The organism is Terrabacter carboxydivorans (genome assembly GCF_039532035.1).
GTDB classification, from domain to species: domain Bacteria; phylum Actinomycetota; class Actinomycetes; order Actinomycetales; family Dermatophilaceae; genus Terrabacter; species Terrabacter carboxydivorans.
The window spans coordinates 224,880-282,550 of the sequence record NZ_BAAARE010000001.1 but is presented as its reverse complement, the minus strand read 5'-3'; the positions used below and the strand labels follow the sequence as shown (position 1 = coordinate 282,550).

The 57,671-nt window shown below is 67.6% G+C and carries 49 protein-coding genes and 7 pseudogenes (2 of these 56 cut by a window edge); 45 read left to right on the top strand and 11 right to left on the bottom strand.

Annotation, left to right across the window (positions count from 1 at the left end; translation table 11 throughout):
- From ABD297_RS01360 to ABD297_RS01350, 3 genes and pseudogenes are all read right to left on the bottom strand, one after another.
- Window positions 1-787, bottom strand: the 5' portion of a protein-coding gene (locus ABD297_RS01360; RefSeq protein WP_425581119.1) for an IS30 family transposase. Its footprint begins 563 nt before the window's first position; 787 of the gene's 1,350 nt are visible here — the first part of the coding sequence; it begins with the start codon at window positions 785-787; the stop codon falls past the left edge of the window.
- 134 nt (window positions 788-921) lie between these two features.
- Window positions 922-1,855, bottom strand: a pseudogene (locus ABD297_RS01355) (IS3 family transposase); the annotation flags it as partial.
- Between the two features lie 732 nt (window positions 1,856-2,587).
- Window positions 2,588-2,758: a hypothetical protein gene (locus ABD297_RS01350; RefSeq protein WP_344252322.1), complete on the bottom strand. Its 171-nt coding sequence runs from the start codon at window positions 2,756-2,758 to the stop codon at window positions 2,588-2,590.
- A 27-nt stretch (window positions 2,759-2,785) separates the two neighbouring features.
- Between ABD297_RS01350 and ABD297_RS01345 the strand changes: the two are divergent.
- From ABD297_RS01345 to ABD297_RS01230, 25 genes and pseudogenes are all read left to right on the top strand, one after another.
- Window positions 2,786-3,285, top strand: a pseudogene (locus tag ABD297_RS01345) (IS3-like element IS987 family transposase); the annotation flags it as partial.
- Between the two features lie 334 nt (window positions 3,286-3,619).
- Entirely contained in the window at window positions 3,620-4,777 is a 1,158-nt protein-coding gene (locus tag ABD297_RS01340; protein ID WP_344252321.1) for an acyl-CoA dehydrogenase family protein, read from the top strand.
- Window positions 4,778-4,800: 23 nt separating this feature from the next.
- Window positions 4,801-6,471: an AMP-binding protein gene (locus ABD297_RS01335; protein WP_344252320.1), complete on the top strand. Its 1,671-nt coding sequence runs from the start codon at window positions 4,801-4,803 to the stop codon at window positions 6,469-6,471.
- 3 nt (window positions 6,472-6,474) lie between these two features.
- A complete protein-coding gene (locus ABD297_RS01330; RefSeq protein ID WP_344252319.1) occupies window positions 6,475-8,073 on the top strand; it encodes an acyl-CoA carboxylase subunit beta in 1,599 nt (532 codons plus the stop codon).
- Window positions 8,074-8,080: 7 nt separating this feature from the next.
- Entirely contained in the window at window positions 8,081-10,099 is a 2,019-nt protein-coding gene (locus ABD297_RS01325) for an ATP-binding protein (protein WP_344252318.1), read from the top strand.
- Window positions 10,100-10,149: 50 nt separating this feature from the next.
- Window positions 10,150-10,989 carry an SDR family oxidoreductase gene (locus ABD297_RS01320; protein WP_344252317.1) on the top strand — a complete coding sequence of 280 codons (840 nt, stop codon included), beginning with the start codon at window positions 10,150-10,152 and terminating at the stop codon, window positions 10,987-10,989.
- Window positions 10,986-12,347: an acyclic terpene utilization AtuA family protein gene (locus ABD297_RS01315; protein ID WP_344252316.1), complete on the top strand. Its 1,362-nt coding sequence runs from the start codon at window positions 10,986-10,988 to the stop codon at window positions 12,345-12,347. The genes ABD297_RS01320 and ABD297_RS01315 overlap by 4 nt, the downstream gene beginning before the upstream one ends.
- Window positions 12,348-12,351: 4 nt before the next feature.
- Window positions 12,352-12,687: an AtuA-related protein gene (locus tag ABD297_RS01310; RefSeq protein WP_157211710.1), complete on the top strand. Its 336-nt coding sequence runs from the start codon at window positions 12,352-12,354 to the stop codon at window positions 12,685-12,687.
- Window positions 12,684-13,505: an enoyl-CoA hydratase/isomerase family protein gene (locus ABD297_RS01305; RefSeq protein WP_344252315.1), complete on the top strand. Its 822-nt coding sequence runs from the start codon at window positions 12,684-12,686 to the stop codon at window positions 13,503-13,505. Before ABD297_RS01310 ends, ABD297_RS01305 begins: the two co-directional genes overlap by 4 nt.
- Entirely contained in the window at window positions 13,502-14,329 is an 828-nt protein-coding gene (locus ABD297_RS01300; protein WP_344252314.1) for an IclR family transcriptional regulator, read from the top strand. The genes ABD297_RS01305 and ABD297_RS01300 overlap by 4 nt, the downstream gene beginning before the upstream one ends.
- Window positions 14,326-15,411 (top strand): CaiB/BaiF CoA transferase family protein, encoded by a 1,086-nt coding sequence (locus ABD297_RS01295; protein ID WP_344252313.1) that lies wholly within the window; start codon window positions 14,326-14,328, stop codon window positions 15,409-15,411. The genes ABD297_RS01300 and ABD297_RS01295 overlap by 4 nt, the downstream gene beginning before the upstream one ends.
- Before the next feature lie 11 nt (window positions 15,412-15,422).
- Window positions 15,423-16,148, top strand: coding sequence for an SDR family oxidoreductase (locus tag ABD297_RS01290; RefSeq protein ID WP_344252312.1), 726 nt, complete (start codon window positions 15,423-15,425; stop codon window positions 16,146-16,148).
- Window positions 16,145-16,630 (top strand): MaoC/PaaZ C-terminal domain-containing protein, encoded by a 486-nt coding sequence (locus ABD297_RS01285; protein ID WP_344252311.1) that lies wholly within the window; start codon window positions 16,145-16,147, stop codon window positions 16,628-16,630. The genes ABD297_RS01290 and ABD297_RS01285 overlap by 4 nt, the downstream gene beginning before the upstream one ends.
- Window positions 16,627-17,772 (top strand): acyl-CoA dehydrogenase family protein, encoded by a 1,146-nt coding sequence (locus ABD297_RS01280; RefSeq protein ID WP_344252310.1) that lies wholly within the window; start codon window positions 16,627-16,629, stop codon window positions 17,770-17,772. The genes ABD297_RS01285 and ABD297_RS01280 overlap by 4 nt, the downstream gene beginning before the upstream one ends.
- A 21-nt stretch (window positions 17,773-17,793) precedes the next feature.
- Window positions 17,794-18,960: a thiolase family protein gene (locus ABD297_RS01275; RefSeq protein WP_344252309.1), complete on the top strand. Its 1,167-nt coding sequence runs from the start codon at window positions 17,794-17,796 to the stop codon at window positions 18,958-18,960.
- Between the two features lie 59 nt (window positions 18,961-19,019).
- Window positions 19,020-19,799: a citryl-CoA lyase gene (locus tag ABD297_RS01270; RefSeq protein ID WP_344252308.1), complete on the top strand. Its 780-nt coding sequence runs from the start codon at window positions 19,020-19,022 to the stop codon at window positions 19,797-19,799.
- Between the two features lie 2 nt (window positions 19,800-19,801).
- Window positions 19,802-20,569, top strand: coding sequence for an enoyl-CoA hydratase-related protein (locus ABD297_RS01265; protein WP_344252307.1), 768 nt, complete (start codon window positions 19,802-19,804; stop codon window positions 20,567-20,569).
- A 34-nt stretch (window positions 20,570-20,603) separates the two neighbouring features.
- Window positions 20,604-22,271 (top strand): class I adenylate-forming enzyme family protein, encoded by a 1,668-nt coding sequence (locus ABD297_RS01260; RefSeq protein WP_344252306.1) that lies wholly within the window; start codon window positions 20,604-20,606, stop codon window positions 22,269-22,271.
- Between the two features lie 12 nt (window positions 22,272-22,283).
- Complete coding sequence (locus ABD297_RS01255) at window positions 22,284-22,829, top strand: PaaI family thioesterase (RefSeq protein WP_344252305.1); 546 nt, start codon at window positions 22,284-22,286, stop codon at window positions 22,827-22,829.
- A gap of 79 nt (window positions 22,830-22,908) precedes the next feature.
- Window positions 22,909-23,211 (top strand): annotated as a pseudogene (locus ABD297_RS23670) (hypothetical protein); the annotation flags it as partial.
- Window positions 23,136-24,194, top strand: a pseudogene (locus ABD297_RS01250) (ISL3 family transposase); the annotation flags it as partial. The pseudogenes ABD297_RS23670 and ABD297_RS01250, both read left to right, overlap by 76 nt.
- A 190-nt stretch (window positions 24,195-24,384) precedes the next feature.
- Window positions 24,385-25,479: a tyrosine-type recombinase/integrase gene (locus tag ABD297_RS01245; RefSeq protein ID WP_344252304.1), complete on the top strand. Its 1,095-nt coding sequence runs from the start codon at window positions 24,385-24,387 to the stop codon at window positions 25,477-25,479.
- Window positions 25,476-26,912, top strand: coding sequence for a hypothetical protein (locus tag ABD297_RS01240; RefSeq protein ID WP_344252302.1), 1,437 nt, complete (start codon window positions 25,476-25,478; stop codon window positions 26,910-26,912). Before ABD297_RS01245 ends, ABD297_RS01240 begins: the two co-directional genes overlap by 4 nt.
- Window positions 26,909-27,451: a tyrosine-type recombinase/integrase gene (locus ABD297_RS01235; protein ID WP_344252301.1), complete on the top strand. Its 543-nt coding sequence runs from the start codon at window positions 26,909-26,911 to the stop codon at window positions 27,449-27,451. Before ABD297_RS01240 ends, ABD297_RS01235 begins: the two co-directional genes overlap by 4 nt.
- Window positions 27,441-27,836: a DUF6262 family protein gene (locus ABD297_RS01230; protein WP_344252300.1), complete on the top strand. Its 396-nt coding sequence runs from the start codon at window positions 27,441-27,443 to the stop codon at window positions 27,834-27,836. Before ABD297_RS01235 ends, ABD297_RS01230 begins: the two co-directional genes overlap by 11 nt.
- A 429-nt stretch (window positions 27,837-28,265) precedes the next feature.
- Here the strand turns inward: ABD297_RS01230 and ABD297_RS01225 are convergent, their stop codons facing one another.
- Window positions 28,266-29,276: a helix-turn-helix domain-containing protein gene (locus ABD297_RS01225; RefSeq protein ID WP_344252299.1), complete on the bottom strand. Its 1,011-nt coding sequence runs from the start codon at window positions 29,274-29,276 to the stop codon at window positions 28,266-28,268.
- A gap of 118 nt (window positions 29,277-29,394) precedes the next feature.
- Here ABD297_RS01225 and ABD297_RS01220 point away from each other — a divergent pair, with 118 nt between their 5' ends.
- The 5 genes from ABD297_RS01220 to ABD297_RS01200 are packed head-to-tail and all read left to right on the top strand — an operon-like array spanning window position 29,395 to window position 35,496.
- Entirely contained in the window at window positions 29,395-29,715 is a 321-nt protein-coding gene (locus tag ABD297_RS01220; RefSeq protein WP_344252298.1) for a 2Fe-2S iron-sulfur cluster-binding protein, read from the top strand.
- A gap of 16 nt (window positions 29,716-29,731) precedes the next feature.
- Window positions 29,732-31,120: a cytochrome P450 gene (locus ABD297_RS01215; protein ID WP_344252297.1), complete on the top strand. Its 1,389-nt coding sequence runs from the start codon at window positions 29,732-29,734 to the stop codon at window positions 31,118-31,120.
- Window positions 31,117-32,331, top strand: a complete 1,215-nt coding sequence (locus ABD297_RS01210; RefSeq protein ID WP_344252296.1) for an NAD(P)/FAD-dependent oxidoreductase — start codon at window positions 31,117-31,119, stop codon at window positions 32,329-32,331. The genes ABD297_RS01215 and ABD297_RS01210 overlap by 4 nt, the downstream gene beginning before the upstream one ends.
- Window positions 32,328-33,926 carry a GMC family oxidoreductase gene (locus ABD297_RS01205; protein WP_344252295.1) on the top strand — a complete coding sequence of 533 codons (1,599 nt, stop codon included), beginning with the start codon at window positions 32,328-32,330 and terminating at the stop codon, window positions 33,924-33,926. The genes ABD297_RS01210 and ABD297_RS01205 overlap by 4 nt, the downstream gene beginning before the upstream one ends.
- Before the next feature lies 1 nt (window position 33,927).
- Complete coding sequence (locus ABD297_RS01200; RefSeq protein WP_344252294.1) at window positions 33,928-35,496, top strand: aldehyde dehydrogenase family protein; 1,569 nt, start codon at window positions 33,928-33,930, stop codon at window positions 35,494-35,496.
- 420 nt (window positions 35,497-35,916) lie between these two features.
- Here ABD297_RS01200 and ABD297_RS01195 read toward each other — a convergent pair.
- Window positions 35,917-37,112 (bottom strand): annotated as a pseudogene (locus ABD297_RS01195) (IS3 family transposase).
- 104 nt (window positions 37,113-37,216) lie between these two features.
- On the opposite strand from ABD297_RS01195, the gene ABD297_RS01190 reads away from it, so the two are divergent.
- Window positions 37,217-37,399, top strand: coding sequence for a nuclear transport factor 2-like protein (locus ABD297_RS01190; RefSeq protein ID WP_344252293.1), 183 nt, complete (start codon window positions 37,217-37,219; stop codon window positions 37,397-37,399).
- A 440-nt stretch (window positions 37,400-37,839) separates the two neighbouring features.
- Here ABD297_RS01190 and ABD297_RS01185 read toward each other — a convergent pair whose 3' ends face one another.
- Window positions 37,840-38,445: a TetR/AcrR family transcriptional regulator gene (locus tag ABD297_RS01185; protein WP_344252292.1), complete on the bottom strand. Its 606-nt coding sequence runs from the start codon at window positions 38,443-38,445 to the stop codon at window positions 37,840-37,842.
- A 127-nt stretch (window positions 38,446-38,572) separates the two neighbouring features.
- On the opposite strand from ABD297_RS01185, the gene ABD297_RS01180 reads away from it, so the two are divergent.
- The 9 genes and pseudogenes from ABD297_RS01180 (at window position 38,573) to ABD297_RS01140 (ending at window position 46,653) form a co-directional block, all read left to right on the top strand.
- Complete coding sequence (locus ABD297_RS01180) at window positions 38,573-39,475, top strand: CoA transferase (RefSeq protein ID WP_344252291.1); 903 nt, start codon at window positions 38,573-38,575, stop codon at window positions 39,473-39,475.
- 23 nt (window positions 39,476-39,498) lie between these two features.
- Window positions 39,499-40,064 (top strand): annotated as a pseudogene (locus ABD297_RS01175) (AMP-binding protein).
- A gap of 37 nt (window positions 40,065-40,101) precedes the next feature.
- Complete coding sequence (locus ABD297_RS01170; protein ID WP_344252290.1) at window positions 40,102-40,593, top strand: enoyl-CoA hydratase/isomerase family protein; 492 nt, start codon at window positions 40,102-40,104, stop codon at window positions 40,591-40,593.
- Window positions 40,590-41,765: a thiolase family protein gene (locus ABD297_RS01165; RefSeq protein ID WP_344252289.1), complete on the top strand. Its 1,176-nt coding sequence runs from the start codon at window positions 40,590-40,592 to the stop codon at window positions 41,763-41,765. Before ABD297_RS01170 ends, ABD297_RS01165 begins: the two co-directional genes overlap by 4 nt.
- An 11-nt stretch (window positions 41,766-41,776) precedes the next feature.
- Window positions 41,777-42,520, top strand: a complete 744-nt coding sequence (locus ABD297_RS01160) for an SDR family NAD(P)-dependent oxidoreductase (protein WP_344252288.1) — start codon at window positions 41,777-41,779, stop codon at window positions 42,518-42,520.
- A gap of 11 nt (window positions 42,521-42,531) precedes the next feature.
- Window positions 42,532-44,223, top strand: a complete 1,692-nt coding sequence (locus tag ABD297_RS01155) for a long-chain-fatty-acid--CoA ligase (protein ID WP_344252286.1) — start codon at window positions 42,532-42,534, stop codon at window positions 44,221-44,223.
- Window positions 44,216-44,992, top strand: a complete 777-nt coding sequence (locus ABD297_RS01150; RefSeq protein WP_344252285.1) for an enoyl-CoA hydratase/isomerase family protein — start codon at window positions 44,216-44,218, stop codon at window positions 44,990-44,992. Before ABD297_RS01155 ends, ABD297_RS01150 begins: the two co-directional genes overlap by 8 nt.
- 9 nt (window positions 44,993-45,001) lie before the next feature.
- Window positions 45,002-46,156: an acyl-CoA dehydrogenase family protein gene (locus ABD297_RS01145; RefSeq protein WP_344252284.1), complete on the top strand. Its 1,155-nt coding sequence runs from the start codon at window positions 45,002-45,004 to the stop codon at window positions 46,154-46,156.
- 35 nt (window positions 46,157-46,191) lie between these two features.
- The gene (locus tag ABD297_RS01140; protein ID WP_344252283.1) at window positions 46,192-46,653 is read left to right on the top strand and encodes a MaoC/PaaZ C-terminal domain-containing protein; all 462 of its coding nucleotides are present in this window, start codon (window positions 46,192-46,194) and stop codon (window positions 46,651-46,653) included.
- Window positions 46,654-46,691: 38 nt separating this feature from the next.
- On the opposite strand, the gene ABD297_RS01135 is transcribed toward ABD297_RS01140, so the two are convergent.
- Together ABD297_RS01135 and meaB are read right to left on the bottom strand one after the other, a co-directional pair.
- Window positions 46,692-47,885, bottom strand: a complete 1,194-nt coding sequence (locus ABD297_RS01135) for an IS30 family transposase (protein ID WP_344252282.1) — start codon at window positions 47,883-47,885, stop codon at window positions 46,692-46,694.
- A gap of 479 nt (window positions 47,886-48,364) precedes the next feature.
- A pseudogene (gene meaB, locus ABD297_RS01130) lies at window positions 48,365-49,071 on the bottom strand (methylmalonyl Co-A mutase-associated GTPase MeaB).
- A gap of 99 nt (window positions 49,072-49,170) precedes the next feature.
- Between meaB and istA (ABD297_RS01125) the strand changes: the two are divergent.
- From istA (ABD297_RS01125) to ABD297_RS01105, 5 genes are all read left to right on the top strand, one after another.
- Window positions 49,171-50,406, top strand: a complete 1,236-nt coding sequence (gene istA, locus ABD297_RS01125) for an IS21 family transposase (protein ID WP_344252281.1) — start codon at window positions 49,171-49,173, stop codon at window positions 50,404-50,406.
- Window positions 50,406-51,215: an IS21-like element helper ATPase IstB gene (istB, locus tag ABD297_RS01120; protein WP_344252280.1), complete on the top strand. Its 810-nt coding sequence runs from the start codon at window positions 50,406-50,408 to the stop codon at window positions 51,213-51,215. The genes istA (ABD297_RS01125) and istB (ABD297_RS01120) overlap by 1 nt, the downstream gene beginning before the upstream one ends.
- A gap of 571 nt (window positions 51,216-51,786) precedes the next feature.
- On the top strand, window positions 51,787-53,367 hold the full coding sequence (gene istA / locus ABD297_RS01115; protein ID WP_344252279.1) for an IS21 family transposase: 1,581 nt from the start codon (window positions 51,787-51,789) through the stop codon (window positions 53,365-53,367).
- Entirely contained in the window at window positions 53,364-54,140 is a 777-nt protein-coding gene (istB, locus tag ABD297_RS01110) for an IS21-like element helper ATPase IstB (protein WP_344252278.1), read from the top strand. Before istA (ABD297_RS01115) ends, istB (ABD297_RS01110) begins: the two co-directional genes overlap by 4 nt.
- Window positions 54,141-54,207: 67 nt before the next feature.
- Window positions 54,208-55,257, top strand: coding sequence for an IS110 family RNA-guided transposase (locus tag ABD297_RS01105; protein WP_344252276.1), 1,050 nt, complete (start codon window positions 54,208-54,210; stop codon window positions 55,255-55,257).
- Window positions 55,258-55,585: 328 nt separating this feature from the next.
- On the opposite strand, the gene ABD297_RS01100 is transcribed toward ABD297_RS01105, so the two are convergent.
- The 3 genes from ABD297_RS01100 to ABD297_RS01090 form a co-directional block, all read right to left on the bottom strand.
- Window positions 55,586-56,857, bottom strand: a complete 1,272-nt coding sequence (locus ABD297_RS01100; RefSeq protein WP_344252274.1) for an acetyl-CoA hydrolase/transferase family protein — start codon at window positions 56,855-56,857, stop codon at window positions 55,586-55,588.
- Complete coding sequence (locus ABD297_RS01095) at window positions 56,854-57,234, bottom strand: cobalamin-dependent protein (RefSeq protein WP_344252273.1); 381 nt, start codon at window positions 57,232-57,234, stop codon at window positions 56,854-56,856. Before ABD297_RS01095 ends, ABD297_RS01100 begins: the two co-directional genes overlap by 4 nt.
- Window positions 57,235-57,387: 153 nt before the next feature.
- Window positions 57,388-57,671 carry the 3' portion of a TetR/AcrR family transcriptional regulator gene (locus ABD297_RS01090; protein ID WP_344252272.1) on the bottom strand. The gene runs 283 nt beyond the window's last position, so the window shows 284 of its 567 coding nt (coding positions 284-567); its start codon lies beyond the right edge, outside the window; it ends in the stop codon at window positions 57,388-57,390.

Sequence of the window (57,671 nt, the reverse complement as noted above, 5' to 3'; positions counted from 1 at the left end):
CTGGACGTTCGCTGAGGACGACGTCTGCGGTGACATGCCCTTGCGGCTTGTTCTGCGACCGTGCCCGAGGCTCTCGTAGTGCCCGGCCGGTTCGCAGACACGCGACGAGCTCGCGTTTGAGCGCGCCACGCCCCTCGATGAACAGCGACTGGTAGATCGCCTCGTGGCTGATGCGCATGGACTCATCATCCGGGAACTCGACCGGCAACCTCGCCGAGATCTGCTCCGGGCTCCACGCCATCGCCCACCGCCGGTCCGCCCGGTGCGGCTTGTTCAGGCCCTTCCACGCCGGCGGCTCGGGGCCGGTGACGATCGTCCCGTCGGGTCGGCAGAGACTCCCGGCGAGTCGTTCCTGGACGTACTCCCGCAGCAGGTCGTTGCCGACGAGCTTCGCAGTCTTGGGCCGCTTCGCCGCCTGCTGCGCCTTCCACTGCGCCACCACAGCCCGGTAGACCGGCTTGCCGCCGCGCGTTGCCGCGTTCCGGCGCAGCTCGCGAGAAACCGTCCCCGGATCGCGCCCGATCCTGCGGGCGATCTCTCGCACCCCGAGCTGCTGAGCGCGCAGCAGCGCGATCTCCTCACGCTCCAGGAACGACAGGTAGCGGCCCGTGGGGTCCTGCAGGCTGATCGGCGGCATGCCGCCAGCGTGGCGGAACCATCGAGACCCGACCGGCCACGACACCCCCACCGCTTGCGCGGCCTCGAGCGTCGTCACCCCCGCGGCGATGCGCCGCCAAAAGTCCCGCTGCACCGCACGTGAGGGCTCAGGCCGGCCCGGTGAACGCATCGGAGGTCGCAACGCCCGATCCGCTGCCCACTGGCGCCGCACACCCGGAGCAGGCTCCGCTGCCTGCTTCTTGGCTCGTCCCATCGCGCACCTCCGTGATCGAGGTGTTGCGACGACCAGTTGAATCCGCCCGTCGAGCCGCTGTCGGCGTGGAAGATCGCGCCACGCAGTGATTCTCGGTCCGCGAGGGCCGCCTTGAGGGCGCTTTCCACCAGCTCGGTGCGCATGTCGTCCGCGACCGCCCAGCCGGCGAGCTTGCGGGAGCAGCAGTCGATGACGGTGGCCAGGTAGAGGTTGCTGCCGTCGGCCGGGGGCGGGTAGGTGATGTCGCCGACGTATTTCGTGTTCGGCGCCTGGGCGGTGAAGTCACGCTTGAGCAAGTCCGGCACCTTCTGGTCGGAGGGCTCGGGGATGGTGGTCCGCACTCGGCGACGCAGCCGAATCCCGGCGATGCCGTGCTCGGCCATCACCCGGGCGACCCGCTTGTGGTTGACCCGTTCCTGAGCCCGGACGTCGTCGTTTAGCTCGCGGTGATCCTGGGGGCGCCGTACGCTTTGTCGGTCTGGTGCACGACCCGGATCCGCTGGGCCAACCGCTCGTCCCGGGCGGCCCGCTCCGCCCGGACGGGCGCGGCGGCGTCCCAGGCGTAGAACGAGGACCGGTCGACCTGCATGACCTCACACAGCCGCTTCACCTCGAAGGTGTCTTGGTGGTCGGCGACGAACTGGAAGCGGCTCACCGGTTCGTCTCCCCAACGAGATACTTGGCCGCCCGGCGAAGAATCGACTTCTCGGTCTCAATCTGCGCCTTCTCCGCCCGCGGCCGAGCGTTCTCGGCCTCGAGCCGGGCGACCTTCTTCGCCGGCGTCTCCGGCCGGCCTGACGGCATCCCGGGCGGGTTGATCGGGGCAGTCGTCGAACCCGTGCCGAACGTCTTGACCCAGTCCGCCAACGTGCCCCGGGCGATCCCAAGGTCGTCGGCGATGCCCCTGCACGTGGCACCCGGGGTGGACTCGTACAGATCAACGGCCTGCCGACGGAACTCGTCGGTGTAGTTCTTCCTGGCCATGAACAGGATGTTCTCGCTTCCCCAGCACGATGCTGGATTCAGCGTGGCCAAGATCAGGGGTCAAGGCCCCCACGTGCTGGCCGCCAAAAGTGGACATGGCGCCGGGTGGTCCAGACCTTGTGGTCACGGCCGCGCGACACAGTGAGCGCCCCGTCATCTACCCAATAGCCGTCGGGCTCACCGCCAGGCTCCGTAGAGGTGTGCTGGACTGGAACGCTGGGAATCGAGGCCAAATAGTCCTCGATAGCGACGATGCCCTGGGACACGTCCCTGCGAAGGGCCGCTTCCGTTCCGATCCCGAGGATGGGGGGTGGATTGGTGGACACCCACTCCGCGTGGATTCGTAGGTCGCCGTACAAGGTGGCGCCCCAGGCAACCGAGGCGTTCACGAGGCTCCATCGCACGCATGCCGTCACCTGACGCAGGCCCTGCGCCGCCTGCCGCCGCGCTACGTTGCGTTCCATACCTGCTTCCAACGGATCCACCGCGGTGCAGGGCCGTCAGCCGTTGGGGCCTCCCAGTTGGCAGGCTACGCCGGTGTAGCTGGCTGCGGTACCGGGCGCCTTGGCCCGCACGGCACACCGCTCACGATGACCCCCTGACAAGCAGAATCATCTCGGTGTCGCCCCTGGAGGCCGACCCAACCATTGCGGCACGGACACCCTTGAGGTCCTGCGCGTTCTCACGCGCGGGCACCGACGTCGGCGAGCGCCTTGTGGTTCAGCAGTCTCGCTAGGTGCCGGCGCCGATCGAGTCCGGCTCTGCGGTGCCCGGCGCCGACCCGGCGGTCAGTTCTCGGCTGGTGTCGGTGCCGCTGTGGGTGCGGCCGCGCAGCGGGACCTCCTTGAGCAGCCAGGTGAGCACGAACGCCGCGATCATGATCGGCACGGCGTACTGGAACACGGTAGTCAGCGCGGTGGCACGGTGCGGATGTTCGAGGAGATCCGCGGCGACCACGGCACGGACTGGGAGCCGATGACGAAGGTCGCCCAGCTGCTCGGGGTCAGCACCGCAGAGACCGTCCGCAAGTGGGTGCGTCGGGCCCAGGTCGACGAAGGCGCCCGTCCGGGCGTGACGAGCGAGGAGTCGGCCGAGGTCAAACGGTTGAAACGAGAGAACGCCGAGCTGCGCCGCGCGAACTCGATCCTGAAGGCCGCAGCGGCCTTCTTCCGAGCCGAGCTCGACCGGCCCTCCCGCTGATCGTGGAGTTCATCCGCGAGCACGCCGACCGCCGTGAGGACGAGAACAACGGTGGCCTGCGTTGGGGTGTCGAGCCGATCTGCACCGTGCTGAGCGAGCACGGGCTGCCGATCGCCCCGTCGACGTACTACGCGGACGTCAACCGGCCCGCGACTTCTCGTGAGCACCGGGACGCGCTGCTGGCCACCGAGGTCCGCCGGGTCCACGCCAGCAACTACGGGGTGTACGGGGGCGGTCCAGGATGCGGGCCAGGCGGTCGCCTCGTCTCAAAACTGACCGAGTTGCAGGCACCACCAGAGCCTGCCGATCAGCTTGTTCGCGAGGCCTCGGGTCGCGGGAGCGCGGGGGCGGGGTCGAGGGCGCCCAGACCGTCCGGGTCGCTGCGGGTGAGCCAGTGGGCGGAATACAACTCGCACCGTGGGTGAGGGTGCATGACCTGGCCTCCAGTTCCAAATATTGAACTGCTTGCCAATATACCGATCTAGTTGTAACGTCCGCTGCCTAACCTTCGTGAGTTCACAGCAGCTCCGCAGGTCCCGAAGCTCTCAGACAAGGAAGCACGTCGTGTCGTTACTGGAATCTGACGAACAGCAAGCGATCCGGGAATCAGTTAGGGCCATTGCTCGGCCTTATGGCCATGACTGGTACGTCGAGCGCGCTCGAAAGGGGCAGAAGGTCGACGAGCTCTGGAAGGCCATTGGCGCCGCAGGTTTTGTCGGAGTCAACCTCCCGGAGGAGTACGGCGGCGGGGGAATGGGCATCGAGGAGCTCGCGATCGTCGCCGAGGAACTGGCGGCCCTGGGGTCGCCGCTGTTGATGATGATCGTGTCTCCAGCCATCTGCGGATCGGTGATCGCTCGGTTCGGTTCGACCGACCAGAAGGAGCGCTGGCTGCCGGGTCTGGCCACTGGCGAGATCAAGATGGCCTTCGCGATCACCGAGCCCGACGCGGGGTCGAACACCCACCTGATCTCCACGGCTGCCCGGCGAGACGGCGACGAGTGGGTGCTGAACGGGAAGAAGTACTACTGCTCGGGCGTCGACGAGGCTGATGCGGTGCTCGTGGTGACGAGGACGTCGATGGACGACTCCACCGGCCGCGCGCGGCTCTCGCTGTTCATCGTCCCCACGGACAGCCCGGGGCTGAGCATGACGGTCATCCCTGTCGAGGTGGTGGCCCCCGAGAAGCAGTTCACGTTGTACTTCGACGACCTCCGCCTCGGCGAGGACGCCCTGCTGGGCGAGGTGGACAACGGCCTGCGCCAGATCTTCTTCGGCCTCAACCCCGAACGGATCATGAGCGCCGCCACGTCAAACGGTATCGGGCGGTTCGCTCTCGAGCGCGGCGCGCGCTACGCCCGCGAGCGTTCGGTGTGGGGTGGCACGCCCATTGGCGCCCACCAGGGCATCAGCCACCCGCTGGCCGAGGCTCACATGCACGTTGAGCTGGCACGACTGATGACCCGCCAGGCGGCCTGGCTCTACGACCATCAGCACCCCGCCGGCGAGGCGTCGAACATTGCCAAGTTCGCGGCCGCCGACGCTGCGATCGAGGCACTGGACCGGGCCATCCAGACCCACGGCGGCAATGGCATGGCGACCGAGTACGGGCTTGCCGATGCCTGGGGCTTCGCTCGTGTTCTCAAGATCGCGCCCGTCTCTCGCGAGATGGTGCTCAACTTCATCGCCCAGCATTCGCTTGGGCTGCCACGCAGCTACTGAGACAGTCCGAAAGGGGAGCCCGGATGAGGCCGTACGCGGATGCGCTGACCGCGCGGTACCACGAGGCAGGGGTGTGGCAGGACCGCACCTGGAGTTCCTACGTCGCGGAGCACGCCGCGAACCGTGGCGACCGGGAAGCGATCGTCGACCAACCGGACAAGCAGCAACTCATGGGCCGTGCGCCGATGCGACTGACGTGGGCTGAGGTCAAGCGCCACGTGGACGCGCTGGCGCTGGGCCTTCTCGACGCGGGCGTGGAGCAGGGTGACGTGGTCTTCGTCCAACTGCCCAACAGCGTGGAGTTCGTGCTCGCCCACCTCGCCCTGGACCGGATCGGCGCCGTGGGCACCTTTGCGCCGATGCGGCAGCGTTCCTCGGAGATCACCTACGCCATCACCAAGACGAAGGCCACTACGGCCATCTGCATGGGTGAGTTCAAGGGCGAGGACTTCCTCGCCATGGTCCACGGCGCCAAAGACGTCGAGGGCTCGTTGCTGAAGACCGTCGTCGCCCTCGGCGCCGAGGGTCGTCCCGAGGCGGACTTCGCGCTCGAGCCGATGCTCCACGGGGACCCGGGCGACACAGCGGTGCTGGACGCGCTCGAGGTGTCGGCCGACGAGGCGCTGACCCTCTGCTTGACGACCGGGACGGAGAGTAATCCGAAGGTCGTGCCCCGTACGCCCAACTCCTGGATGGTGACGGTTCGGGCGATTCTGCGCGCCTCGGGACACGGCGCCGACTCGGTCTTCTCCGGTCCCTTCCCCTACGCCAACATGGGCGGTTTGGGCGTTGAGATGTACCCGTGGATCATGGCGGGCGGCAAATTCGTTACCCACGAGCCCTTCGACGTCGACGTGTTCCTGCAGCAGATCACGACCGAACGGGTCAACTACATCATCGCCGTCCCGGCGATCTACTTCGCAATCCTGAACCACCCCGAGCTCGACGAGAAGTACGACATCTCGTCCCTCAACGTGGTCGGCTGTGGCGGTGAGGCCCCCCCGCACACGATCATCGAGATGCTGGACGAACGCGGCATCACGGTCATCAACGAATTCGGCGCCACCGAGGGGTGGTTCTTCTTCACCCTGCCCGGTCAGCCCCTAGAGGAGCGCAAGGACTTGTTCAGGGTCGACCAGCTCGAGGAGTTTCTCCCGATGACCCAGTTCCGGGCGCTCGACCCGCTGACCGGGGAGAGCGCGGGCCCCGGTCAGCCGGGCGAGCTCGCGGTCCGCGGACCGTCGGTGTTCGCCGGCTACCTGGACGCCGACGAGATCAACGAACGCTCCTTCACCTCCGACGGGTTGTTCTGCACCGGCGACCTCGTGACCATCGGCGCCGACCGGAGCCTGCGGTATGTGGGACGGCTCAAGGACATGATCATTCGCAGCGGGCAGAACATCAGTCCGGCAGAGGTGGAGTTGATCATCCAGCGGCACCCCAGCGTCTACGAGGTCTCCATCATCGGGCTTCCTCACCCGGTTCGCGGCCAGGAGGTGTGCGCGGTGGCCTCGATGAAGAGCGGCGCCACGCTGTCCCTGGACGACCTCCAGCAGTTCATGCGGGATCAGGGGATCGCCCGGTACAAGATTCCCGAAGTGCTGGAGATCGTCGACGAGCTTCCCAAGGGCCCCAGCGGAAAGATCCTCAAACGGTCGTTGCGTGACCGCTACGACACGCGAGAGATCGGGTAGCTGATGCCGGTACTCATCCCTCAGGTGGACAAGAAATCCGAGGAGTTCGTGCGGAACAAGTCGAGCCTCCTCGATCGGATCGCCCTGCTGGACGAGCAGCTGACTGCGGCGCGTGCCGGCGGTGGCGACAAGTACGTCGAACGGCACCGGTCCCGCGACAAGTTGCTGGTGCGTGAGCGGATCGATCTTCTCCTGGACCGTGGCTCGCCGTTCCTGGAGCTCTCCGCGCTGGCGGGCTGGGGGAGCGAGTTCACCGTCGGCGCCAGCGTCGTCACGGGCATCGGGGTCGTCTCGGGCGTCGAGTGCGTGATCGTCGGAAATGACCCGACGGTTCGTGGGGGGGCGTCGAACCCGTTCACCTGGAAGAAGATCATCCGTGCCCTCGAGATCGCCCGGCACAACCGGCTGCCGGTGATCAATCTGGTGGAGTCCGGCGGCGCCGACCTGCCCACCCAGGTCGAGGCCTTCGTGCCGGGTGGAGCACTGTTCCGCGACCTGACGCGCCTGTCGGCCGCTGGGGTCCCGACCGTCGCCATCGTCTTCGGCAACTCCACCGCCGGCGGCGCGTACGTCCCGGGCATGTGCGACTACTCGATCATGGTCAAGGAGCGCGCCAAGGTGTTCCTCGGCGGCCCCCCGCTGGTGCGGATGGCGACCGGTGAGGTCTCGACGGACGAGGAGCTAGGCGGCGCCGAGATGCACTCCCGGACCTCGGGCCTCTCGGACTATCTCGCCGTCGACGAACGGGACGCGATCCGTCTGGGGCGGCAGGTGATGGCCGACATCAACTGGCGCAAGCTGGGTCCGGGCCCCACCCGGCCGGCACGCGCGCCTCGCTGTGACCCGGAGGACATCCTGGGGGTCGTATCGAGCGACTTGCGGATTCCCTTCCGACCCCACGACGTACTTGCGCACGTCCTCGACGACTCCCGCTTCGACGAGTACAAGCCCACCTACGGCACCAGCCTCGTCACGGGCTGGGGTCACCTGCACGGATTCCCCGTGGGCATCCTGGCCAACGCCAACGGCGTCATCTTCCCGGAGGAGGCCGAGAAGGCCGCGGAGTTCATCCTCCTCGCCAACCAGGTCGATGTGCCGCTGCTGTTCATGCAGAACACAACCGGTTTCATCGTCGGCAAGGTCTACGAACAGGCCGGCATGATCAAGGACGGCGCCAAGATGATCAATGCCGTGGCGAACAGCCGCGTTCCGCACATCACGCTACTGATGGGCGCTTCCTACGGGGCCGGCAACTACGCCATGTCCGGACGGGCCTACGAGCCGCGCTTCGTGTTCGCCTGGCCGAACTCCAAGACCGCGGTGATGGGACCTCAACAGCTTGCCGGCGTCCTGTCCATCGTTGCCCAGCAAGCCGCTGCCGCGTCCGGGCGGGAGTTCGACGAGGCGGCTGACGCGGAGCGGCGCGCCACCGTCGAGCAGCAGATCGAGCGCGAGTCCGACTGCTTCTTCATGAGCGGGCGTGTCTACGACGACGGCGTGATCGACCCGCGGGACACGCGGACGGTGTTGGGGATCGCGCTCTCCGCCGCCCATTCCAACCAGATCGAGGGCACCCGTGGTTTCGGTGTCTTCAGGATGTAAGGCAGCCATGATGACGCAAGAGTTCCGGTCCGTCCTCGTCGCCAACCGGGGCGAGATCGCCCGCCGGGTCATGCGCTCCTGCCGCGAGGCAGGCCTGCGCACGGTGGCGGTCTTCTCCGATGCCGACGAGGGTGAACCGTTCGTCACCGAGGCCGATCAGGCGCTGCGCCTGCCGGGTGTGACGGCGACCGACACCTACCTGCGGGCCGACCTGATCATCGACGCGGCTCGGCGCACGGGGGCCGAGGCGATCCACCCGGGATACGGGTTCTTGTCCGAGAACGCCGCCTTCGCGCGGGCCACGCTCGACGCGGGCCTGGTGTTCATCGGTCCTCCGCCAGAGGCGATGGAGCTGATGGGCGACAAGCTCAGGAGCAAGAGCCGGATGCGGAAGCTGGGCGTGCCCGTCCTCCCCGCGATCGAGGTCACCCACCACGGGGCCGAGGAGCTGCGGGACGCTGCTACCGAAATCGGCCTGCCGCTCCTGGTTAAGGCTTCCGCTGGCGGTGGTGGTCGAGGCATGCGCATCGTGCGCGACCTGGAGCAGACCTGGGACGCGGTCTCGTCGGCGCGACGTGAGGCTCAGTCTGCCTTCGGCGATGAGACGGTCTTCCTGGAGCGCTACCTGGAGGCGCCGAGGCACATCGAGATCCAGGTCTTCGCCGATGACCACGATCACGTGGTGGCGCTGTTCGAGCGTGAGTGCTCGATCCAGCGCCGCCACCAAAAGATCGTCGAGGAGTGCCCGTCTTCGGCCGTCAACGACATCTTGCGCCAGCAGTTGAGCGAGGCCGCCGTCACCACGGCTCGGGCCGCGGACTACCGGGGAGCCGGCACGGTCGAGTTCGTGCTGGCCCAGGACGGGTCCTTCTACTTCTTGGAGATGAACACCCGGCTTCAGGTCGAGCACCCGGTGACCGAGGCCGTCACCGGTCTCGATCTCGTGCGCCTCCAACTGGACGTGGCACAGGGCCTCCCACTGCCGCGGGAGGCGCTGACTCCGACGATGAGCGGGCACGCCATCGAGGTCCGACTGTACGCGGAGGACCCCGCGAACGGGTTTCTGCCGACGGCTGGCCGGATCGACGAATTCTCGGTCGAGCCGGTTCCGGGCCTCCGGGTCGATGCTGGCGTCCGAGCTGGTTCGGTGGTCAGCACGTACTACGACTCGATGTTGGCGAAGGTGGTGGCGCACGCGACGGACCGCACGGCGGCAGCACGTGTGCTGGCCTCGTCGTTGCGGCGGATGCACGTCGACGGCGTGGTGACCAACCGGCAGCTGCTGGTCGACGTGTTGGAGCACCCCCGGTTCCTGGCCGGTGCGACGCCGACCTCCTTCCTCGACGACCACCCCGACCTGCTGGCCGCTCGAACGGTGGACGAGCGGCTGCGGCTGCACGCCCTGGTGGCGGCCCTCACTGGTTATGTGCGCGCCCCCGAGGAGCACTCGGCGCTGCCTGCGGTGCCGGCGGGCTGGCGCAACAACCCGCCCGTGCGCTCCCAGGACCGCGCTCTCGAGCGCGTGCAGTTCGCCGTGCAGGGCACGACAGTGGACCTCGGGTTCTCCATCGCCGGTCGCGAGGTGACGGCCGAGGTTGACGGTGAACGGGTCATCGCGGTCATCCGCCACCTGTCAACTGACGTCGCCGACCTGGAGGTCGCGGGGATCCGGCGGACCTACGCGGTGCTGGCCGTGGACGACGTGGTTCACGTCCACGACGCGGACGGCATGACCTCGCTCGGCAAGCTCTCGCGCTTCCCGGCACCCGATGGTGGGGGGCATGCCGGGTCCGCGACGGCACCGATGCCCGGCATGGTCCTCGACGTGCTGGTCAGCCAGGGGTGCGTCGTCTCGACCGGCGACCGCCTGGTCGTGCTCGAGGCCATGAAGATGGAGCACACCGTGAGAAGCCCCACTGACGGGACCGTCGCCGAGGTGCTGGTCGCCAGCGGCGACCAGGTGGAGGCGGGTGCGGTCTTGCTCGTGCTCGCCGACGACGCCGACACCGACGCGACACCAGCATGACCACGCGCACTAGCGCGAACAGGACTGATGAGAACTCCCAGGAGGAATACATGCCCCAACCACACGTGACCGGCCAGGACGGTCGAAAGGTCGCTCTGATTACCGGTTCATCGAGAGGACTGGGCCGAGCGATCGCCGAGCACCTCGCGCGGTCCGGTCACGACATCGTGGTGAACTACCGGCGCAACGCCGACCTGGCCCAGGAGTCCGTGCAGAGCCTCGAGCAGCTGGGCGCGCGCGCCACCGCGATCCAGGCCGACCTCGAGAGCACCGATGAGATCGACGCGATGTTCGCGGGCGTGCAGGCCCAGTACGGCCGGCTCGACGTCCTGGTCAACAACGCGGCGGCAACGGCGTTCAAGCCGCTGCTGGAGCTCAACGACACCAACGTGCAACGAACTCTCCGCCTGAGCGTCAACGGCTTCGTCCGCTGCGTCCAGCAGGCAGTGCCGCTCATGGACGGACGACCAGGACGGGTGGTCGCCATCAGCGGTGTCGACAGCAGCCACTACATGCCCGGGCACGGTCTGCTGGGTGCTGCGAAGGCTGCCGTGGAGAGCCTGGTGCGCGCCTTCGCGCTCGAGCTCGGTCCCCGAGGCATCACGGTCAACGGCGTGCGTCCGGGGGGTTTCGAGACCGACTCCTCCCGCATCTACGGCGGCTCACAGTACGAGTTCCTCCGCGAACGCTTCATCGCTCAGTCCGGGATCAAGGACTTCGGCACCGTGGACGACATGGCAGGGGCCGTGGACTACCTGGTCTCGCCTGCGGCGCGGTACGTCACCGGGCACGTGATCGTCGTCGACGGCGGCCTCACCGCGAACCTCGGCGAGCTCGATGCCATCAACGACGCCACCCGCGACCACCACATGGGAAGGGTCAACTCATGAAGACCGTGCGCATGGGAGCAGGATCCGGCTACTGGGGAGATCTGCTCGAACCCGCCATCGACCTCGCCAAGCGCGGGGAGCTGGACTACCTCGGCTTCGACTTCCTCGCCGAGCTGACCATGTCGTTGCTGCAGCGGGCGAAGCGCAGGGACCCCGACAAGGGCTACATCCCCGACGTGGTGCCGTGGATGCGTGCGCTGTTGCCCATCACCCACGGCAACGGCACCAAGATGGTCCTCAACGGCGGCGGTACGAACTGTGAGGCCGCGGCCGAGGCGGTCCTGCGCGTGGCGCGGGACGCAGACCTCACCCAACTGAGGGTCGCCGCGATCAGCGGTGACGACCTAACGTCGCGGATCGGGGAGTTCCGCCAGGCTGGGGTCTCCTTGGCCAACATGGAGACCGGGGAACGGTCCATCGACGAGATCGCCGACCGGATCGTGTCGGCGCACGCCTACATCGGGTCCGAGGGGATCGTCGAGGCTCTGGGCGGCGGTGCTGAGGTCGTTATCGGCGGCCGCCTCGCGGACAGCTCGGTCTATGTCGGCCCGCTGATGCACGAGTTCGGCTGGTCGTTCGAGGACGCGGACTGGAACCTACTCGGGGCGGCGATCACGGTGGCGCACGTGATCGAGTGCGCCGGGATCTGCTGCGGTGGAATGAGCTCGCAGTGGAAGAACGTTCCCGAGCCGTGGAACATGGGGTTCCCGATCGCGGACTTCCGACAGGACGGCACCGCCGAGATCTCCAAGTTGCCGGACACCGGTGGCCTGATCAACCAGTGGACGATCAAGGAGCACCTGCTCTACGAGACGCACAACCCCGCCGACTACCGGATGCCCGACGGCATCGCAGATCTGACCACCACCCGGCTGGAGGAGACGGGGCTGAATCGGGTGCGGCTGTGGGACATGAGCGGCCGGGAGCGACCGGACATGCTCAAGGTCCAGATCGGGTACACCGACGGCTGGATCGGCGAGGCGCGGGTTCTCCTGCCTTGGCCGGACACCATGGCCAAGGCCGACCGCTGCGAAGAGATCATCCGCAAGCGCCTGGACATCGTCGGGGTGACGCCTCGCGAGCTTCGCTTCGACCGGGTCGGCGTCGACGCGCTGGCCGGCCCGCTAGCGCGGCGCCCGCGGCGCGACCCCGAGGAGATCGAGCTGCGGGTGACCGCCCGCGTGGACAGCCGGGAGGAAGCCGCCATGGTGAACCGCGAGGTCACCCACGTCAGCACAATCGGTCCGGTCGGTACGGCCTTCGGCCCACCTGTGAAGCCGCGCGAGGTCATCGCCCTGTGGCCGACGCTGGTGCCACGCGACATGGTGCCGGTCAACGTGACGTTCGAGGAGATCTGAGTCCATGACCACACTCAACGAGCTCGCCTACACCCGATCGGGCGACAAGGGCGACATCTCCAACATCGGGATCATGGCCTTCGGAGCGGCCGAGTACGAGGCACTGCGGACCTGGGTAACGCCCGAGCGTCTGCGCTCTTTCTTCGCAGGTGTCGTGCTCGGCCCCATCCAGGTCTACGAACTGCCCCGAATCCAGTCCTTGCAGGTCGTCCTGCACGACGCCCTCGGCGGAGGGGCCACGCAGACCCTGAGGTTCGACGAGACCGGCAAGTCGATGGCCGCCCTGATGAGCCGGATGCAGATCCCCACCGCTCTGCTCACGAAGGGAGAAGCCGGATGACGGTGGACCTAGCGCCCGAGCCCGGCATCATCGTCGAGGAGGTTGCGCCCGCGGTGTCGGTGGTGTGGCTGAACCGGCCGGCACAGCTGAACGCCCTGTCCTCGACGGTCATGGCCGAGCTCACCGACGCCCTGGGCACCGTGGGGCGGGACTCCCGGGCGGTCGTCTTGAGTGGTCGTGGCCGGGCGTTCTGCGCGGGTGGTGATCTCAAGGAGTTGTACCCCTTGCTGTCCGAGGCCGACGTCAACGTCCGACGCCTGCAGATGCGCGCCTTCCAGGAGGTCGTCACCGCGATCCGATCCGTCCCGTGCCCGGTGGTCGCTGCCGTCAACGGGGTGTGTGCCGGTGCCGGGATCAGCCTCGCCCTGGCCAGTGACGTAGTCGTGGCCGGTGCGGACGTCCAGTTCCACCCTACTTTTACCCGGGCGGGCCTGCTCCCGGACCTCGGGTCGCTCCACCTGTGGACACAGGCCGTGGGACCTCGACGAGCCAAGGAGATGGCCTTCCTACCTGAACCGATCGGCGCCGAGGACGCCCGCGCTGCCGGGATGGTCAACCGGGTCGTCGCTCCCGGACAGGCCGTCGAGGCCGGAGTCGAGTTGGCCCGCCGGCTGGCCGCCGGGCCCCGAGCAGCGCTGCAGATGATCAAGGACATCATCAACCGCGAGGACCAGGCCGAGCTCGACGCCTCGATGGTGCTGGAGTCGTACGCGCAGGCGGCGGCATTTTCCACCGGCGAGGTGGACGAAGGCGTCGCGGCCTTCCTCGACGGTCGTACGCCCCGCTTCGGGACCACCGAGAGCGAAGGCACGCCGTGAGCCGCGGAGAGGCCGCCCAGACCGCGAAGGCTTACCAGGTTCCCGCGATCGAGCGCAGCATGCTGATCTTGGAGGCGCTGCAGCAGCACGGGCCCCTCGGGCTGGCCGAGCTGGTGAGTGCGACCGGCCTGTCACGCAGCACGTGCTACTACCTGGTGCGAACGATGGCCAAGGCACGGCTGGTCGAGTCCGACGAGGAGACGCGGAAGATCCACCTGGGGATCAGGCTCGTAGAGCTGGGGTCGGCGGCAACCGAACAGCTCGGTTACCTGGGCGTGATCAAGCGCTACATCCTGGACCTCCTCGACGAGATGGACGCCACGTTCGTCCTCTATCGGCGCATGGACCGCGAACGGGTCACCATCGTGGACAAGGTCGAGCCGCGCCACCGGCTGCGAGTCACGGTGCCCCTGGGCAGCACGTTGGCCATCCAGGGCGGCTCCTTCGGGAGATGCTTCCTGGCGTACGACGACCCGGCCCTGGTGAGGGAGATACTCGGCGCAGGCCTCCAGCGACACACCGAGCACAGCGTCACCGACGTCGAGCGGTTCCTCGGTGAGATCGCCACAGTCCGCGAGCGAGGCTGGGCCATGGACCGCGAAGGCTTCGCCCTCGGGGTCAGCACGGTGGCGGCGCCAGTCCTCCATCAAGGCCGACCACTGCTGGTCGTCGCAGCGCTGACCATGGCGGGGACCCTGGCCGACGACTCCACGGCCGAGCGTTGGGGGCGCCGACTCCGCGAGATCTGCGACATCGCATCGGCCACCTTGCAGCAGCACCATCGCGCGCCCGTCGCACTGCACCTGGCCGAGGACGAGCGATGAGGACGATCGATGGTCCCCAACCCTTGGACGGTGTTCGCGTCGTCGACCTGTCGCTGCTCATCCCCGGTCCGTGGGCGACCTCGATGCTCGCGGATCTCGGCGCGGATGTCGTGCACGTACAGCCTCCCGGCGGTGACCCCCTGCAGGACATGATGCCGGGCGCCTACCGCGTCGTCGGGCGGGGGAAGAAGGTCGTGCTACTGGACCTGAAGTCGGAGGAGGGGCGTGGCCGTCTCCTCGACCTGCTCAGGGACTGCGACGTCCTCGTCGAGGGCTTCCGGCCCGGAACGCTGCAACGCCTGGGGTTCGCCCCCGACTCGATAATGGCGATGTTTCCCCGCCTGATCGTTTGCTCCCTCAACGGCTATGGCAGCGAAGGCACCTACCGCGACCGCCCCGGGCACGATCTGAACTACCTGGCAGCCAGTGGTCTGCTGTCGATGAGCGGCGAGCCGAGCGGGAGACCGTATCCGGGTGGGGGTGTCCCCGTCGCGGACCTCGCGGGCAGCCTCTTCGCGACGCAGGGCATCTTGGCGGCACTGCTGCTTCGCCAACAGACAGGCGCCGGCTCCCGGCTCGACGTGCCGCTGGCGGCTGCGGCGCTGAAGTTGTCCGAGCCGAGGATGGCCGAGTACGACGAGCGGGGCGGACCGGCCAAGGCTGAGCTGATGTCCCGAGGTGCCTATGACGTCTTCCGATGCCGAGACGGCTCCTGGCTGGCCGTGGCCTGTATGGAAGACCGCTTCTGGCGCGGCCTCTGCCGGGTGCTGGGTCGCGAAGATTGGCTGGAGCGCGAGGAGTACTCCAGCTACAGCGGCCGCTGCCACCACGCCGAGCGACTCAACGCGGACCTGGCCGACGAGTTCGCTCGGGCCGACCGCGACGTATGGGTGGAACGCTGCGTGGCGGCGGACCTGCCCGTCAACGCCGTCCTCGACTTCGGTGAGATCGGCGACGACGTACACATGCGGCAATGGCTCGACCGAGTGCCGAACGAGCGGGGCCGGTCGGTCCGGCTTCCTTATGCCCTCCTCGTAGCCGAACGCACGACGACAACTCAGGAAGCAGGGAGAACAAGATGACGAGCTCGCGTGTGGCACTGGTGACCGGTGGTGCGGGTGGTCTCGGCCGCGAGATCGGCCGACGGCTGGCGGCCAGCGGCCACCGGGTGGTGCTGATCGACATCGACGAGGAGGCGGTCACCACGACGGCTCATGAGCTGGCCGCTGACGGCCTCCTAGTGGAGCCGGCCGTCGCCGACGTCACCGACCGGCGTCAGGTGGACGGACTCGTGGCCGAGGTCAATGCGAGCGGCGGAGCCGTCGACGTGCTGGTGAACAATGCAGGCTTCCCCATCGACGCGCCGTTGGTGAAGATGACCGACGAGGATTTCCGTCGAGTCGTTGACGTCTGTCTGTTCGGGACCTTCGTGTGCTCGAGAGCCGTAGTTCCGGGCATGATCGAACGTTCTCAGGGGCGTATCGTCAACGTGGCGTCCCGGGCCTACCTCGGCAATCCGGGCCAGGCGAACTACGCGGCGGCCAAGGCCGGCGTCGTCGGTCTGACACGGGCTTTGGCTAAGGAGCTCGGCAAGCGCGGGATCACCGTGAACGCCGTTGCTCCGGGGCTGATCGACACGCCCGCCGTTCAGCGCCACCCGAAGCATGACCTGCTCGTCGAGCTGGCCCAGACGCACAACTCGGTGCCCCGGCTCGGCCTCCCCCAGGACGTGGCGTCCACGATCGCGTTCCTCGCCTCCGCCGAGGCCTCGTTCATCACCGGCGACGTGATCCACGTGTCGGGCGGGCGATACACATGACCGAACAAGTTGGTGGCGAGTTCCGCGACCTGGCCGTGGGAACCACGACGACTTCCCCGCGCCGTACAGTGACCGAGGCCGACGTCGTCGGCTTCGCCGGTCTGTCCGGCGACTTCAACGCCCTGCACACCGACGAGGTGGCAGCCTCCACGACGCCCTTCGGCACCCGTATCGCGCACGGGCTGCTCGGTACCTCGATCGCCTCGGGCCTGTTCACCCGGACCGCCCTGTCGACCTCCCTGCAGGAGTCGCTCATCGCCCTGCTCGGCGTCGACTGCCGTTTCGTCAACCCCCTGAGGATCGGCGACACCGTGCACGTCAAGGCCGAGATCACCGAACTGCGCCCGACCAGCGACCCCTCCCGAGGAGTCGTGATCGTGGAGCGCCGACTCGTCAACCACGAGGGTGCCGTAATCCAGGTAATCACCACCCCCATGCTCATCGACACCACGCATCCCGATACAGGAGACACCCCCACATGACCATGCTGACTGAAGAAGAGCTGGATCTGCAGCGTTCCGTCCGTTCGTTCCTGGAGGCCAAGGTCGCTCCGCTCGTCGCCGAGCACGAGCACGCACGGACGTTTCCTTGGGAGATCCTGCCCTTGCTTCACGAGTTCGGCTACGTCGGTGGCTTGGTGAGTCCCGACGACGGAGGCGACGACATCAGCTACTCGATGCTCGCCATCTTGATGGAGGAGGCCGGCCGGTGCTGGGGGTCGCTGCGCACTACGCTGAACATCCTCACCATCGTTCCGTACCTCATCTCCGTGGTCGGCACCGAGGAGCAGAAGAGCCGCTTCCTGCCCGACCTCCTCTCCGGACGGCGCCGTGCGTGGTTCGCGATGACCGAGCCGGACGCAGGATCCGACGCCGGGGCGCTGCGGACCCGTGCGACCAGGGTGGGTGACTCCTGGGTGCTGCAGGGCCGCAAGATCTACATCACGAACGCGCTCCACGCCGATGTCGGCATCGTCTTGGCCACGGTCGACCCGGAGGCCGGACCCAACGGGATCACTGCCTTCCTCGTCGACGGCACGGAGTCCGACTACGCCGTCCACGACATTCCGCACATGCCGGTCAGGGGCACGAGCAGCTGCGAGCTCGTGTTTGATGACACCCGCATCTCCGAGCACAACGTCCTGGGCGAGGTGGGCCGGGGACTGTCGACGGCGATGAAGGCGATCAACGTCGGCAGGCTGAACATGGCCATGGGCGCGGTCGGCCTGAGCCAGGCGGCCCTCGAGGAGTCGATCAAGTTCGCCACCACCCGTCAGCAGTTCGGTAGGCCCCTGGGTGGGTTCCAGCTGGTGCAGGAGATGGTCGTGGAGATCGCCACGCTGACGCAGACCAGCCGGCTCCTCGGCATGCACGCCGCCCGCGCCCTGGACGCGGGCGACTCTGCGAGGCAGGAGTGCTCGATGGCGAAGTACTACTGCGGGGAGTCCGCGAACAAGGCCGCCTCGCTGGCACTGCAGGTGCACGGTGGAGCCGGCTTGATGGAGGAATCACCCGTGGAGCGGATCTTCCGCGACGCTCGCGAAGCGACGATCCCCGAGGGCACCTCGCAGATCCAGATCCTGCAGATGGGCCGTGCCCTGCTGGGTCAGTCGGCCCTGCGATGAACGATCACCAGGAGACAGCTAATGACTGACGCCTACATCCTCGGCACGGTGCGGAGCCCCCTGGGCAAGCGGAACGGCGCACTGGCCGACACCCGCCCCGACGAACTGCTGGCACTGGCCCTCCGCGAGCTGGTCGACCGGCACGCGGTCGATCCTCGTGAGATAGAGGACGTCCTGGTGGGTTGCGTCAACGCTGTCGGCGAGCAGGGGCGCAACGTCGGAAGGTTGGCGGTCCTCGCGGCCGGGTTCCCCGAGGAGGTCCCCGCAGTAACGATGAACCGCATGTGCGGTTCGAGTCAGCAAGCACTCAACTTCGCCGCCCAGGCCGTGATGTCTGGCCAGCAGTCGCTCGTGCTGGCAGCCGGCGTGGAATCCATGAGCCGCGTCCCGCTGGGATCGGACGCCGCCGGAGTCGACCCCTCCCCGGCCGTCACCGAGCGCTACGAGCTGGTGAACCAGGGCCTTGCGGCAGAGATGATCGCCCGCCGCTGGTCGCTCACCCGCGATGAGCTCGACGAGTTCAGCGTCGAGAGTCATCGTCGAGCCGCTCGCGCATGGGACAGTGGCGTCTTAGCCGAGGAGGTTTTCGGCGTCATGAGTCAGCCGGCCGAGCACCTGCTGGGCCGCGACGGCGGTCCGGTCGTCCTCGACCGGGACGAGGGCGTCCGGTCTGACACCAGCATCGAGGCGCTCGCCAAACTCCGGCCCGCGTACACCGAGGACGGTCTCATTCACGCCGGGAACTCCAGCCAGATCACTGACGGGGCGTCGGCGGCCCTCATCGGGGACCTCGACGTCGCCCGACGGCTGGGTCTGGAACCTCAGGCGCGGATCCTGGCCACCCAAGTGGTCGGGGTGGACCCGGTGATGATGCTGCACGGCGTCATCGAGGCGACCACGCGGGTTCTCGATCGCGCGGGACTGGAGGCCTCCGAGATCGACTTGTACGAGGTCAACGAGGCTTTCGCCAGCGTCGTGCTGGCCTGGCAGCGAGAGCTGCGGGTCCCGCTGGAGCGGGTCAACGTCAACGGCGGGGCGATCGCCCTGGGTCATCCCACCGGCTGCTCAGGCACCCGCCTGATGACCACTCTGGTGCACGAGATGCAGCGGCGAGACGTCCGCTACGGCCTCCAGACCATGTGCATCGGACAGGGCATGGCGACGGCAACGGTCGTCGAGGCCATTTGACGAGTACGCGCGAGGCCTTCGTGGCATCGCGTCCCCTGGCAGCAATCCAAGGAGAAGCAGTGACGGAACATCGCATCGGTACCCACATCGCCACCTCGACGGTCGATCAGATATACGTTCGCGGGCGGAGCCTGGTCGACGACCTGATGGGGTCGACCGACTTCACCAGCATGGTGTTCTTCCACCTGAGGGGCCGGTTCCCCACCGAGGGCGAGAAGGCGGTGGTCGACGCGTGCCTGGTCGGGGTGATGGAGCACGGGCTGACCCCCAGCTCGATCGCGGCCCGATTGATCTATTCCAGCTCCCCCGAAGCGATGCAGGCGGCCGTCGCCGGTGGGCTGCTCGGGGCCGGCAGCGCCTTCCTTGGGGTGATGGAGGAGTCGGCGCAGATGCTGCAGGAAGGCGCGGACTTGGTGCGGCGTGGCGAGACCACGGCCGAGGAGTTCGCCCGCGACCGGCTCTCCGAGTTGCTCGCGGCGGGCCGTCCGGTCCCGGGCTTCGGCCACCACATCCATCGTCCGGACGACCCGCGCACGCCCAAGCTCCTGGGGATCGCCGAGAAGCACGGTGTGAACGGCGAGCACGCACAGTTGCTGAGGACGCTGAGCCGCGTCATGGACGAGCTTAAGGGCAAACACGTCACGGTGAACGCCACGGGTGCCGTAGCAGCGGTCCTGTCCGACATCGGGTTCTCCCACCGGATCGTACGTGGCTTCGCGCTCATCGGCCGTTGCGCCGGCCTGGTCGGCCACATCGCCGAGGAGCAGGAGCGTCCACTCGGCCGGGCCTTGTGGGAGATGGCCGAAAACCAGGTTCCTTATCTGGGCGAGAGAGTCTGAGCATGGGTGAGGCACTGGGCTACGAGCGCGACGAGTATGGGATCGGCTGGATCACCATCGACCGCCCGGACGCCGCGAATGCGCTTGACAGTGCGGCGCGAGCCGCCCTGTGGGCATGCTTTCGCCAGTTTCGCGGCGACCATGCTGCCGGCGTCGCCGTTATCACGGCAACGGGAGACAAGGCGTTCTGCGCCGGAGGCGACCTGAAGGAGATGTCCTCGTCCCAGTTGGGCGTTCCCCCAGCGGACTTCCTCCCGCAGCTCAACCGCAACTTCCAGCTCGACAAACCAGTCATCGCCGCGGTTAACGGTGTCGCGCTCGGGGGCGGCTTCCTCCTTGCTCAGATGGCTGACTTGTGTGTCGCGGCCGACCACGCGACGTTCGCCATCAGCGAGGCGAAGTGGGGCAGAGGAGCGCCGTGGGCCGCTCCCCTGCCGTGGCTGATCCCGCCCCGGGTGGCCCTGGAGATGCTGATGACCGGGGAGAGTATCTCCGCCGCGCGGGCCTACGAGCTGGGGCTGGTCAACCGCGTGGTGCCGTCAGCCGAGCTCCGAGCGACCGTGACCGAGCTGGCCCGCACGATCCTCGCCAACGCCCCACTCACGGTGCGAGCTGGCCGGCAGATGGTGCATGCGGCGGCCGAGCCGTCCCTCGCCCACGCCTTTGCGCGAGCCGAGCAGCTGTTCGAGCACGTGTACCTCAGTGAGGACGCCCAGGAGGGCCCACGCGCGTTCTCGGAAGGCCGTCCTCCGCGGTGGACGGGTCGGTAGTAATCCGTAGCCAGGAAAATCCTAGGAGAATCCCATGTATCAAGAAGCACTCGGCCAGACCATCAACCGGACCTTCGACTACACCTGCGACGAGGGGGGTGACAGGGAGGCTCTGGTCTACCACGGCCACGACGCGGAGGAGCGGCTGACCTACTTACAGCTGCGGCGCAAGGTGGCTGCCCTGGCCGACGGCTTGCACCAGGCAGGTATCTGCAAGGGCGACCGGGTCGCCTTCCTGCTGGGTGTCACCACCGACTGGGTGACGGTGTTCTACGCCGCGATGCGCCTGGGCGCCATAGCGGTTCCGCTCAATCTGGTCTGGACCGCCCGCGAGATCGAGCAGGGACTGTCGCTGACGGAGGCGAACGTGCTGATCGCCACCGATGAGTTCCGCGGTCGCAACTACCTGGTCGAGCTGGGGCATCACTTGCCTGGCCTTGCCGCGTGTAGCTCCGGTGGCATCTCGATCGACGCACTCCCACACCTGCGCTGCGTTATCGCCGAGAGCCGCAGTGGGAACGGCTACGCGTTCGCCAGCGACCTCAGCGCGATCGCCCGTAGCGGTGAGAACTACTCTGTCGAGGCCTTGGCCGCCCTAAGCGCGGACGTCGGGCCGGACGACTTCTCCATCATGCTGCTGACCTCGGGCACGACCAGCTTCCCCAAGCCGGTCCTGCACACCCATCAAAGCCTGATGGTGGGGGTGGCCGGATACGCCGACGGCATCGAGGCTGAGCCCGCAGACAAAATGCTGATCGTGGCGCCGAACTACCACGTCGCCGGCTATCTCACCCTGCTCATGCCGCACCTGCGGGGCGCCGCCGTCCACGTCATGGAGTTTTACGACGTGGGCCTGGCGCTCAAGGTGATCGAGCGGGAGCGGATCTCGATGATGTTCGGATTCGACGTCCACTACCTGATGATGAACCGGCACCCCCACTTCGCCATGCACGACATCTCCAGCCTCATCAAGACAATGATCGGGTCGTCGCCAGCGTCCTACGACGAGATCAGGGGCATGGGGATCACTCACCACGGCAACATCTACGGCTCCAGTGAGTACGTCGCATCCCAGGCCTACCTGCCTTACCGAGACCGCCACGACGAGTCAGTCATGCGGCTCTCGCACGGCCGGCCGATGCTCGGCACAGACCTGGTGATCAAAGACCCGGCCACCAACCGTGTCCTTGGGCCTGACCAGCCGGGCGAGATCTGTTTCAAGGGCCCGGCTCTATTCTCCGTTTACTACAACATGCCCGAAGAGACGGCGAAGGCGTTTGACGAGGACGGCTACTTCCACAGCGGCGACTACGGATGGGTCGATCAGCGTGGATACGTCTATTACCGCGGCCGCTTTAAAGAAACGATCAAGAGTGGCGGGGAGAACGTCAGTGCGCAGGAGGTTGAGCTGTTCCTGCAGATGGAACTGCCCTGGGTCCTCAAAGCGATGGTTGTTGCCGTGCCAGACGCCAACTGGGGGGAGGCCGTCACGGCCGTCGTCCAGCTCAAGCCTGGAGCCGAGGTAGACGAGGAGGGAATTCGCGAGGCATGCCGAGGCAAGTTGGCCGGCTACAAGATTCCGAAAAACGTTGTCTTCGTCGCAGACGAGGACTGGGTGGCGACGCCGACGGGTAAGTTCGACAAGGCCGCCATGACTCGGTTGGCGCTGCGCAGGCTGGGTATACCGGATGCGTCATTGTGATCGCGGGATGCGATGAACGAATATGAGACAACCGATCTGTCGTCCCTGTCGGGGCAGACTTCGAATCTCCTTGGCAGCTGGGCCGATTCGGTTCAAGGTCATGGCGACGCAAACGAGCTACGCGCGCATCACTCGACCTGCTTGGGCTGCGGCCCTGACAATCCCCACGGACACCATCTTCAGGTCCGCCGCGACGGACAGGACGTTGTCGCCGAGCACGTCTTCGACGAGCGACATGTCGGGGCGCCGGGTATCGCCCATGGTGGTGCCGTGGCCACTGTGATAGACGACCTGTTCGGGTTCCTGCTATATGGGATGGGCAGTCTGGGTGTCACACGCAGCCTGCAGATGGACTACCGAGCACCGGTTCTGCTGGGCCGGAACTACATACTGCGAGCACGCCTCGTTGAACGCGACGGGCGCAAGATGCACACGGCAGCGACCGTTGCGCACGAGACGAACTTCGTTGCAACCGCCCGGGCAGTTTTCGTCGCCGTCGACCTAGGCCACTTCACAGAAGCACTTTCCAGCGCTGACCGGGACCGCTCGAGTCGATGACGACCGCCGGATCAAGCCAGTGTGCCCGTAACCGGCTCTCCGAAGTTAGCCGGGCAGGTGCTCGGGCCGCGTCGTTGACGTGAGGGCCCGTGACCTCGGTGATCATGGCTGTTGTCAAGGCAGTTCATGGTCACGAAGCGAGGTCACGGGCTTGGTTCAGCGTACGCAATTGCAGGATCTACGGGTCATCAACGGGGACGGCACGAAGCTGCTCGGGCTCGACGGGTTGGCTCGGATCGGGGTCGAGCTCGAGCAGGACGGCGCCCGGGTGGTGCACGTGGTCACGGCGGACGAGGCGGCGGCCGCGTGCCCGTCCTGCGGGGTGATCTCAACGGCGAGGAAGGGCTCGGCGACCACCCGCCCGAGGGACGTGCCGTATGGACCGTCGCCGGTCCGGCTGGTGTGGCACAAGAGCCGGTGGCGCTGCCGCGAATCGCGCTGCCCCAGAGTTGGCTTCACGGAGTCCTGCCGCAACTTCCGCCACGGTGCCGGCTCACCACGCGGCTGTACGAACAGGTCGGCGCCGCGGTCGCGGACGGCTACTCCAGCGTCAGCTCCGCCGCGCGGGCGCACGAGGTGTCCTGGCCGGTCGCGCACGCCGCGTTCATCGCGCACGTCTCCCCGATCCTCGAGGAAGACCTGCCGCAGGTCGCGGTGCTCGGGATCGACGAGACCCGCCGCGGCAAGCCGATCTGGGAACAGGACCCGGCCACCGGACGGTGGCGGATCACGCACGACCGGTGGCACACCGCCATCGTCGACGCGGCCGGCACCGCCGGGCTGCTCGCGCACATCGACGGACGTACGGCCTCGGACGTGACCGACTGGCTGACGGCACAGCCGGATTCGTGGAAGGAGCAGGTCACGCACGTGGCCATCGACCTGTCCACCTCCTACGCCAAGGCCGTCCGTGACGCGCTGCCGCACGCGGTCATCATCGCCGACAAGTTCCACCTGGTCGCCCTGAGCAACCAGATGCTCACCGAGGTCCGCCAACACGCCCCCCGCGACGCTCGCGGCCGCCGAGGCCGCAAGAAGGACCCCGAGTGGGCCGCCCGCCGACGCCTGCTCCTCGGCTACGAGCGGCACACCAGCGCGTCGTTCACCCGGATGTGGAACGCCCTGATCGACGCCGGCGACCCCGGCCTGGAGGTGCTGCACGCCTACACCGTCAAGGAGCAGCTCCGCGCTCTGCTCGCGCTCCCGACGAGCGCCGACCGCGAGCTCATCTCGCACCGGCTCTGGAAGTTCTACGAGCAGGCCGCCGCCAGCGACATCCCCGAGGCACACCGGCTCGCCGAGACCATCGAGTCCTGGTGGCCCGCCGTCCTGGCCGCGATCACCACCGGCCACAGCAACGCCCGCTCGGAGGGCTACATTATCTGGAGCCCTCAGCGAGGTGTCATCGATGTAGCTCACGGGGCCGATCGGGTGCGTCAGCGACACGTTATCTGGAGCATGTCTGCGACGTCCCCCACGTGGCTGACGACGGGGAGTAGAAGGGTGGATATCCGGTCGTGCGCCGGAGGGGGCCTACCTCGAGGTGGCGGTGCTGATGAAGGCACAGCGGGTGCTCATGCCGGTCACGGGGGTGGAGTCGTGGACCGTCGTCGATCAAGACTTCGGGCCGGTCGAGGCGGCGGAGCGGTATCTGGCGTTCCTGTCCTCGATCGAGCGGTCGCCGAACACGGTTCGGGCGTACGCGCACAGTCTGGCGTTGTGGATGGAGTTCCTTGCCTTGAGGCGCACCGACTGGGCCAGCGCCGGGGTCGAGGACGTCTCGCGGTTCGTGTTCTGGCTGCGGGCACCGGGCGGGAACGTCATCGTGCTGGATGCCTCGACGGCCCGCCGCAGCGAGGCCACGGTCAACCGGCACTTGGCGGCCGTGTTTGGCTTCTATGACTTCCACGCCCGTACTGGTGTGGCCCTGGCTGAGTCGTTGGTTGCTTGGCGCCGGGTGCCGCGTGGGTCGTTCAAGCCGTTCTTGCACCATGTCACCAAGGGGCGCCCGATCCCGACCAGGCCGGTCAAGCTGAAGGCGCCGAGGCGGCTGCCGGCCACGCTGACCGTTGAGGAGATCGCCGTGATCCTCGCCGCCTGCACGCGGCTGCGGGACCGGTTCTTGTTCGCGCTGCTGGCAGAGACAGGGATCAGGGTGGGTCAGGCGCTCGGGCTGCGCCACAGCGACTTCGTTTCTCGTCGTTGCGAGTTGCGGATCGTTCCGCGTGAGGACAACGTCAACGGCGCCCGGGCCAAGACCAAAACGATTGCCACGCTGCCGGTTTCGGCGCCGTTGGTGCGGTTGTACAGCGAGTACATGCACACCGAGTACGGCGAGCTGGACAGTGACTACGTTTTCGTGAACCTGTTCGCGGCGCCGGTCGGGCGACCGATGCGGTATGACGCGGTCGCCAAGCTCGTGGCGCGGCTGCGGGCCGGGACGGGGATCGAGTTCAGCCCGCACGTGCTGCGGCACACCCGAGCGACGGAACTGATCCGGGCCGGAGTCCCGATCGAGATCGTCTCGAGGATGCTGACCCATCGTTCCGTCGTGACCACCAGCGAAACGTACGTCCATCTGGGTGTCGAGGACGTGCGAGCCGAGCTCGTCCGGGCGGGGATCTGGTCGGATCGGACGGTCCCGTCATGACCACTGCGCTGCGTGCCGCGAGGACCGACGGGCTGAGCCTGCTGGACAAGCTGCAGGAGGCGGTCCGACCGGAGTTCGCAATGGAACTGATCCACACCGATCCCACGCACCCGGTCTTCGCCCGCGGTCAGTGCCGTGTCATCGGTTGCGAACGCGGCGCCTGGACGAAGTTGCTGTGCAATAGCCACTACGGTCGCTGGACCCACGAGGGCCGCCGGGACCTGGACCTCTTCGCGACCACGACTGGCCCGGTGGTCGGCGGCCACAGCGACCGGATCGACGCGTTCGACCTTCGCGGGCTGCCGCTGCAGCTGCGGCTGGAGATCGCCTACTCCATTCAGATCCGCCACGATCAGCGCACGATCCGCCTTGTCCCGATGATGGTCAACCGCCTCGTCAGGCTGGTCATCGCCGCCAAGGTCGGCTCGCTGCTGGACCACGGCCTGGAGCGCTGGACCTTGCTGGCCCACGAGCATGGACTGACCGACACCGGTGGACGGGCGATGGGCCAGCTGCGTTTCGCCTGGCGGCAGGCGCTCGACCTGGCCGAGGGCCTCGACGCCGAGGCCGAGTTCGCGCGGGACACGTGGCGGGCAGCCGCACTCGGGGCGCGGCCCTCGCCGAAGAAGGTCCCGCCCATCTGCTTCGACCACATCCCACAACGGTGGCTGCGCGAGGCGGTCAAACGAGCCTGCCGCTACCGGCTCGGCGCCGGCAAGGCGTTCGGCTCGGTCAGCATCGACGAGCGCGCCCTGCGCTGGTTCGCCGCGTTCCTGCATCGCCACCACCCGGAAGTCGATGCTGCCAGCGGGATCAGCAGAGAGGTCTTGGAGCACTACCTGTCCTGGCTCACCGCGGCACCTGAGCTGTCGGGGAACACGACGAACACGTACCTGGTCGTCCTGCGCAGCTTCCTGCAGGCCTGCCACCGCCATGACTGGATGCCCGGCCTGTCCGGCCGCGCGGCGCTGTACCTCGACGAGCTGCCACCGCGGCCGCGTCCCCTGCCACGGTTCATCCCCGAGTTCGTGATGACCCAGCTCGAGGACCCCGACAACCTCGCCCTGCTCCCCGACGAGACCACCCGACACCTGCTGATCCTCATCCAAGAGACCGGGCTGCGCGCCAACGACGCCTGCCTGCTGGAGTACAACCCGGTGATCATCGACAGTGCCGGCTGGCCCTGCCTGAAGTACTTCAACCACAAGATGACCACCGAGCAGCTCGTCCCGTTGTCGCAGCGAGCCGCCGACGCAGTCCGTGCCCAACAACACCACCTGGACAGCCGCTGGCCAGCCCGCTGCCCAAAGCTGTTCCCCTCACCCCACGCCAATCCCGATGGAGCCCAACCGTTTTCCTACGCAACCCTCCGACACCGGCTCGCCGCCTGGCAGCAGCAGATCGCCTACACGACGAGACCGGCCAGCCCGTGACCGTCACCGCCCACCAGTACCGCCACACCCTCGGGACCCGGTTGATCAACGCAGGCGTGCCGCAACACGTCGTGCAGAAGATGCTCGGCCACGCCTCACCCCAGATGACCGCCCGGTACGCCACGATCCACGACGCCACCATCCGCGCCGCCTTCGACGACTACCAGCAGCGGCGCGTGGACGTCCACGGTGACCGCCTCCCGTTCGACCCACACGGTCCCAGCGCCGAGGCCGAGTGGATCAAGCACAACCTCGCCCGGGTGCAGGCCAGCCTGCCCAACGGCTACTGCGGACGGCCACCCCAGCAGGACTGCCCGCACCCGAACGCCTGCCTGACCTGCCCGGACTTCCAGACCACCACGACCTTCCTACCGATCCACCGACGCCAACATGACGACACCCTCGAGCTGATCGATCTGGCCGAGCAGCGCGGCAACGGCCGGCTGGCCGACAACCACCGCAAGGTCGCCGACAACCTGACGAGAATCATCGCCGCGCTCGAAACCCTCGAAGAACAGGACGCCCCCGATGCGCGCTGACAACACCGCAGCCCTCGCCGCCGCGACCCAGCGCCGAGCCGAATCGACCCGTCAACGGGCCCGCGACGCGCTTCAGAACCTCGACCACGCCGGCACCCCCATCACCTACGCCTCCGTCGCTCACGCTGCCGGGATCTCCCGGGCCCTGCTCTATCGCGATCCCCAGCTACGCGAGCAGATCAACCGACTTCGAGCACCCGCCACCCGCAGCCCCCGACAACCCACCGCCCAGCGCATGAGCCAAGCCTCACGCGACGAACTGCTGACCACCCTCCGCCAGGAAGTCCAAGCGCTCCGAGCAGAGAACCACGCGCTCCGACTGCAACTCGCCACCCGCATCGGCGAAAACCGGGCCGCCAACCGCGCCCCCGTCAGCGACATGTAATCGACGCAAACACGCAGGTCACCGACCACTTCCCCACGCGGGCTCCAGATAAGCTTCAACCGCCTCGCCAAGCACGTCGGAAGGGACGCGTTCGGGTTCCGCAACCCGGTCAACCACAGACGCCGCATACGGTGGTCCTGCACCCGCCAACACCGGCGGCTTTCAGCCAGGAAGACCGTGCTGCCCGGCTAACTTCGAAGAGCCCCGTAACCCGGTCGACGGTCGCGTGGCCGACGTCCGGTGATGAAGCGGGCAACTCACATAGCCGCTACCGGGCAGCTACATGGCCGCAACCGGGCAACTCACATAGCCGCTACCGGGCAGCTACATGGCCGCAACCGGGCAGCTACCTGGCCGCCTCCGGGCAGTTTCTCGTGACCGCTGTCACCGCCAGTCCTGCCGAGGCGCGGGCGCGCTGGAAGCCGTGCCTCAACGGTGCTGGTGCGGTCGTCGGAAGTGGCTCGGTGAACTGCCGGTCCATCTCTTGAAGGCGTGCGAGAAGTTCGTGAGATCGCTGTAGCCAAGCTCGGTGGCAACCTCAGTGACCGATGTGGACGGGTCGAGCAACTGCATCTTGGCGCGCTCCAGCAGCGACTTCTGTAGCACTTCGCTGAAACTCGTATCCTCCTCGGCCAGGCGACGTTTCAGCGTGCTCGAGGACATTGAGAGCTCGTCCGCGACCGACTGGATCGTCCTCATCCCGGGGCCGTCGTCCAACAACGCCCGCACTCTGCGGGTGAACTCCGGGGTGCCGGCCCGACGTGCCAGCGCCTGCTGAAGCTGGTCGACGGCGAGTCCGTGGGCGAGCGGGTCGGGGAAGCGACAGGCCGCCTGAAGCGTCCTCGCAGGAACAAGCAGGTAGGAAAAGGGGGCGTCGAAGACGAGCCGGGACGCCCTCTCGGACTCTTGGGGTAGCAAGCTTGGCTCCGGCCAGGGGCCGTGCATAGTCACGTCGGACACGTCGCCGACAAGCAGGTCGATCAAGCGCATCAGAGCGAGTCCGCAATAGATGAGGACCAGGCAGTCCAGGCCGGCGTCTCCCGCGTTGCCTGACAGCCGGATCGTCAGCCCATCCTGCTGCGGATGGACCTGGGTGCTCACGGCCTGGGTGATCAACGGCAGATAAGTCAGCAGGTTCACGACCTCAGCGACAGTGCACGCACTCACTAATGGCAGGCTCAGCGGCCCGAAGGATGTGATCTGGGCTTGTTCTGCGCAGGCGATCCCGAGCCGAGTCGCCTGCTCGACATCGAGTTCGGGATAGACCTCGCGGAACCACCGTAGCGGCGCCTGGGCTTCGGCCTGGATGAGAGCGAGCTCCCCGGTTCCTTCGCGCGCCATGATGGCGCGGAAGCGCTTCACGGCATCCTCCTCGATCGCTGGACTGCTCATCAACTGCACGAAGGCAAGCGACGGGACGCCTGGCTCCTCGTTCCACACAGCGACCCCCTAGTGATCCCAATTCACAACATTCTGACACGGTACGACATTGCCCTGAAGGGGATTGACAACCACCCTCGGGGGAGACGTCATTCGCGAGCGATGAGGAGAGTTGTAGATGGCAGTGATCACCTTCATTTCGCACGACGGGGAGCAGCACGAGGCACCCCTCGAGGAGGGGAGCTCGTTGATGCAGGTGGCGACGAACAACGCCATTCCCGGCATCGATGCTGACTGCGGCGGAGAGGCTGCCTGCGGCACCTGCCACGTCATCGTCGATCCCAGCTGGGCCGACACGGTCGGCCCGCCCGGCCCCGAGGAGGAGGAAATGCTGTCGATGAACCCCGACCGACTGCCGACGTCTCGACTGTCGTGCCAAGTCAAGGTCTGCGGGTCGTGGGACGGCTTGACCGTGCAATTGCCCGAGTCCCAGTGGTAGCAGGAGGTTCGACGAGATGAAGATCCCCGAAGCAGTGAAGATGAAGGTCGAGGCGGCCATCCCGCTGGATCGACAGATCCAGGGCGCTCACCTCTACGACAAGGGTCGACGCTTCCTCACAGGCATGAACGGGGAGAAGTTGTTCGTCGAACGGCCGATTCCGCCGGTCGAGGACGTCGCGCTGGTTGACATCGACCTAAGCAACCCGTTCCTCTACCGCCAGGGGCGCTGGGCGTCCTACTTCGAGCGCCTGCGCAACGAGGCCCCGGTGCACTACCAGCCCAACAGTGCCTTCGGACCGTTCTGGTCCGTAACGCGTCACGCCGACATCATCGCGGTGGACAAGAACCACGAGGTCTTCTCGGCAGAGCCTTTCATCATCATCGGGGAACCGCCGCGGTTCATGGACATCGCCATGTTCATCGCCATGGACCCGCCCAAGCACGACGTGCACCGGCGAGCCGTCCAAGGTGTCGTCGCTCCGAAGAACCTCCGCGAGATGGAAGGCCTCATCCGGGAGCGCGTCAGGGATGTCCTGGACAACCTGCCCGTCAACGAACCGTTCGACTGGGTGAGCACTGTGTCGATCGAGCTGACCGCCCGCATGCTGGCAACGCTGCTGGACTTCCCCTTCGAAGAGCGCCGCAAGCTCGTGGAGTGGTCGGACTTGGCGACCTCGATGGAGCAGGCCAATGGCGGTCCGTCCGACAACGACGAGCTTTTCCGCGGCATGGTGGACATGGCGCGTGGCATCAGCGCCCTGTGGCACGACAAGGCCGCCCGGCTCGCGGCGGGCGAAGAGCCCGGGTTCGACCTGATCACGATGCTGCAGAGCGACGAGAGCACTAAGGACCTGATCAAGCGTCCCATGGAATTCCTCGGCAACCTGGTTCTGCTCATCGTCGGGGGCAACGACACCACACGCAACTCGATGAGTGGGGGCGTTCTCGCGCTCAACCAGTTCCCCGACCAGTTCGAGAAGCTCAAGGCCAACCCGGAGCTGATCCCAACCATGGTCTCGGAGATCATCCGCTGGCAGACGCCGCTCGCCTACATGCGGCGGGTCGCGAAGACCGACACCGTGCTGAACGGTCAGACGATCCGCAAGGGTGACAAGGTGGTCATGTGGTACGCCTCCGGCAACCGCGATGAGACCGTGTTCGAGCGACCGGACGAGTTGATCATCGATCGCCGCAACGCTCGCAATCACATCGCTTTCGGGTTCGGCGTGCATCGGTGCATGGGCAACCGTTTGGCAGAGTTGCAGCTGCGGATCCTCTGGGAGGAGCTGCTCCCGCGCTTTGAGAGAATCGACGTCGTCGGGGAGCCGGAGTACGTGCAGTCCAACTTCGTCCGCGGAATCAGCAAGCTGATGGTCGAACTCACCCCTAGGCGCGCCGGATGAGCTCAGTGCGCGCGGTGGTCGTCGGGGCCAGCCATGCCGGAGCGCAGCTGGTTACCAGCCTTCGCCAGGGTGGCTGGCCCGGCGAGATCCTGCTCGTCGGGGACGAACCGGTGCTGCCGTACCAGCGACCTCCCTTGTCCAAGGCGTACCTCGCTGGCAAGCTCGGGTTGACGGAGTTGGCCATCCGTGCGGAGGACTTCTACGTCAAGCAGGACATCAAGCGCGTGACCGCAAGCGTGGAGGAGATCGACCGGTCGGCGGGCGAGGTCGTGCTCGGCACGGGTGACCGGTTGTCCTATGACGCTCTCGCTCTTTGTACAGGAGCACACCCCCGACGTCTCCGCGCGGAGGGTGCCGATCTCGACGGGGTCCACTACCTGCGTCGGTCGTCGGACGTAGAGGGGATTCGCGGGGACGCGGTACCGGGCCGGAATGCCGTCATCGTCGGGGGTGGGTACATCGGTCTGGAGACCGCCGCGTCGCTGCGCGCGTTGGGCCTCCACGTCACGGTCCTGGAGGCCGCAGATCGGGTCCTCGAGCGGGTCACCGCTCCTGAGGTGTCGGCGTTCTTCACGCGGGTTCACCAAGGCGAGGGCGTCGACGTGAGGACGAACGCCGTGGTCGAGGCGCTTGTCGGCGACAGCCGCGTGCGGGAGGTGGTGCTGGCCAGTGGCGAGTCCGTCGTTGCCGACCTCGTGATCGTCGGGATCGGGATCGAGCCGACCACGGAGCTGGCCGAAGCCGCGGGCCTGGTCGTGGACGACGGAATCCTGATCGACGCCTACGCGCGCACCAGTGATCCCACCATCGTGGCGGCCGGGGACTGCACGTCCCATGACATGGCCCGCTACGGCCGCCGGATCCGTCTGGAGTCGGTTCCGAGTGCGGTGGAGCAGGCCAAGGTAGCAGCGGCAACCATCTGTGGCAAGGACAAGGAGATCGCGGCACTCCCGTGGTTCTGGTCGGATCAGTACGACCTCAAACTCAAGATCGCGGGACTCAACACCGGCTACGACGACATCGTCCTGGACGGTGATCCGCTCAGAGACCGCGACTTCACCTGCTACTACCTGCGAAGCGGTGAGCTGATAGCCGCTCACTGTGTCAACCGCCTACGGGATTTCGCGACCAGTAAGCGCATCATCACCGAGGGAACCCGGATCGACCTCGGTGGGCTCGAGCGGACGGTCGAGTCAAGGGGGACGTCGTGACGGACCGGGAAGTCTTTACCCACGTGGTGGTAGGGGCCGGGAGTGCCGGCGCCGTGGTCGCGGCGCGACTGACCGAGGACCCGTCCATCTCGGTCCTGCTGCTCGAGGCTGGAGGCCCAGCCGACGCCGACGAGGTGAGCATCCCCGCGGCGTTTGCCAACCTGTTCAAGACCCGGTGGGACTGGAACTACCAGACAGCCGAGCAGAAGCAACTGCAGAGCCGCCGCGCCTACTGGCCACGGATGAAGGCGCTCGGCGGCTGTTCGTCGATGAACGCCATGATCTACATCCGCGGCAACCGCGCGGACTACGACACCTGGCGCGACGCCTACGGTGCGACGGGGTGGGGGTTCGACGACGTGTTGCCGGCGTTCGTCCGGTCCGAGGGCAATACCCGGCTGGGGGGACCGTTTCACGGGCAGGACGGACCGCTGCACGTCGAGGACCGCCGCTACACCCACCCGCTTACGACCGCCTGGGTCGAGTCGGCCGTGAGGGCGGGGTTCAAGCCGACCGACGACTTCAACGGCGCCGAGCAGGAGGGTGCCGGGCTGTACCAGGTGACCTGCCGCAAGGGCCGGCGCTGGTCGACCGCGAATGCCTACCTCGAGCCGGCGGGCGGGCGGCCGAACCTCACGGTCCGGACCGGCGCGCTCGTCGAGCGAGTCGTCGTCGAGGGGGGCCGGGCCGTGGGCGTCGCCTACCAGCACGGGCGCAGGATCCGCACGGCGTACGTTGACGGGGAGGTGGTGCTCGCTGGAGGGACGGTAAACTCCCCGCAGTTGCTGATGCTCTCGGGCATCGGACCGGCTGCCCACCTGCGCGAGGTGGGCGTCGAGGTGGTCGTCGACCTGCCTGCTGTAGGGCAGAACCTTCACGACCACCCGGTCGTGCCGCTGGTATTCCGCACCCGGGGGACGACCGACCTGATGGACCACAACAACCTGGTGCAGTTCGCCCGGGCCAAGGCGACCGGCACCGGCCCGTTGGTCTCGAACGTCGCCGAGGGCGGCGGCTTTTGGCGCAGCCGGGACGACCTCCCGGCGCCCGACCTGCAGGTGCACGTGGCGCCCACCGGCTTTTGGGACAACGGCCTGCACGAAGCCACCGCACGGATGGTGACCATCGCGCCGACCCTCGTTTCGGTCGCCAGCCGCGGATCGCTGCGGCTGCGCTCCACCGACCCATGCTGGCAACCCGAGATCGATCCCGGCTACTACGACGACCCGGCTGACCTCGACGCGATGACCGCCGGCGTGCGCCGGATGCTCGAGACGCTCGCGACGGGTCCGCTCGCCGAACACGTCGCGGGTCCCGGCCTGCCGACGATGGAGGCCTGGGGCGACGACCCGACCGACGCGCAGGTGGTCGAGCACCTCCGTGCCTACACCCAGACCCTCTACCACCCCGTTGGCACCTGCGCAATGGGGGCCGACGAGCGCGCGGTGGTCGACCCCCAGCTGCGGGTCCGCGGCGTCGAGGGCCTTCGGGTCGCGGACGCCAGCGTGATGCCGATGGTGACCCGCGGCAACACCAACGCCCCCACGATCATGATCGGCGAGCGTGCCGCCGACCTTCTGCGCGGAAAGGCCTGAAATGACCACGACCACCTCCACGACGCCCGCGAACAGCGCGTCCGAGCGCCGCCGGTTCGAGTCAGTCAATCCCGCCACCGGCGACGTGGTGGGTGTGCACGCCGTCCATGAGGAGGCTGACGTGCGGGCGGCCGTCGCCCGGGCGCGCGCCTCGGCAGACTGGTGGGCCGGGCTTGGATTCGACGGCCGCAAGCAGGTGCTGACCCAGTGGCGCGGCGTCATCACCCGCCGGCTCGCGCAGCTGTGCGACCTCGTCTACCAGGAGACCGGCAAGCCGCACGGCGACGCCCAGCTCGAGTGCGCCCTGGCGATCGACCACCTCGCCTGGGCCGGCTCGCACGCCGAGAAGGTGCTCGGCCGCCGGCGAGTTTCGTCAGGCCTGCTGCTGGCCAACCAGGCCGCATCAGTGGAGTACCTCCCCCTAGGCGTCGTCGGTGTCATCGGCCCCTGGAACTACCCGGTCTTCACGCCGATGGGCTCGATCGGCTACGCCTTGGCCGCCGGGAACACCGTCATTTTCAAGCCGAGCGAGCTGACGCCCGCGGTCGGTATCTGGCTCGCCAACAGCTTGCGCGAGGTCGTGCCCAACCACGGCGTGCTACAGGTCGTGACCGGGTACGGCGAGACCGGCGCGGCGCTGTGCAGGGCCGGCGTGGACAAGATCGCCTTCACCGGCTCGACCGCCACGGGCAAGCGGGTGATGGCCGCCTGCGCCGAAACGCTGACCCCGGTTATCATCGAAGCCGGCGGCAAGGACGCACTCCTCGTAGATGAGGACGCCGACCTCGAGGCCGCGGCAGGCGCGGCCGCGTGGGGAGCGTTCGCCAACGCCGGCCAGACGTGCGTCGGGGTCGAGCGGGTCTACGTCCACGAGCGGGTGCACGACCGGTTCGTCGAACTGCTCGCCGAGCGCGCACGCGCCGTGCACGGCGGCACCGACGTCGACGCGAAGATCGGCCCGATGACGATGCATGGCCAGCTCGACGTCGTACGCCGGCATGTGGCGGACGCGCTCGCCCGCGGCGGACGGGCAATCGTGGGCGGCACCGAAGCGGTGGGGGACCGGTTCGTGCAGCCGACCCTGCTTGTTGACGTGCCCGAGGACAGCGATGCGGTCACAGAGGAGACGTTCGGGCCGACAGTGACCGTGCGCAAGGTGCGTGACATGGACGAGGCGGTCGAGCTGACCAACGGCGGCAAGTACGGCCTGGGCTCGGCGATCTTCACGGCCAAGCGCGGCAACGACCTCGCGCGCCGGCTCCGCACCGGGATGACTTCGATCAACTCGGTGATCTCGTTCGCGGGCGTGCCGTCGCTCCCGTTCGGCGGGGTGGGCGATTCGGGCTTCGGGCGGATCCACGGACCCGACGGGTTGCGGGAGTTCACCTACGCCAAGGCAGTCACCCGAACCCGGTTCAAAGCGCCGCTGAATCTCACCACCTTCGATCGCACCCCGGCCCAGGATTCGACGGTGGCCACCATCCTCCTCGCCCTGCACGGGCGCGCCTCCCAGCTGCCGGAGCTCCCGCGCCGGCCGCTCGAGAGGATCCGCGGCCGCCGCCCAGACTGACGGCAACCCGCGTGATGGTGCCCACGTGGCCGGGCTCACCCGCACATGCCAGCCACACGATGCAGTTCAACGGCGTGTCACGACGGGTTGCGCTGGGCCTCGAACAGCCGTCTTCCCCCACGCCGCCCACCGCTGTGACTGGGCGTTTCTGCGTTGCCGCATGGCAGGCTAAGGTTCAACGGTGTCAACGGGGCAGTGGACCAGTCGAAGCGATTGATTCACCTGATGCGATACGCGTACTAGACGTTGTCATTATGCTGGTATAGGCGATGTTTAGAGATTCTTAGAGATCCCTAGATGGAGCTCCGAACGTGTCAGCTTGCCACGAGCGGTACCCACTCAGGCCAGCTGGCCCCTAACCGGCCTTGCCGCCGAGCCGGGACTGCCCCCGGTTTGGTTGACACTCGGGGTTGATGGTTCTCAGGCCGCGTCTGCGGCTGTGTAGATCATCTCAAACTCGACCGGGGTGAGCTTTCCCAGGCCGCGTTACCGGCGGCGGCGGTTGTACTTCGTGTCGATCCAGACCACGATCGCGAGCCGCAGTTCCTCCCGGGATTCCCATCTCCGGGTGTCCAGGACGTTCTTCTGCAGCAGCGAGAAGAAGCTCTCCATGGCCGCGTTGTCACCACACGCGCCGACCCGGCCCATCGACCCGAGCAGGCCGTTGTTCTTCAGCAGCCGGATCACCTTCTTGGACCGGAACTGGGCGCCCCTGTCGCTGTGCAGCATGGTGCCCGCCGGGGCGCGGAGCGCGATCGCGTTACGGATGGCGCAGGCAGCCAGGGAGGACTTCATGCGCGAGTCGATGGAGTAGCCCACGATCTTGTTGGAGTAGCAGTCCTTGACCGCACACAGGTAGAGCTTGCCCTCGGCGGTGGGGTGTTCGGTGATGTCGGTCAACCACTTCTCGTTCGGCCGGGCGGCGCTGAAGTCGCGGGTGGGCCGCCCCGTCGCGTCGGCCGTCTTCAGCAGGTCGTCGTGCACCGGTGGGCCCGGCCGACGGCCCGAGCCTCGGCGTCGGTGATGCGCTGCGAGGATGCCTTGCGCCGAGCACAGCCGCCACACCCGGTTCTCACTGGCGACGATTCCGAGGTCGGCGAGCTCGTCGGCGATGAACCGGTACCCGAGGCCGGGATCCTCGGCGTGGACCCCGAGAGCGGCCTCGATCAGGTGCGCGTCGTCCCAGTCCCGATCCGAGACAGGCTCTTTGAGCCACTTGTAGTACCCCTGGGTCGTCAGGCCCAGCACCCTGCACGCCACCGCGACCGGCACCCTGACAGAAGCGTCAGGGGCACCGGTCGCGGCCATCTCACGGACGAGCGGGAAGACTATTTTCCCGGCAGGTTCGCCTGTGACAGGTAGGCAGCCGCCCGCCGCAGGACCTCGTTCTCCTGCTCCAGCAGCCGGATCCGCTTGCGCGCCTCCCGCAGCTCGGCGGCTTCCTTGACCGTGACGCCGGGACGGTGACCGTCCTCGACGTCGGCGGCCTTCATCCAGTTCGACAGGCAACCCTCGGAGATCCCGAAGTCCTTCGCGATCTGTTTCAACGGAGCACCGCCCTTACGGGCAACCGCCACGACGTCGTCGCGGAACTCCTTGGGATACGGCTTCGCCATGACCGACATCCTTCCAGCGAGGACGAATCCTCACACGTCAGGTGTCAACCAAACCTGGGCAGCCCGTCGTCCGGCGGGGATACGCAGCTTTCAGTGCTGGTGACATGGCGGCGCTCACTGAGCTCTTTGCGGACGATGCGGCTTGGCACATGCCCGGCGGCGGGTCCCTCTCAGGGACGAAGCAGGGCCGGATGCGATCGTCGTTCTTCGGCGAGTTGATGACACGCTCGGAGGGCAGTTTGGTGGTGGTCACCCCCGACGATGTCGTTGGCGGGGACAGCCACTAGGTGAGGTTGAACAGGGTCCACGCCACGCGTGGCACGAACACTCTGGATCAGCACGGGGTCATCGTCTTCCAGTTGCTGACGGGCGAGTCACCGAGGCCCGCGAGTTCTTCGAGGACACGGCGGCCAACGACGAGTTCTGGGGCTAGCCGGAGCGCGAAGGAAGCGCCGCTTCTCGCAGCCACGCACGGCGTCGCCGGCCGCCCACGGCGGTGGGCCTGGGCCTGCGCAGCTCGTGGCCGGAACCGCCACCGACAACGACGCGAGTAGCTCGGCCCTCCAATCGGTCGGTTTCGTCCGATTCGGCCGTGAGCGCTCTGTCGCCAGGCTGGCCGATCGGAGCTGGGCGACGACGGAGAGGGTCGGTTGAGTTGCGAACCTTCGCAGGGGATAGGGCGCTGCCGTCGCGGCATGGCAGCAGCGCCTAACAGGTTCGGTGGACCTCAGCGAGTCACGGTAACGACGAGTTGCGGCAGTTCCCTGCCCTCGAGGTCGTCTGCGAACTCATTCCCGATGCGGTCGATCAAGGGTTGCAGGAACAGCCGTCCGAGCTGACGCACCATGATCGCTATGACCTGCTCACCGATGGTGTGCTTCGTCGATATGATCCCCGCCTCACGCAGCTCGTGGACCTGCTGTGCGGATAGTTGGCTGAGGCGGCTCACGAGACCGCCGTGCTCCGTGCTGCTGTCGAGCAGGGCTCGGCGCAGGTAGTCCACGAGGGAGGGATCGGCGGCGAGCATCTGCGCCACGGCGCGGTCGCGGGCACCCGTTAGCTGCTCGGGAGGGCAGCCCCCCAAGGGAACGGAGGCGATGGCCGCGGCGAACTGGCTCACGATTGCGAGCTCGACGGCCTCGCGGAGCGCCTCCTTCGTGCCGTAGTGATGCACGATGAGCCCGACCGTGACGCCGGCGGCGGTGGCCACCGTCCGCATCGGGGTGGCATCCACGCCGCGCTCGGCGAAGAGCTCAAGCGCTGCGCCCAAAATCCTTGCCTTCGCGCTGACGTCGGTTGCGAGGAGGCGCTCGGCCGCAACGGGCTGCGCCATGTCGGTTCCTCCTGTGGTTTCTACGGGACGGCTGATCGTACCCATTGCGCGATCCACCAATCTCCTATACAAATGTACAGCAGCGCGCTATACATTCGTATAGCGGAGTCGCTTTCGAGGAGGAGCCATGGGCCCCACTCCCATCCCGCCGTTGCGTGGCGTCAGGGTCGTCTCGCTGGCCGTCAACCTGCCAGGGCCTCTGGCTTGCGCTCGCCTCATGTCGCTGGGCGCCGAGGTCTGCAAGGTCGAGCCGCCGTCCGGCGACCCTCTGCGGACCGTGGCCCCCGGGTGGTACGCGGAGCTCACCGCCGGGCAGGAGGTGGTCACGATCGACCTCAAGAGGGTAGAAGGGCGTGCAGAGCTGGATCGGCGCCTTTCGGGCGCTGACGTTCTCCTCACCTCGATGCGGCCTTCGGCCCTAGTGAGGCTGGGGCTCTTGTCGCTCGTCGAGCGCCACGGTCTGGTCTTGGTCGAGATCGTCGGCTACGACGGCGACCGCGCTGACGAGGCGGGACACGACCTCACGTACCAGGCGGCTTGGGGAACGCTCGACCCTCCCTCGATGCCTCTCGTGCCTCTCGTCGACCTGCTGGGCGGTGAACGCGCCGTCAGTGCAACCCTGGCCGGAATCCGTCGTCGTCAGCTCGGCGAACCGTGCGCCCACGAGAGGGTAGTCCTCGACGATGCCGCGGCCGCGGCGTCGGCCGGCGTGCGGCACGGCCTGACCGGTTCCGGTGACGTCCTGGGCGGCGGGAGTGCTGCATACGGCCTCTACCCGAGCGCTGACGGATACGTCGCCGTGGCAGCGATCGAACCGCACTTCGGCGAGCGCCTTGCGGTGTCCATCGGCGCGACCCGTGACGAGCTCGAGGCCGAGCTCGCCTCGGAGACCAGTGCGCACTGGGAAGCGCTGGGACGTGCTCTGGACATCCCGATCGTCGCCGTCCACCAACCGGGAGCCGCCATGGCACGCCCTGTCGCCATCACGGCCTCGGCCGCGGCCTCAGGCGCGGCCTCAGGCCTCGTCTGACCCGCGACACCTAGGAGCACGTCATGCCCAGCATCGCTCGGGTCCTTGCCCGGACGGCCGCACGAGTGCCCGACCGGCCCGCTCTCCGGTTCGGCGCGAAGACATCTAGCTACGCCCAGCTCGACGCTATCGTCAACCAGGTCGCCCGCGAGCTGGCCGACCGGGGGCTGCGCAAGGGGGACCGATTGTTGCTGCTCGCCGGCAACAGCGACGCCTCGTCATCGCGCTCTATGCCGGGTTCCGGCTGGGGGCCATCGTCGTGCCGGTCAATCCGCGGTCCGCGCCGCCCGAAGTCGACCACTTCGTCACGGACTCCGGCGCGAGGCTGCTCCTCTTCGGACCCGAGCTCGTCGAAAATGTCCGCGGATGGCAGGCACAGCACAAGGGCTCGGGCGGCGTACCTGCCCTCGCGCTGGGGGATGCGAACGGTTTCGACGACGTGCTCACAGCCTCGTCCACGCAGTCCGGGGACCCGCTCGATGTCGAGGTCGCCGAGGACGACGACCCGCTCATCATCTACACCTCCGGCACGACCGGGCGACCCAAGGGCGCTCTTCGACCAGCACTGCATCCTCTGGGTGGGGATTAACACGGCGCTCAGTCTCGGGTTGCACGAGGGGGAACGGATGCTGCACGTCGCGCCGCTCTACCACTCGGCCAGCCTCGACATGCTGCTCATCGGCGGGATGATGTACCGCGCGACGCATCATCCGGCCTGGGCAGCACGGTTCGCGCAGATCTTCCCGCGTGTCGGGCTGTCGATCGACCTCGGCGGAAGCTGGGTGCTGCCGCGGCTCGTCGGCCTCCGGCAGGCGAGGGAGCTGGCTTTGCTCGGGGACGACGTCGACGGCGAGCGGGCCACCCGGATCGGGCTCATCACCCGCTGCGTTCCGGCGCACGAGCTCGACACGGCCGTCGACGACCTGGCCCGGCGGCTCGCCGCGTTCTCCCCATCTGCCCAGGCCCGCGCCAAGCACCTGCTCGACGCGACATGCGATGACACCCTCGACGACGCCCTGCACCGCGAGGCGGCCGCACAGGTCGCCAACGCTTCCACGCCCGAGTTCCACCACGCCCTGACCACCTTCCGCGCCCGCCCGCAAGGAGCCCAACCATGACCCGTGAAGCCGTCATCGTCGACGCCGTCCGCACACCCGTCGGTAAGCGCGGCGGCCTGCTGCGCACCTGGCATCCCGTCGACCTGCTCGCGCACACGCTCGCCCACCTCACCGACCGCACGGGCGTGGACCCGGAGCGTCTCTCCGACGTCATCGTCGGCTGCGCCATCCAGCGCAGCGAACAGACCGGCAACGTCGCCCGCAACGCTCTGCTCGGCGCCGGCCTACCCATCGGGCTGCCTGGCACGACGCTCGACCGGCAGTGCGGGTCCGGGCAACAGGCTGTTCACTTCGCGGCCCAGGCGATCAAGTCCGGCGAGTACGACTTCGCCATCGGCGCTGGCGTCGAGTCCATGAGCCGGGTCGACCTCGGCCCGCTCTTCGTCCCCGGCGGCGAACGAGGGAACTGGTACGGCGAGCGGGCCCTCGCCCGGTTCGACGGCGACCTGCCCGCACAGGGCCCGTCCGTCGAGCTCGTGGCGAAAAAGTGGGCCTTCACCCGCGAGCAGCTCGACGCCTTCAGCGTCCAGAGCCACCTGCGCGCCGCTGCCGCAACCGACGCCGGCCACTTCACCTCGGCGCTCGTGCCCCTCCACGGCACGGATAAGGATGGCACGAGCACACCGATGGTCCGGGACGAGGGCATCCGCTCCGACATCGACCCTGCGCGGGTCGCCGCCCTCCAGCCCGTGTTCTCGCCGGACGGGCTCATCACTGCCGGCAACGCCTCCCAGATGAGCGATGGCGCCGCCGCCCTGCTGGTGGCCGAGCGCGCCGCAGCCGAGGCGGCCGGCCTGCGCCCCCGCGCGCGGATCGTCTCGATGGCCGTGGCCGCCGACGACCCGGTCCTGCAGTTCACCGCAATCGTCCCGGCCAGCCAGAAGGCCCTGGACCAGGCGGGCCTCACCGTCGGCGACATCGACCTGGTCGAGGTCAACGAGGCCTTCTCGCCGGTGCCGCTGCTGTGGCGGGAGGAGTTCGGGTACCCCGAGGACCAGCTCAACGTCAACGGCGGCTCCATCGCCATCGGTCACCCGCTCGGCTCGACCGGCGCCCGGCTGCTCACCCAGCTAGTCAACGAACTCGAGCGCAGGCAGGCCCGATACGGCCTGCTCACCATCTGCGAGGGCGGCGGCATGGCCAACGCCACCATCATCGAGCGCATCGCCTGAGAGGAACCGCCATGGACATCAGCAACCGCACCTTCCTGGTCACCGGAGGCGCATCCGGGCTCGGGGGCGCGACCACCGCCGCCTTGCTTGAGCGAGGCGCGCACGTCGTCGTCGCGGACCTCGCCGGGACCGCACCCGCCGGTTCGGTGTTCGTCGAGACTGACGTCACCGACCCCGACGCGGTGACCCACGCCGTTGACGTCGCCACCCAGCAGCCGGGACGACTCTCGGGCGTCGTCAACTGCGCGGGCATCGGTGTGGCCGAGAAGGTGCTCGGCAGGAGCGGCCCGCACGCATTGGACGTCTTCACGAAGGTCCTTGCCGTGAACCTCGCCGGCACTTTCAACGTCATTCGCTTGGCCGCCGCCGCGATGAGCCAGGCCGAGCCTGGCCCCAGCGGAGAACGTGGCGTCATCGTCAACACCGCCTCGGCCGCCGCGTTCGACGGGCAGATCGGCCAGGCGGCCTACGCGGCGTCCAAGGGCGGTGTCGTCGCGATGACCCTGCCCATCGCGCGTGAGCTCGCCCGCTACGGGATCCGCGTGGCCACCATCGCGCCGGGCCTGTTCCTCACCCCGATGATGGGCGCGCTGCCTCAGGCCGCGCGCGACTCCCTCGGCCAGCAGGTGCCCTTCCCCGCACGACTCGGCGACCCGGCGGAGTATGCCGCCCTCGCCGTCCACATCATCGAGAACCAGATGGTCAACGGCGAGGTGATCCGTCTCGACGGAGCCCTGCGCATGGCCGCACGCTGAAGGAGAACGCCATGACCACAACATCCCCGAGCCGGACCATCGTCACCGGCTACCCCTCCACGATGGGGGACGACGTCCAGCTCAACACCACGACCCTCATCCGCCACGCAGCACGCACGCACCCCGAACGTGAGATCGTCTACCGCACCTCGGACGGCGGATGGGCGCGCTACTCGTACGCGGCGGCATACGAGCGGATCATCCGCGGCGCCAACGCCCTTCGGGGGCTGGGCGTTCAACCGGGGGAGCGGGTCGGCATCCTGGACTGGAACAGCCGACGCCACTACGAGCTGTACTGGGCCATCCCCGGGCTCGCGGCCGTCATGGTCCAGCTCAACCTCCGGCTCGGGCCCGAGGACCTTGCCTTCGTCATCGAAGACAGCGGCAGCTCCGTCATCTGCGTCGACGAGACCCTGCTGCCCGTCGCCGAAGCCGTCGCCCCGCGCCTGCCCAACGTGCGGGCCTGGGTCGTGATGACCGACAAGCCGCTCTCGCAGATCAAGACCACGCTGCCCAACGTGCTTCACTACGAGGACCTCGTGGCGGCAGCGAGCGCCCGCATCACCTGGCCCGAGGTCGACGAGCACGCCGCCTACAGCGCCTGCTACACGACCGGCACGACCGGCCGCCCCAAGGGCGTCTACTACTCGCACCGCGCCATCGTCCTTCACTCGTATGCCATCGCCACCAACATCGGCATGGTCCTGGACGACTGCACGATGCTGATCACACCGATGTTCCATGGGCAGGCGTGGGGGCTCCCACAGGCGGCGACGCTGATGGCCAACAAGATCGTGCTTCCCGGCCGCTACATGGCCGAGGACACCAAGCCGCTCACCGACGCGATCATCGCCGAAGGCGTCACCATCACCAACGGCGCGCCGGCGATCTTCCTGCCGATGCTGCACTACATCGAGACGCTCGAGCACAAGCCGGACCTGTCGCGGCTGCGCATGATGTCCGGCGCGACCGAGCCGCCGTTGACGATGATGCGTGGCTTCCACGACCTGACCGGCGCCGAGATCGTGCACGCCTACGGGGCAACCGAGACCACGCCGCTGGTGACGATGAACCGCTACAAGCCGAGCGTGCGTGAGCGGCTGACTGAAGGTGAGCTGCTGGAGCTCAAACGCAAACAGGGCCTTCCCGTCTCGGGCGTCGACGTACGGCTCATCGACGGAATGGGCAACGACGTCCCCTGGGACGGCGTGACCCAGGGCGAGATCTGCATGCGCGGGCCGTGGATCACCACGACCTACCACCACATGCCTGAGGACGACCGCGCCGGCCGGTTCCACGACGGCTACTGGCGCAGCGGCGACGTCGGCACCATCGACGCCGACGGATACCTCAAGGTCACCGACCGGCTCAAGGACGTCATCAAGAGCGGTGGCGAGTGGATCTCCTCGATCGACATGGAGAACCTGCTGCTCGCCCACCCGTCCATCGCCGAGGCCGCCGTCGTGGGGCTCGCGCACCCGAAGTGGCAGGAGCGGCCGTTCGTGCTGGTCGTTGCCAAGCCCGGCCACGAGGTGACGCTCGACGACGTGCGCACCCACCTGTCGAGCGCGTTCGCCCCTTGGCAGCTGCCCGACGCCATCGAGGTCGTCGAGGAGATCCCGCGCACCAGCGTGGGCAAGTTCGACAAGAAGCGGATCCGCTCCACTCGTGCGAACACCTACGGAGGACAGGTCAATGCCTGAGCAGCTCGTGACCATCGAGACCTGGGGCGCCACAACGGTCCTCACGCTCGACCGCCCCTCCGCACTCAACGCCCTGAGCCGCGAGCTCGTGGACCAGCTCGCCGACCGGCTTGCCGAGGCGGCGGCCGATCAGGCTGTCCGCGTCGTAGTCCTCACCGGGTCCCCGACGGCATTCTGCGCCGGGGCCGACATCAGCGAGATCCCCCACATGGTCGACGCATCGCCACTGGAGAGATTGGCGTTCGACCGGCTCTTCGAGACCCTCGCGTCCCTGCCGATTGCGACGATTGCGGCGGTACGTGGAGTCGCCTTCGGTGGCGGGTGCGAGCTCGTGCTCGCCTGTGACACCGCAGTTGCCGGGCGATCGGCCCGCTTCGCCGTGCCCGAGGTGAAGCTTGGGGTGATCCCGGGCGCCGGGGGCACGCAGCGCCTCGTTCACGCGATCGGCAAGGCGAAGGCGATGCGCATGCTCCTAGCAGGCGCGCCGGTTGACGCCGAATGGGCCTGCGCCGCGGGTCTCGTCGCGGAGGTGGTGGACGATGGCGAGGTGCTCGACCGCGCTCTCGACCTCGCCGAGCAGATCGCCCGCAACGCCCCACGAGCCGTCGCGTACGCCGCAGACTCGGCCCGCCGGGCCAACGACCTGCCGCTCCAGCAGGGCCTCGCCCACGAACGCCGCAACTTCCTGCTCGCGCTCGGCACGTCCGACGCCAGCGAGGGGATCGCCGCCTTCACCAATCGACGCACGCCAGCCTTCACCGGCAGATAGGACCCTCCCGTGATCCTCGACAAATACACCTCCCCCTGGCTGGAGGGGGAACTCATCGACCTCCAGCAGCTCACACGCACCTTTTTGGACAAGGAGGTCGTACCTCACCAGACGCGCTGGGCCGAGCAGCACATGGTGGACCGCGACTTCTGGCATACCGCGGGTCGGGCCGGCCTCCTGTGTGTCAGCATCCCCGAGGAGTATGGCGGCGGTGGCGGCACTTTCGCGCACGAGGCCGTCATCGCGGCAGAGCAGGCGCGCGTCGCCGATGACGCCTGGGCCAACATGGTGCACAGCACGATCGTCGCGCACTACATCGCTGCCTTCGGCACGGAGGAACAGAAGCGGCGCTGGTTGCCCGGTGCCGCATCCGGCGACCTCGTCCTTGCCATCGCCATGACGGAGCCAGGCACGGGCTCGGACCTGCAGAGCGTACGTACGCGCGCAATCCGAGACGGAGACGTGTACGTGCTCAACGGCTCCAAGACCTTCATCTCCAACGGAACTCACTGCGACCTACTCGTCATCGTCGCCCGAACGAGCGACGAGCCCGGCGGCAAGGGACTGTCCCTCATCGTCGCGGAGACCCAAGACCTCGCCGGCTTCGAGCGCGGACGAGTCCTTGAGAAGATCGGCATGCACGGGCAGGACACCCGCGAGCTGTCGTTCACCGACATGAGAATCCCTGCAGCGAACCTGCTCGGCGGGGTCGAGGGCCAAGGTTTCGTCCAGCTCATGGACCAGCTGCCCCAAGAGCGACTCATCATCGCGGTGAGCGCTGCCGCCACCGCCGAGGCTGCGGTCCGGCAGACCATCGACTACGCCAAAGAGCGGATCGCGTTCGGCAAGGACCTGCTCTCCTTCCAGAACACCAGGTTCGTCCTAGCCGAGTGCGCTGCAGATGCCCTGGCGGCCCGCGCACTCGTCGACAGCTGCATCACACGTCACGTCGCCGGCGAGCTCGACGCCGCGGGCGCCTCCCTGGCCAAGTTCTGGTGCACCGACATTCAGAACAAGGTGGTCGACCGCTGTCTGCAGGTCTTCGGCGGCTACGGCTACATGATGGAGTACCCTATCGCCCGGATGTTCGCCGCCGCTCGCGTCCAGAAGATCTACGGCGGCACCAACGAGATTATGAAGGAACTGGTGGCCCGATCGCTATGAATGGCACCCACGCCGAGACGTCCAAGACCATGCGATTGTCCGCAGAGCAGATGCCCGTCGGTGTCGAGGTCGACTGCGGCTCGCACGTCGTCACCGAGGACCAGATCGTCGAATTCGCCTCGCTGTGGGACCCGCAGTACTTCCACGTCGACCAGGAAGCCGCAGTCCACAGTGACTTCGGCGGGCTCATCGCCAGCGGGGTCCACACGACCGCGATTTTTCAACGGCTCGCCGCGACCGGCGTGTATCGAAAATACGACGTAATAGCCGGCAAAGAGATTCACAATCTGCGCTTCCTACGCCCCGTCCGCGCCGGTGACGTCCTGACCGCCACCCTCCTCGTCCAGTCCGTTGAGCCCGACGGACCCGGACGCTGCCTAGTGACGATTCACGGAAGCCTGCACAACCAGCACGGCAGGCCTGTCCTCGAACTAGAGGTCGACTCTCTCTTGAGATCAGAGACAGCAATTCGCCGAAGTAGCGCGACCAGCCGCTAGTGTCGCGCGTCGTTAATTGATTTCCAAGGTGGGCGGATTCAGCCGGTCAACGCAACACCTGGTGGGTTTGTTGATTGTGACAGTAGCCGGTCGAGTGCTTCTGCGGGTGTGCGCCAAGCGAGCCGTTTGCGCGGCCGAGTGTTGAGCTCACGGGCGACGAAGTCGAGGTAGTCGTGGTGGTAGCCGGACAAGTCCGTGCCCTTCGGAAAGTACTGCCGCAGCAGGCCGTTGGTGTTCTCATTCGTTCCGCGTTGCCAAGGTGAGTGAGGATCGCAGAAGTAGATGTCAAGGTCGGTCGCTGCCGCGATCTGAACGTGGTTGCTCATTTCGCGTCCTTGGTCCCACGTCAACGTCCGTCGCAGGCTTGCCGGCATGTTGCTCATCACCTCGACCATCGCCTGTTGGACCTCGACCGCACCATGGGCCCCGGGCAGGTGCAACAACGCGACGTACCCGGTCGCCCGCTCGACCAACGTGCCGATCGCGGACTTGTTCTCCGCACCGGTGATCAGATCCCCCTCCCAATGGCCCGGGACCGCCCGATCTTCAACCTCGGGTGGACGTTGGCTGATGTTCACCATGTCGGCGATCCGGCCACGCCGTTCGCTGGTGCGGCGGCGCGGTTTACGTAACGCCCGACCGGTGCGCAGGCATCGAGAAAGGTCTCGGCGCAGTCCGCCTCGGCCCTGCACGTACAGCGCTTGATAGAGCGTCTCGTGGGACACGCGCATCTCCAGGTCATCGGGGAAGTCGGCCACCAGTCGGTGGCTGATCTGCTCCGGGCTGTGCTTGAGGAGCAGCTGCTGCTGGACATGGTCACGCAACCGCTCGTGCCGCGCCAACAGCCGCACCCTTGGCCGTCGGGCCCGCCGGTCCGAGCCCGCCTGCGCCACCGATGCCCGGTAGCCGCTCTTGCGGCGAACCACACCGCGCGACAGCTCACGACTGATCGTCGAGGCAGAACGGCCCAGTGCCCGCGCGATCTGTCGCACACCTTCACCGGCCGCGTGGCGACAGCTGATCTCCTCACGCTCGGCGAAGGACAATCGTGGCACAGCAGCGGACACGGGTGCGGTGGCATCAGGCATCACCCCGCCAGCCTCGCGGAACCAACGCCAGGCCACCGACTTCGACACACCGGCGACCGAGGCCGCCTCGGCCACAACGACCCCGGTCCTCATCTCCCGCCAGAACTTTCGACGGACCTCGTACGCACGAGCGGGACGACCCATAACCAGCACCTCTTCATCAGGAGGTGTTGCGTTGACCGGTTGAACTCAAGGTGGGCAGAAGCGCCAAAATGTGGCCACCAGCTCGCCCATCACCGGCACCAGCCGCTTACCTCGCCGGCGCCACCAACACCGCGCAACAGAACCGCAACGCCGCCACGACGTCCGCCCCGTTCGTCGGGGCCGCACGACCTTCGGCCGCAGGGCCTGCTCGAGCGCCCTACGAGCGTGGTTGCGGTGCCAGCCCGTCGTCGCGCACAGCTCGTCCAGGATCGCGGCCTTCTCCGCCCGACTCGCCCGCTTGTAACGCGCCGCGATCGTCCTGGCCACACTGCCTGCCCCTGGCTCATCTTCAGTTCCATGATCGGGGGCCTACCGGCAGTCGGGGTGTAGGTGCTGGAGGTGGTTTGCCGCTGCGAGGGCGAGCGACGCGACCGTATTCGGGTCTAGCTGGCGGGTGCGGACAGCGTCGGTGAACTCGCTCAGCTTCGCTTCGTCCGGCGCAGCCAGGGTATCTCGGCTGGCTTGTGTGCGCCGATTAGCTGCAGCGCTTCGCGTCGTAGGTGAAGTTGCCGGTCGGCGTCCAAACGGCCGCTGTTTTGGTGCTCGGTGACGAAGGCGTCGACGTGCTGGACAACCTTGAGCACGCCCTCGTCGACGTCGGCCCTCGTGAGGAGAACGGCAGGTCGAGTGGCTCGGTCCTGCAGTCGGACCATCGCCTTTAGTTGGCTTTGTGTGCGTTGCGCGCCGTCACGGTCGGCTTTATTGACGACGAAGACATTTCCGATCTCGAGAATGCCGGCCTTCATGATTTGGATCTCGTCGCCGCCGCCGGGCATTGTCACAGCACGGTGCAGTCGGCGGCGTCAGCGATGGTGACTTCGCTCTGGCCTACACCTACGGTCTCGACGAGAACGATGTCGAGGCCGAGCGCGTCCAGAACCCGGATCGCCGCGGGAGTGGCTTCAGCGAGTCCGCCGAGGTGAGCCCGGGTAGCCATAGAGCGAATGAATACGCCGGGATCGCATGCTACAACGGACATGCGGATTCGGTCGCCGAGTATCGCTCCGCCTGTGAACGGGCTCGATGGATCAACGGCAAGTACTCCCACCGTGCGACCGGACTCCCGCCAAACTCGGACCATGGCTGCGACGAGAGTCGACTTTCCGACGCCTGGAGGGCCGGTGATGCCGACGACGACGGCGCGGCCGGTGTGCGGTGTCGACGACGCTCGAAAACGAGGCCATGACGACGCCTGAAAACGAGGCCACCCAGACAGATTGGATGGGTGATCTCAGTGGAAGATTGGGCTTTGATTCGGCGGCTGGTCGCGGACGGTGTTCCGCAGCGTCAGGTCGCGCGGGATTTGGTGATCGGTAGGTCGACGGTGCAGCGGGCGTTGGCGTCGGACCGGCCGCCGAAGTACGAGCGGGCGGTGGTGCCGACGTCGTTCACGGCGTTCGAGCCGCTGGTGCGGCAGCTGCTCGCCACGACGCCGGACATGCCGGCCACGGTGCTGGCCGAGCGGGTCGGGTGGACCGGGTCGATCACGTGGTTTCGCGACAATGTTCGACGGCTGCGTCCGCAGCACAGGCCGGTCGATCCCGCGGACCGGTTGACGTGGCTGGCTGGTGATGCGGCGCAATGTGACCTGTGGTTCCCGCCCAAGCGGATCCCGCTCGAGGACAGCTCCACGGCGCTGCTGCCGGTGCTGGTGATCACGTGCGCACACTCGCGGTTCATGCTCGCCCGGATGATCCCGACCCGGCACACCGCGGACCTGTTGGGCATGTGGGAGCTGCTGGGCCAACTCGGCCGGGTCCCGCGGCGACTGATCTGGGACAACGAGTCCGGCATCGGCCGCGGCAAACGGCACGCCGAGGGCGTCGGCGCGTTCGCTGGCACCCTGGCCACCACGGTGCAGCGGCTCAAACCCTACGACCCTGAGTCGAAGGGGCTCGTGGAGCGACGCAACGGGTTCTTCGAGACCTCCTTCATGCCCGGGCGTGACTTCGCATCCCCGGCCGACTTCAACACCCAGCTCACCAACTGGCTGGCCATCGCGAACGCCCGGATCGTGCGCACCATCAAGACCCGGCCGGTGGACCGGCTCGAGGCCGATTGGGCCGCGATGCTGCCCCTGCCACCGGTCGCACCGGCCCTCGGGTGGGTCAACCGGGTCAGGTTGGGACGCGACTACTACGTCCGTGTCGACTCCTCGGACTACTCCGTGGACCCCGCGGTGATCGGCCGGTTCGTCGACGTGACCGCCGACCTGTCTCGGGTCGAAGTCCGCCACGAAGGACGCCTGGTCGCCGCCCATGACCGCGTGTGGGCACGCGGCATGACCATCACCGACCCCGCCCACGTGGCCGCGGCGAAGGTGCTGCGCGAGCAGTACCAGCACCCCCGCCCCGCACCCGACCCACACGAGGGGCTCGTGCGCGACCTGGCCGAGTATGACCGCGCCTTCGGGCTGGTTGACCAGATCGCCGACGTGGACACCCAAGGTGAGGTGGCCTGATGACGACCAGCAGCAGGAAGACCAAGACCGACGCCACCGAGGCACTCAAACAGCTGACCTATCTGGCCGCCGCGTTGAAGACGCCCCGGATCACCGAAGCAGCTGCTCGCCTGGCCGACCATGCCCGCGACACCGGCTGGACCCACGAGGAGTACCTCGCCGCGGTCCTGGACCGTGAGGTCGCCGCCCGCAACGCCTCCGGCGCCCAGCTACGGATCAGGGCGGCCGGGTTCGCCGCGAGGAAGACGCTCGAGGAGTTCGACTGGGACGCCCAACCAGCGGTGCGACAACAAGTCGCCGCGTTGGCCTCCGGCGGGTTCCTGACCGAGGCCCGCAACGTGGTGCTGCTCGGCCCGCCCGGCACCGGCAAGACCCACCTGGCCACCGGCCTGGGCATCGCCGCCGCCCACCACGGGCACCGGGTCCTGTTCGCGACCGCGACCGAGTGGGTCACCCGGCTGACCGAGGCCCACCGCGCCGGCCGGCTACCCGCCGAGCTCACCCGGCTGCGGCGCTACGGGCTGATAATCGTCGACGACGTCGGCTACCTGCCCTTCGAGCAAGACGCTGCGAACCTGTTCTTCCAGCTCGTCTCCTCACGCTACGAACACGCCTCGCTGATCCTGACATCGAACCTGCCCTTCAGCGGCTGGGGCGGCGTGTTCGGCGACCAAGCCGTCGCCGCAGCCATGATCGACCGCGTCGTCCACCACGCCGACGTCCTGACCCTCAAGGGCGCCAGCTACCGGCTACGCAACCGCGGCATCGACACCCTGCCCAGCATCAGAACCCAAGACACGGCAGACTAGAAACCGACGAACCGGTGGCCTCGTTTTCGAGCGTCGCATCGGCCTCATTTTTGAGCGTTGCCGACAGTGCGGGAAGAGCTCAGCCAGTGGTCTTGATGCTGCTGGGTGACCGTCTTCGATGAGCGTGATCAGGCGTGCCGCCGCGCGCGTCTCTCCTGCCAGGACCCGTTGCGTCAGAGGCGACTGTTCGGTAAGCATCCACTTCCTGTCATCGCGAATACGCCGTCGTGAACTAGACGGTATGGAGTGACCGCTCGGGTTGGCCGGGGGGTTGCGGGCCGGGGCCTCACTCACACATGTTCGTGGGTTACCGAGTAGGGGCTGCCTGCTCGGCCTATCCGACCGTTGTGGGAGGCCCCGGTGTTTACCGAGCGTACGAGTGTGGGGCTCGATGTGCTGTCGATGGCCATGAGAAAGTCCCCACTGGTGGCCAGGTGAGGTCCCCGCTGGTGGCCAAGTAGAAGTCCCCACCCCTTGCTCGAGGAGTCGTGTCGATCCGGAGCGTGAGCCCTTGAGCGGTGGACGGTGGCGGTGTCTAGCCAGCCACTGCCACCGCCCAGGGAGAGCTCCATTGAAGAGCATGAGGGAAGAGATGGACATTGTTGCCGCCTACCAGCTGGTGGGCTCCTACCGTGGCGCCGCGGAGATCTGCGGCACCACCCACAAGACCGTCAAGCGGGTGATCGAGCGGACCTCCGTCACCGCTGCAGGCGGGCAGCGCCCGGTCCGGGCGCCACGCCCGAGCAACTACGAAGTCGTCCGGGCCCTGGCCACGGACGCGGTCACGGCCGGGAAGGGCCGGGTCAGCGCCAAGCGGCTGCTGCCGAAGGCGCGGGCGGCGGGGTACACCGGGTCGGACCGCAACTTCCGGCGCCTGGTCGCGCAGGAAAGACGCCGCTACCGGCGCGTCAACGGCCATCCCCGACGCCCCGCGGTGTGGGCCCCGGGTGAGCACCTGGTCATCGACTGGGGCGTCATCGCCGGCGTCCACGTCTTCTGCGCCGTGCTGGCCTGGTCGAGGGTGCGGTTCGTGCGGTTCGCCGCTGACGAGAAGCAGGACACCACGCTGCGGCTGCTCGCGGAGCGCTTCGAGGTCCTCGGTGGGGTCCCGGGCGTGGTGCTGACCGACCGGATGGGCTGCCTCAAGGGTGGGGTCGTCGCGAACCGGGTCGTCCCGACCCCGGACCTGGTGCGGTTCGCCACGCACTACCGGTTCCGCCCGGACTTCTGCGAGGCCCACGACCCGGAGTCCAAGGGCCTGGTCGAGAACCTCGTCGGGTACGGCAAGGACGACCTGCTACGGCCGCTGATGCTGCAGCAAGCCATGCACGAGGGTGGCACAATCGACGAACCGGCTGTCACCGCAGCGGTGCTGGCCGACCTTCACGCCGCCAACGAGCAGGCCGCGGCCTGGTGCATGCAGGTCAACACGGCCGTGCACAGTGAGACCTGCGCGGTTCCGACCGAGCGGCTGACTCAGGAGCGGGAGCTGCTGAGCCCGTTGCCGTCACTGCGCCTGAGCATCGGGCCACCGCCGGTGACCCGCAAGGTCGACAAGCTGGCCACGATCCGGCTCGGCTCCGCCCGGTACTCCGTCCCGCTGCGGCTGCGCGGGGCCACCGTCGCGGTCGTGACCGAGGGCCCGAACGTGGCCATCATCGATCCCGCCACCGGGGAAGTCCACGCGCAGCACTCGCTCGTCGCCCCGGGTGAGGCCTCGATCCTCGACGAGCACTACGGCGGCCCCCGGTCGGCACCGCGTCGGTCGGTACGACCGAAAACGGCTGCGGAGAAACAGTTCTGCACGCTCGGACCTGCCGCGGAAGCGTTCATCGTCGGGGCCGCCGGTGCCGGGCACACCCGCCTCGGACCCGAGCTGACCGAGCTGAACACCCTGGCTGCAGCTCACGGTGAGAACGTGTTCATCGCCGCGCTCGAGCGGGCCACCGCGTTCGGGCGGTGGCGCGCAGCGGACGTGCGGTCCATCCTCGCCGCCGGCACCGGGACACCTCAGCCTCGGCACGCGGGCAACGCCCTCGTCATCGACCTCCCCGTGACCCCGGGTCGTCTGCTGAGCGAGTACACACCCGTGCTACTACCTGAAACCCCAACAGTAGCAACGGTTCCTGTCCAAGCGGAGGCGTCGTCGTGACCGCCAAGGCCGTGCCCGAGCTGCCCGCGGACCTCGCCGCTGGGCTGCGCCGGCTCAAGCTGTCGACCATCCGCCAGCTCGCCCCCGAGCTGTTGCTGACCGCGAAGACCCAACGCTGGACACCCGAAGAGATCCTGCGGACCCTGATCGAGGCCGAGGTCGCCTCCCGTGACGCCTCGAACACCGCCGCCCGGCTCAAGGCCGCGACCTTCCCCGTGAGGAAGACCGTCGAGGAGTTCGACCTCACCGCCTCCTCGATCCCGCCGCCGACGTGGGCGTACCTCACGTCGTTGGAGTGGATCCCCGCCCGGGAGAACCTGGCCCTGATCGGGCCCGCCGGCACGGGCAAGAGCCACACGCTCATCGCGCTCGGACACGCCGCGGTCGACGCCGGGTACAAGGTCAAGTACGCCGCCGCCGCCGACCTCGTCGAGACCCTGTACCGGGGCCTGGCGGACAACAGCGTCGGCAAGACCATCGAGACCCTGCTGCGCCACGACGTCCTGCTCCTCGACGAGGTCGGGTTCGCCCCGCTCGACGACACCGGCACCCAGCTGCTGTTCCGGCTCGTCGCCGCAGCCTACGAACGCCGATCCCTGGCCATCGCCTCGCACTGGTCGTTCGAGGACTGGGGCCGGTTCCTGCCCGAGCACACCACCGCCGTCAGCCTCCTGGACCGGCTCCTGCACCACGCCACCACCGTGGTCACTACCGGCCAGTCCTACCGCATGCGCGACGCCAAAACCCGGACAGGAGGCCGCCCCAGCACGTGAGCATCACCGCGAGGGGTGGGGACTTTCACTTGGCCACCAGCGGGGACCTGGGCTTGGCCATTGACATGTGCACGCACGATCGGTCGCGGCAGCGGCGATCGATGGCGTCACGGGTGAGCTGTTCCACGCGCGATTGACCCCGTCATACGAACACATCCAGTCTTGGCTGGCCGATCTGCCCGGGCCGGTCGCGGTGACCTACGAGGCCGGTCCGACGGGGTTCGGGCTGGCGCGGGCGTTGGACGCGGCCGGGGTACGGTGCGTGGTCGCGGCACCCTCGAAGCTGCAGCGGCCGGTGGGTGTCCGGGTCAAGACCGACGCCAGGGACGCGGTCCACCTGGCTCGGCTGCTGCGGTTGGACGAGGTCACCGCGGTGACCGTCCCGACCGTCGCGGCCGAGGCGGCGCGGGACCTGGTCCGGGCCCGTGAGGACTGTCGTGGCGATCTGATGCGGGCCCGGCACCGGCTGTCGAAACTGCTGCTGCGTCAGGGCATCGTGTACTCCGGCGGGCAGGCGTGGACCGGCGCGCACGACGTGTGGCTGCGCCGCCAGCACCTCGACGCGCCGGCTACCCGGGTGGCGTTCGAGTCCGACTACGACGCGGTCCTGACGGTGAAGGCGCGCAGAGACCGGCTCGACGCGGCGATCGCGGCGATGGCCGCTGACAGTGAGTTCACCCCGATGGTGCGCCGCCTGGGCGGCCTGCGGGGAGTGTCGACGTTGACCGCGTTCGCCCTCGCTGTGGAGATCGGCGACTGGCACCGGTTCACCGGTAACTCGATCGGCTCGTTCGTCGGGCTGGTCCCCTGCGAGTACTCCTCGGGCGCGTCCCGGATCCAGGGGGCGGTGACCAAGACCGGCAACGGCCACGCCCGGCGGCTGCTGGTCGAGGCCGCCTGGCACCACCGCGCCCGGTACGTCGCGGGCAAGACGATGCGCGACCGGTGGGACCTCGCATCGCCGGCCGCCCGGGCCCGTGGTGATGAGGGCAACCGGCGGCTGCATCACCGCTGGGTCGTGTTCATCGAGCGCCTCAAACGACACACCGTCGCCAACGTCGCGATCGCCCGCGAGCTGGCCGGCTGGTGCTGGTCGTTGGCTGTCATGGACGACTGACTACCCCTGAGCGGCTTCGCCGACCGAGGTCGGTTGGTGGCAGCGCGAGGAACGAGATCCGCGACACAGCTATGAGCAGCCAATCCCTCTGGGAGACAGCGACGCTCGACTCTAGACACGCGGCCCCCGTTCCTGCCGAACCACCGTCCTGCGGTACCCAACCCGCGCATATCAGTCTGACCGGGCGTCGCCAACGACACGCTCGCCAGCCACCTCACGACGAAGCAGAGGCGCCGTCAGGACTGACCCGTGTCCCGACGGCGCCTCACCCTGCCCCTTGACAGGAAGGCACTACATATCAGTTGAGTGGTGGATCCAGGCTCAAACGTCAGGCCAGTGCTCCACCCCAGGACTTCGCGGTCCGTGTGGCTTCCAATTGATCGCGGTGAGACGGATGAGCGATGCTGATGAGCGACTCCGCGCGCTGCCCCAGGGTCTTCCCGGCGAGTTCGGCAATGCCATATTCGGTCACGACGTACTGCACGGAGTGTCGGGGGACCGTGGCCGGGCCGTTGAGCTGGGGCACGATTCGCGAGAACTTCCCGTCGCCCGCGGTGGACGAGATGGCGATGACCGAAATGCCACCTTCGGACATCGTGGCGCCCTCAATGAAGTCGAACGACCCTCCCGCGCCGCTGATCTGGCGGCCGCGTAGTACTTCGGCGTTGACCGCTCCGCAGAGGTCCACTTCCAGAGCAGTGTTGACCGACACGAAGTTCGGCACCTGTGCTATTGACTGGGGACTGAGGACGACCGCGGAGGGGTACAGGGTCACGTCAGGGTTCCGGTCGGCGAACTCGAGGAGGCGTGTGCTGCCCATGAGCTCGGCGCCGACCAGGAATGGCCGACCCTGGCGGCGTCCCACGCCGCTCTGTTGATACAGGTCGACCATGCTGTCGATGCCCATGCCCCAGAATCGCAGATCGTCGGGACTGCCTTGTTCCAGCAGGGCCTTGAGCAGAGCCTCGGAAACCGCCCCGATCCCCACCTGCAGTGTCGCGTGGTCCGGGATGAGCTCGCGGACGTGGACTGCGATCTGTTTGGCCTCCTCGGTCAGTACTGCCTCTCGATAGGAGCGGCCCGGACCGGGTGCCTCGACGAGGGCCGCGATTCGGTCGAGGTGCAGGACGGTCTCGCCGCAGGTGTAGGGAAACTCCGGATGCACCTCGGCAACGACCTTGCGCGCCATCTGGGCGATCGGAAGCGGATAGCTCACCGAAGGGCCAAAGCTGTGGAATCCGAAACGGTCCGCCTCGCTGACTGAGCACAGGAGTACGTCGACACCAGTGCGCAAGAGGTGGTCGACGACCCTGCCGCCGCGTATTGGGAAGAAGCCGACCCGGCCTGACGCCACGGCGTCGCGGATGGGAGCCATGGTGTGCCATGTGTCGAACGTGAGGTGCCGGAGAGCCTCGTCGCTGGCGAAGGGATACTCATCCAGGAGAAGCCCGCAGAGGATTCGGCTCCCTTTGAGGCGTTCTGCCTGGCTGGCAAGCTCGGCGACCAACGAGGCCGGCTCGCCCATCCCTGGGGAGATGACGACGGTGTCACCCGGCTTGACGTGTTCGGCGATGGCTGCGGCGGCCGTAATCGGAGTCATCGCCGTTCCCCGATCACACGACGGACTTCGGCGACGATGGTCTCACCTGAGGTGCCCACCCCGAGTACGGCGTCGGCCCCCGCCTCCCGTAACTGCTCTACGTCGCGCTGGGCAATCGTCCCCCCAACCACCACAGCGATGTCGTCGCCCGACTCGGCCAGGGCGTCCACCACCTCACGGGTCAGTGCGAGGTGGCTGCCGGAAAGAAAACTCAGGCCGACCACCGAGACGTCCTCGCTGATGGCTGCCCTCGCGATGGCAGCGGGCGAGTTGCGCAAGCCGAGATAGATCACCTCGAAGCCCGCGTCTCTAAGGGTCCGTGCGACCACCTTGACTCCGCGGTCGTGCCCGTCGAGGCCGACCTTCGCGAGCAGCACCCGGTGTCGGGTCTGTCCACTCTTCAACCGACACCTCCTGTTTGCTTGCCCGCAAGCAATATGGCACAGATGCTCGCGGCGTGCAAATGTCGCTCCACCAAACTGGTGGATCCGGCGGGCGCGAGTGCTCGCGATCGCTCCCGCCGGAGGTGATCAGTGGGCCCGGTAGCCCTTCGCCAGGAGGTCGACGCTCATGGCCGCCATCTCGTCGGGGTTGATTGGCCCCGTGGGGTGGTACCACCGGTACATGCAGTTCAAGGCGCCCAGAAGGGTGTAGACGGTGAACTTGGGGTTGCTGGGCGTTAACTGGCCCGCTGTCACACCGTCGCGATACGCGTCTATCAGTCGATCGGTGTATGCGCGGCGCCGCGCCTGTACGTCGGGACGGATGTCCGCAGGCAGCTCGGCGTTCTCGCTCAGGAGGATCGTGACGAGGT

Coding starts and splice junctions, on each gene's coding strand:
- ABD297_RS01280 (WP_344252310.1), top strand. CDS start 16,627: ATGACCATGCTGACTGAAGAAGAGCTGGATCTGCAGCGTTCCGTCCGT.
- ABD297_RS01335 (WP_344252320.1), top strand. CDS start 4,801: ATGAGGCCGTACGCGGATGCGCTGACCGCGCGGTACCACGAGGCAGGG.
- ABD297_RS01215 (WP_344252297.1), top strand. CDS start 29,732: ATGAAGATCCCCGAAGCAGTGAAGATGAAGGTCGAGGCGGCCATCCCG.
- ABD297_RS01180 (WP_344252291.1), top strand. CDS start 38,573: ATGGGCCCCACTCCCATCCCGCCGTTGCGTGGCGTCAGGGTCGTCTCG.
- ABD297_RS01230 (WP_344252300.1), top strand. CDS start 27,441: ATGCGCGCTGACAACACCGCAGCCCTCGCCGCCGCGACCCAGCGCCGA.
- ABD297_RS01165 (WP_344252289.1), top strand. CDS start 40,590: ATGACCCGTGAAGCCGTCATCGTCGACGCCGTCCGCACACCCGTCGGT.
- ABD297_RS01185 (WP_344252292.1), bottom strand. CDS start 38,445: ATGGCGCAGCCCGTTGCGGCCGAGCGCCTCCTCGCAACCGACGTCAGC.
- ABD297_RS01155 (WP_344252286.1), top strand. CDS start 42,532: ATGACCACAACATCCCCGAGCCGGACCATCGTCACCGGCTACCCCTCC.
- ABD297_RS01320 (WP_344252317.1), top strand. CDS start 10,150: ATGCCCCAACCACACGTGACCGGCCAGGACGGTCGAAAGGTCGCTCTG.
- ABD297_RS01100 (WP_344252274.1), bottom strand. CDS start 56,857: ATGACTCCGATTACGGCCGCCGCAGCCATCGCCGAACACGTCAAGCCG.
- ABD297_RS01160 (WP_344252288.1), top strand. CDS start 41,777: ATGGACATCAGCAACCGCACCTTCCTGGTCACCGGAGGCGCATCCGGG.
- ABD297_RS01170 (WP_344252290.1), top strand. CDS start 40,102: ATGCTGCACGTCGCGCCGCTCTACCACTCGGCCAGCCTCGACATGCTG.
- ABD297_RS01150 (WP_344252285.1), top strand. CDS start 44,216: ATGCCTGAGCAGCTCGTGACCATCGAGACCTGGGGCGCCACAACGGTC.
- ABD297_RS01210 (WP_344252296.1), top strand. CDS start 31,117: ATGAGCTCAGTGCGCGCGGTGGTCGTCGGGGCCAGCCATGCCGGAGCG.
- ABD297_RS01275 (WP_344252309.1), top strand. CDS start 17,794: ATGACTGACGCCTACATCCTCGGCACGGTGCGGAGCCCCCTGGGCAAG.
- ABD297_RS01285 (WP_344252311.1), top strand. CDS start 16,145: ATGACCGAACAAGTTGGTGGCGAGTTCCGCGACCTGGCCGTGGGAACC.
- ABD297_RS01190 (WP_344252293.1), top strand. CDS start 37,217: ATGGCGGCGCTCACTGAGCTCTTTGCGGACGATGCGGCTTGGCACATG.
- ABD297_RS01325 (WP_344252318.1), top strand. CDS start 8,081: ATGATGACGCAAGAGTTCCGGTCCGTCCTCGTCGCCAACCGGGGCGAG.
- ABD297_RS01330 (WP_344252319.1), top strand. CDS start 6,475: ATGCCGGTACTCATCCCTCAGGTGGACAAGAAATCCGAGGAGTTCGTG.
- ABD297_RS01310 (WP_157211710.1), top strand. CDS start 12,352: ATGACCACACTCAACGAGCTCGCCTACACCCGATCGGGCGACAAGGGC.
- ABD297_RS01265 (WP_344252307.1), top strand. CDS start 19,802: ATGGGTGAGGCACTGGGCTACGAGCGCGACGAGTATGGGATCGGCTGG.
- ABD297_RS01260 (WP_344252306.1), top strand. CDS start 20,604: ATGTATCAAGAAGCACTCGGCCAGACCATCAACCGGACCTTCGACTAC.
- ABD297_RS01200 (WP_344252294.1), top strand. CDS start 33,928: ATGACCACGACCACCTCCACGACGCCCGCGAACAGCGCGTCCGAGCGC.
- ABD297_RS01245 (WP_344252304.1), top strand. CDS start 24,385: ATGAAGGCACAGCGGGTGCTCATGCCGGTCACGGGGGTGGAGTCGTGG.
- ABD297_RS01220 (WP_344252298.1), top strand. CDS start 29,395: ATGGCAGTGATCACCTTCATTTCGCACGACGGGGAGCAGCACGAGGCA.
- ABD297_RS01305 (WP_344252315.1), top strand. CDS start 12,684: ATGACGGTGGACCTAGCGCCCGAGCCCGGCATCATCGTCGAGGAGGTT.
- ABD297_RS01295 (WP_344252313.1), top strand. CDS start 14,326: ATGAGGACGATCGATGGTCCCCAACCCTTGGACGGTGTTCGCGTCGTC.
- istB (WP_344252280.1), top strand. CDS start 50,406: ATGACGACCAGCAGCAGGAAGACCAAGACCGACGCCACCGAGGCACTC.
- ABD297_RS01240 (WP_344252302.1), top strand. CDS start 25,476: ATGACCACTGCGCTGCGTGCCGCGAGGACCGACGGGCTGAGCCTGCTG.
- ABD297_RS01255 (WP_344252305.1), top strand. CDS start 22,284: ATGAACGAATATGAGACAACCGATCTGTCGTCCCTGTCGGGGCAGACT.
- ABD297_RS01315 (WP_344252316.1), top strand. CDS start 10,986: ATGAAGACCGTGCGCATGGGAGCAGGATCCGGCTACTGGGGAGATCTG.
- ABD297_RS01135 (WP_344252282.1), bottom strand. CDS start 47,885: ATGGGTCGTCCCGCTCGTGCGTACGAGGTCCGTCGAAAGTTCTGGCGG.